Genomic DNA, 57,671 nt, shown 5'->3' on the forward strand with positions numbered 1-57,671 from the left:
CGGCTCATTCAGACCGAGCATGCAAGAACTACCCTCACATGCCATAGCTAAAGCAAACAAAGTAGTAGTCGAATCAAAAGAAGCAGCACTAGACGAAACAGGAGACCTTCAAGTTCCGATAAAAGAAGGTCTATTCAAAGCAAACGCCATTCACGCTGAACTTGGTCAAATTATAAGCGGAGAAAAAGCTGGGCGCGAAAATGATGAAGAGATTACTATTTTCAAATCAGTTGGTTTGGCGGTAGTAGATATTATCGTTGCGAAGTATTTGTATGAGAGAGCGTTGGAGCAAGGGGTAGGGAATAAGATTGAGTTTTGAGACTGCCTTTTGGTGGTCTTTTTTTCAATTCATCAAATGTCATGATAACCTCCTAAATGTGTTTTTTGTCTTTAATCCCATTCTACATTTTCGATCATATAAAATAATCATTTTAGAGGGATTTTCTGTAAGTTGATAGTTTTTTACCTCATTTTATAAGGCTACTTATTCGTGGTCTTTTTATTTTCTCCTCCGCATAAATATAGTTTATTGCAAGAATGCATTAATAGATTACAAACTTTCTACCTTTGCGAAAAAGTTTGACAATACATACGGGTAGTGGTAATTTAAAACCTATAAGAAAACTCGGTATTAATTCCGAGTTTTCTTATAGGTGTAAATAGTCGAGAGGGGTCGAAATATGAAGAAGTTGTTTGTATTACCATTTGTCCTACTATTATTTATTGCATTAGCTGCTTGTTCAGGGGAAAAAGATTCGAAGCAAGCAGGAACTAGTAAATCAGGGACTCCGAAAAGACGGAGGGGCGTTAACGATTGGTGTTAGCGATAATCCAGATACGATGAATCCGCTTTATGCGAATGATCGTGTGTCATTAACTGTGCAGCAAGCTTTATATGCGCCGCTATATCATATGGAAAACGGTAAGAAAAAGTTTGTTCTTGCTGAGAGCTTTACGCCTTCAGAAGATCAATTAACTTGGACACTGAAGTTAAAAGATAATTTGAAATGGCATGATGGTAAGAAAATTACATCAGACGATATAGCATTTACATTCCAATCTATTTTGGATGAAAAGCAAAATAGCTCAAGTCGTGAAAACTTTATTTTTAAAGGAAAGCCGCTTGAGGTGAAAAAGGTAGATGAGTTAACAACTCAATTCGTTTTACCACAAGTAAGCGCATCTTTCGAAGGTGTGATGAATGATTTCTTCCCAATTCCGAAACATGTATTTGAAGGGGAAGCAGATTTAGCGAAGAGTAAGAAAAACTTACAGCCTGTAGGATCAGGGCCGTTTAAGTTTAAAGAGTATAAATCAGATGAGTACGTTGCATTAGATCGATTTGATGATTATGTAGGTGGGAAAGCTAAATTAGACTCTATCGTATACCGAGTTGTAAAAGACCGTAATACAGCAAATGTTTCACTGCAAAATGGTCAAATCAACATGAAGATGATTGAGCCACAAGACTTTAAGAAATTAGATAGCACTGGGAACTTCTCAATGGTGACATTCCCTGAAGGTAGATTATTCTACTTATCTTATAACATGAATACGGAGCTTATGAAGAAAAAAGAAGTGCGCCAAGCAATTGCACATGCGTTAGATAAGAAAGAAATGATTAACTCAGCATTCGTTTCAGGTGAATTTGCAGAACCAGCAAATTCAATCTTAACGCCAGACGCTATGTATTATGCGAAAGATATTAAAGAGTATAAGTATGATAAAAAAGAAGCGAAAGATTTATTAGCAAAAGCTGGCGTGAAAGATAAAGAAAAAGTACGCGTCATGTATGTAACGAATAATAAAATTATGGAAAGCTTAGCGCTTTATACACAACAAAAATTAAAAGAAGTTGGCTTAGAAGTTGAACTAAATGCATTAGATGCTAGTGCAGCAAGTGAAAAAGGCTTAGATAAAGAGAATAAAGAATATGACATTACATTTGGTGGTTACATAATGGGACCTGAGCCAGATTCATATAAGAGCTTATTCTTAAGTAATGCTGAATACAATTATGCACGATATAAAAACGCTGATTTCGATAAGTTATGGGAAGAAGCTGCAGTTGAAACAGATAAAACAAAACGCGCAGAGCTATACCATAAAATTCAAGAGACAGCTAGAGAAGACGTACCTTATCTACCAATCGCGTATCCGAAAGCAGTTATTGCAGTAGATAAAAAGTTTGATGGATTAAAAGAAGCGAAAGCAATTCCTGTCACAATGTTTGAAGATCTATCTAAGATTTATGAAGTGAAATAAGAAACAATAAAGAAGCTGGTGGAAATCAGCTTCTTTAGCTTGAGGGGGGAAGTTTGTGTATAAAGTAATTGCGAAGAGGCTTTTAAATGCAATTCCGCTTTTATTTGTTATTTCTATTATTTCTTTTCTATTAATAAAACTAGCACCGGGGGATCCGGTTCGAAACTTTGTAACGCCAAATATGAGTCCAATTGATGTGGAGCGTATTCGCAAAAGTTTAGGACTAGATCAACCAATTTACGTGCAGTATTTTTTATGGTTAAAAAACATTTTAACAGGAAACTTTGGTTACTCACTTCAAAATCATCGTCCTGTTTTGGAACTTATCACAGAAAGATTACCTGCAACAATTGGATTAATGGGATCATCTTTACTCGTCTCATTCGTAATCGCAATACCGCTTGGACTATTTACAGGTGTGAAAAAGAATTCATTCTTTGACCGCATTGTAAACTTTATTTCATACGTTGGTATTTCTATGCCGGTTTTCTGGTTTGCACTACTATTAGTCTACTTATTCTCTTTAAAATTGAACCTACTTCCGAGTATGGGTATGCGCACCGTAGGTAAAGACTCTGTCTGGGATATTGTGCAACACGGCATTTTACCTTGCATGGTGCTAGCGTTCCAAAACGTATCTGTTTATATGAGATATATTCGTTCAAGTACGATTCAGCAATTAGAAGAAGAATATGTACAAATTCAATATGCGTACGGCGCTTCAAAGAAAACGGTTTTATTTAATCACGTACTTCGAAATGTATTAATACCGATCATTACAATTTTCGGATTATCGATTCCAAGTTTAGTAGGCGGAGCGTTCATTACGGAAACAGTATTTTCATGGCCGGGTCTTGGTTCACTGGGGGTAAATGCTATTTTTAGATTTGATTATCCGATTATCATGGCAATTACATTACTATCATCATTCATGTTAATTCTCGGTAACTTAATTGCTGATATTTTATATGGCGTAGTAGATCCGCGCATTCGAATGAGGGGGTGATTTGGAATGAATAATAGGAGATTTCAAACGATAAAACATAGCTTTACGAAAAATAAGTTTGTTGCAATGGGAGTTATTATACTTGCGGTTTTAACGGTCGCATCAATTTTCGCATTCGTATCGCCGTACGATCCTAGCAAAATGTCGATTCCAGATCGCTTACAAGAACCGAGTATGAGTCATCCTTTCGGAACGGATGATTACGGAAGGGATTACTTAACGAGAGCGTTATATGGCGGACGAGTTTCGCTTGCGGTCGGTTTCCTTGCGATGGTTGTTTCTATTACAATCGGTACTGCAGTTGGAACAATTAGCGGGTATTTTGGCGGAAAGTTAGACAACTTTTTAATGCGAGTTGTTGAAGTGCTTATGTCAATTCCATCATTCTTTTTAATGCTACTATTAAATGCGTATTTAAAACCAGGAATTACGACGCTAGTTCTTATTATCGGATTACTAACATGGATGGACACCGCCCGTATTGTAAGGGCAGAAACGTTATCTGTAAAAGAGCGTGAGTACGTTTTATACGCAAAAGTATCAGGACAAAAGTCACTTATGATTATTGTAAGACATATCATTCCTAACATTTTATCAACCATTATTATCGCCGCGACATTAACGATTGCGACATCAATTTTAATGGAATCATCACTTAGTTTCCTAGGTTTAGGTATTAGAGAACCAGATTCTTCTTGGGGCAGCATGCTAAACAATGCGCAAGGATATATTGGTGAAGCTTGGTATTTAACGCTCTTCCCAGGATTTCTTATCCTTTTAACGGTACTTAGTTTTAACGTAATTGGTGAAGCATTGAAGAAAGCTTTCGCACCAAAAGGAGCCGGACATGAAAACTAAAGTGTTAAGTGAAAGGAGTGAGAAGCGTGTCTGAAAAACTACTAGAAGTGAAAAATTTAAAGACTTCTTTTTTCATAGAAAGTGGCGAAGTTGAAGCGGTCCGCGGCGTTACATTTCGCTTAAATAAAGGAGAAGTAGTCGGTATCGTTGGGGAATCTGGAAGCGGAAAGAGTGTAATGGCGAAGTCTGTTATGTCTCTCGTTATGTCCCCAGGAAAAGTGAAAGAAGGAGAGATTCTTTTTCATAATGAAAACATACTTTCTAAATCTGAAAAAGAATTACGTTCTATTAGAGGAAATCAAATTTCACTTATCTCTCAAGACCCAATGTCAGCGCTGAATCCGGTCGTGAAAATTGGGAAACAAATGATGGAAGTAATTATACGTCATCAAAAAGTGAAAAAGAAAGAAGCAGAGCAAATCGCGATTAACTTGTTAAAACAAGTCGGCCTTTCGTCACCAGAAGAAAGGGTAAAACAATATCCGCATGAACTAAGCGGTGGTATGAAGCAGCGGGTTATGATTGCAATGGCGATGTCTTGTAACCCTGACCTTCTTATTGCTGACGAACCGACGACTGCACTTGATGTAACGATACAAGCACAAATACTAGATTTAATGAAAAACTTAAAGAACGAAACGAATATGGCGTTACTTCTTATTACGCATGACTTAGGAATTGTCGCGCAAAACTGTACGCGCGTCATCGTTATGTATGGCGGGCTTATTATGGAAGAAGGACCTGTACTTGATATTTTCCAAGCGCCGAATCATCCATATACGAAAGGGCTATTAAACTCTCTGCCAAAAATATCGAACGGCGTAAAAGAAAGACTCGCTCCTATTCAAGGTGTAACGCCAAACTTATTAAATCCACCACAAGGTTGCCCATTCGCAGAGCGTTGCCCGCATGCGATGGACATTTGTGAAAAAGAACGTCCGCCATATTTTGAAATTGGAGACGGAAGGCGTTCCATGTGCTGGTTAAATGATAGGGCGGTAGGTGATTCCCATGCATGAAGAAAACTTAATTGAAGTTCGGAACTTAAAAAAGTATTTTCCTATTAAAAAAGGACTATTCGGTAGAAAAACAGAGCAATTAAAAGCAGTCGATGACTTAAGCTTTACAATTAAAAAAGGTGAAACATTCGGGTTAGTAGGAGAATCTGGCTGCGGAAAATCAACGACAGGAAGAAGCATCATTCGTTTACACGACGTCACTTCAGGTAACGTTTTATTCGACGGAAAAGATATCGCAAGTTTAAAGGAAAGTGAACTAAAAGAATATCGAAAAAGAATGCAAATCATTTTTCAAGATCCATACGCATCATTAAACCCGGCAATGAACGTATTCCAAATTATTAGTGAGCCAATGAACATTCATGGATCTTATGAAAAAGAAGAACAAAAAGAAATCATATTAGACCTGCTTAAAAAGGTAGGCTTAAAAGAAGAACATTTATATCGCTACCCGCACGAATTTAGCGGAGGTCAAAGACAGCGCATCAGCATCGCGCGCGCACTATCTGTAAAACCAGACTTTATCCTATGTGACGAACCAATCTCAGCACTCGATGTCTCAGTCCAAGCACAAGTCGTAAACATGCTGCAAGACATCCAAGAAGAAACAGGCGTCACATACTTATTCATCGCACATGACCTATCGATGGTAAGGCACATATCAGACCGCATCGGAGTCATGTACTTAGGAAACATAGTAGAAATTGCCGACAGCGAAGACCTATACACAAAACCGGCACATCCATACACACAAGCACTACTCTCATCCATGCCAGAACCAGATCCAACAAACATAGGAAAAGAACGGATCATCCTAGAGGGAGAAGTACCAAGCCCGCTCAACTCACCGTCCGGCTGCAAATTTAGAACGCGCTGCAAATTCGCCACTGAAAAATGCGCACAGGAAGTACCGAAGATGGTTGAGATTGCGAAAGGGCATGAAGTGGCTTGTCATTTGTTTTAGAGGGAGAGCACTATGGGGACCTGGTGCTTTTTTTTTTGCGTTGGGGTGTGGGATTGGTTGTTAGTTTAGGAGATAACGCGCTCGAAATTTGTCGGTAAATCGATATGTTGTGTCGGTAAATCGATATGTTGTGTCGAAACGTTGATATATTCGGAGTTACGATCGATATAATTGAATAATCGTTGATATATTTTTGTAAAGAGTGGGATTAGTTGTAGATTAATGTAGAAATTTAATGTTTTCGAAAAAAAGAATTGACTTCTATATTAGTTGTAACTAAAATAGTTACATAAAGATGTAATCAATTTAGTTACAACTAATATCTGCTAAAAATATGATTTATATATTTAATTAAGGATGGTGGTCCATACGTTGCCACCCGGTGTAGAAAGTTACTAACATATTCAAATCGATGCATATTCTAAGCTTTAGTATTTTCTGTTACGGGGCAATAAGGTGAAACGTTATCTTTTGTTAAAAACCTTGGTGGATCTTTCTTTGGAAATATTAGTTTTGGGGAAATATAGTAAGGTATCTAAAAAAGAATAAGGTATAAAAAGATGTACTTATATAAACCAAAAATTTAGTTGAGCTGGATAATAAAAAAAAGGTAGGAGATTTAAATGGAGACGAAACAAGATAATCTTATTTACGTATGGGATGCATATTGTGGATGGTGCTATGGTTTTTCAGAAAGTATTAAAGGATTTTACAAAAACCACACTGAAGTACCATTAACGGTTTTATGTGGAGGGTTATTTTTAGATAATTTACCAATGAAAAACTTTTCATATATAGAAGAAGGAAATAAAAGAATTAATCAACTTACAGGTGCTGAATTTGGTCCTTCCTATCAAAAATTGGTGGAGGAAGGGACTTTTAAAATGAATTCGAAAGATGCTGCAATTGGTTTTTCAGCTTTACGCTCATTAGCGCCAGACCGTTTATTAGAATTCACTTCGGCTATGCAAAAAGCGTTTTATTATGAGGGCCAAAGTCTGAGTGATCCTGAAACATATCGTAAAATTGCAATCGAGCATGGTTTGGACCCTGAACAAGTATTAGAACGTTTAAACGCTCAAGAAACAATAATAGATGTCCAAAATGATTTTAATAAAGTTCGACAGCTTGGTGTTAATAGCTATCCTTCCTTACTTTTACAAAAGGATAATCAAATTATTCCTATTGGTGGTGGCGTAATGACGCCGGATAAAATTGAAGCGCGTTTTAAAAATTTATATTAAGAAAATTTAGGATATAGTAGCAAACATGTTATCTTAAGCCACCTGACATTCATCTCCGGAATATTCGCCAGTACTATTACACTTTCAGATGAATGGGAGTGGGAGATTTTATCCCGCTTTAACGGGCAGTAAGACCCCCACCTCAAAATTCAGTGGAAGCAAAGAAGTTAGGTGGGGGATCAACTGTCCGTAAAAGTCCGATTGGTGTGGGCTAATAATCAGTGGGGGATGAACAAAACCCCCACTGATTAAAGTTTCACTTTATCGGAACAAGATAAAAATATGATAATTAGTTTATAACTTTAACAAAAGGAGAATAACATACTATGTTTAAAACAATCGATACAAATCAAAAAGATGTGAAATTAACGGTGTTTAGTTCGGACGAAAAAAGCTTTATGGTCACAGCAACATTAGTTGAGAAAGCAGGACATGCATTTTTAATAAACTCAAAATTTACTCAATCTGATTCGAAAGAAATTGTTGAGTATCTGAAAAAAAACAACTTATCTCTAGATAAAATCTTTATTATTCATGGGGATCCAGACTACTACTTTGGATTAGAGAGCATTAAAGCCGTTTACCCAGAAGCTATAGCGTATGCTACGGAGTCTACTGTTGAACATATCGTTCATTCTGTCTTAGGGAAATTAAAAGTTTGGAAAGACGCCCTTGGAGAAAATGCGCCAAGTAATGTGGTATTACCTCAAGTGTTTAAAGAAAAAGCGATTGATTTTCAGGGGTTAACATTTGAACTAGTAGGCTTAGAACATTACAGAACTAGCTTATTTAATAAAGAGCTGAAAGTATTAATTGGTGGTATTGATGTATTTAACGAAATACATGTATTCTTAGCGGATACTAGCTCAAAAGCGGCGATGGAGGCGTGGATTGAGAACTTGAAAGTGTTACAAGCATTACATGCTGACATAATTGTACCAAGCCATGGATCAATCGAAAAATCTCTAAATAATCAAGCACTTACTGCGACAATGGATTATCTAAGAACTGCGGTTCAAGCTTCTGAGGAAAGTGGAACTTCAAAAGATTTTGTGGCAAAACTTGAAGCAGCATATCCAGACTATGCAAATAAAGGTGTATTAGAATTAAGTGCAAAAGTTGTAACAAAAGAAATGCCTTGGGGTTAATGATATGAATAAATATCAAAAGCTATTACATGAAACGTATGTGTTAACTGGCGAAGGGAAATTGGATGCGTTCAAAACGTATTTAAGTAAAAATGTATCTTGGACAGAAGCTGCTGTGTTTCCATATGCAGGTACTTATATAGGTCCAGATGAAGTAGTGAAAAACGTACATGAACGTCTTGGCACAGAATGGGATGACTATAGCGCTAAAGATGAAATCTATGCTTTTAATAACAATACTGTTATCGTGTATGGAAAATATAGTGGGACATATAAAGCTACAGGGAAATCGTTCATAGCAGATTTTTGTCACCTTTATAAGTTTGATGAGAACGATAAGGTTAAGAAGTTTATTCAAATTGTGGACAGTGCAACTGTTAATGAGGTATTAAGTTAGAATGAATCGTTTCTAATATGCCTTGTATAGGGGGAGGTTAGGATAAATGAAATTCCTAACATTACCCCTGACATTACATTTTTGGGAAGGTTTCTCCTTCTTCAAACTTTTTATAGAAGAAAACTTATTTAAGTAGAAGAGGTAGGTATATATGAAATTAGAGAAAAGTTTAATCATAACAATTATTTCTGTATTTATTTTAGGAGTAGTTTCGACTTTGGTATATCAAGCTTCCACCGGTAATAACAAAGGAAACTCAATAAAGAGCGAGAATGTTGCTTCTGTATCAAAAGAAGTGAAAGAAAATGAAAAGAATAAAAAGATGGTAGTTGATTTCTATAATGAAGTTTTTAACAAACATAATATCGATATTATCCCTAAATATGTTAGCGAAGATTATAAGCAACATAATCCTTTTGTTGCTGATGGACGAAAAGCCTTCATGGATTTCTTTAAGGATGATTTTGTTAAAAATCCTAATTCCTCTGCAGAGATTAAACGTGTAGTAGCTGAAGGGGATACAGTTGCTCTTCATGTACATTCTCGTACTAATTCTCAAGATAAGGGAGTTGCTATAGTGGATATATTTCGTATCAAGGATGGAAAGATTGTTGAACACTGGGATGTAATTCAAGAGATTCCAAGTGAAGCAGCTAATGATAATACGATGTTTTAGATAGAAGATATATTTAATAGTTGTTTAATTGATAGTGCTGTATATAATTTGGAAATTTAGATAATAAGTTATCAAATTTAGAAAATATTTTAAAATAGCATATTAAATGATGGCACAAATTAATACGAAATAGCTCTTTAATAAAAAATCCTACTCATTAAAAAATGAGTAGGATTTTTTATTAAAGAATAGTGCTAATTTTTTGATTCGGCACCATCTAAATTTGGAAACCATGAAAGTATAGGTACTCTATATCCACGTAAAGTAAAATCGTAATTTTTTCCTTCTTTTATGTTTGCTTGCAGATCCACTGAATGAAACTTCATCATAAGAAGGCTATCCTCATTAGAAATAACTTTTTCGGTTCCATTTTTTTGCTCAACCTAGTACAATCTCACCGATATAAAAAAGGACCACCATTACTGGCAGTCCTTTTTTGGTAGTTTTAGAAATTAAATTATAACATATTAATATACAAATTTTAAATATACTTTTCCAAAAGATACTATAAGTTTTTTATAATTCTTGATTTCTAAATTTTCATTGCATAATGAATTTTCTAATAAGTATTAACAACTAACAATAAAATTATCAATCCAATAGATTATTAGAAAAAACTGGTTATCCATATGATTTTTTGGTAAAATATAGATATAATTTAAGAGGGTAAAGTTAATATAGATCAACTAAGTAATGCTAAGAAAATGTTTTATTGCATAAAAAAAGGCTCCATTGCTGGAGCACTCAAAATAAACAAACGAATTAAAACAAGAAACAGACAATTTAACTATATAGATAAAACATAAATAAATCTATATATATGTAAAAATGCATATAAAAACTCTATTTATTGATGCTATAATAGGTTTACTCGATGATTGTTATATTTTTTTATGGTTTTTAAGCAATAAATACCTTCTTAACACCAAGTGTACAAGTAAAAGAAGACATCTTAAGCGATGTCTTCTTTTCTTATATAATAACAACACAATAAAATTAAGATGGTTCAAGTGGGAGGAAGGCACCTTTGGGTGTTTTTTCTTTGTCGAATTTGCCTAATAGGGGCAGCACCACATTGCTATCAAGTTAAAAAATTTTTTTCACCCAAAACAAAAAAACGAGCTGAATTCACATAAATAACTATGGAAGAAAACAAAAACTTGGGATTAAAGAACTTGTGATGTGTGACTATATTGGCTGTTTTTATCCAGAAGGATATATTAATCCTGAGTATACATTTGTATTTAATCATGAGGATATCGAAGAAATTATATTTGTAGGTTTTATAGATGAGGAAGAAGAGGCATTTGTAGGATTGCTTAATTGAATAGGATCTAGAAACAGGTGATCTTCAAATTCCGATAAAACTAGCAATCTCCACGCCGAAATTGGACAAATCCTAAGCAGGGAAAAAACGGACGCGAAAATGATGAAGAGATTACTATTTTCAAATCAGTTAGTTTGGCTGTAGTAGATATTATCGTTGCGAATTATTTGTATGAGAAAGTAGTGGAGCGCGGGATGGGATTGAGTTTTGAGGGACTGCCTTTTGGTGGTCTTTTTTGCATAAAATCTTGTAAAGTAAGAAAAAGTTGAATATTAATATTCTAATATTCAATAGAAAGATAAAATGTTTTAAAGTTCAAAATAATACATTATAATATATTTAGTAAAATTAACCAATTTATATTTTGCTCATTATGTATTAAAGGGGAAATGAAAATGGCTGGACAAATTCGTATGTCACCAGAGGAGCTTAAATCAAAAGCAGCTCAATATGGACAAGGTGCAAATCAAATTGAGGACATTTTAAGTCAACTACAAAATTTACAAAATGAATTAAGAGGAGAATGGGAAGGTCGTGCTTTCGAAGGTTTTGACCAACAGTTCAATCAATTAAAGCCAAAAGTACAAAACTTCGCACAGCTATTACAAGAAATTAATATGCAGCTTAATAAAACTGCAGAGGCTGTTGCTTCTCATGATGAAGAATTATCACGTAATTTCGGTTTGAAATAAAAATTGTCATACTCTATATAACAAGCATTTCAAATGAGCCATACAGCTTATATTGTATGGCTCATTTGATTGCATGCCCAACTTAGCTGGACACACGTTTAAAAAGAGTGATATTGATAGGGAATTTTCATATATTTATTGGGATTTCTTTGGCATGTTCTGAAAATTAGAGAAAGGATTTGAGTGATGGGACAATTTCAAAGTAATTTTCAAACGGCACAACAAATTGCTACGCAGATGAGAACAGCTTCGAATATAATCCAAAGTGCAACAAATCGTTCTATAACAAAGGCGACGCGTACAACACTATCTGTTAATTCCAAAGCACAAGAAGCGAATCAACAAATGTTAGATTTTACGAAACAATTTTCCACTGCCTTTCAACAAGCGGTCGATAATATTCATTCAGTAGCCCAAGAGTTTGAGAGAATGGATAACGAACTTCACAATACTTTTCGCTAATGTGACAACCTACGTAAAGGTAAAATAGTAAGAGGAATATAATGAGTCAAGATATTGAAAAACAAATCAATCAAGTAAATCAAAAGTTAAGAAGTGTATTTGAAGAACAAGACCGAAATCAATCCGCGATTCACATTCAGGAGCAAGCGGAAGCAGATTTTTATGAATGGAGAGGTCGAAACCATCGTTTGTTTGATCGAATTTTAGGAACTTGGTATGGTGATAGAGAAATGTCTCAATTTTTTATGAATACATATCAAGAGGCACAACATATTGAACGAAAAGTCACATTTGAATTAGAAAACCAAAAAGAAACGTTGCTTAAAGAAAGACGAAACCTTAGTGATTTAGAAAACGACCTTTCCTATCAACAACAACAATTAGCGAGGGAGGTCAATGCATGAGCTTAAATATGTATTTAGGAGAAGTACAAGGCCAAACTCAAAGTATGAATGCTGTATGTAACGCTACTATTCAAGGTATGGAACAAGTCATTCAGTCAATTGATGCCTTTGCAATTGATACTGTTTTACAAGGACAAACTTATAGCAGTGCAAAATCATTTTTTGTACAAACCTTTCGTCCTTTAGCGCAAGGAATCATTTATCTGTGTGAAGAGTTAATTCGCCAGAACGATGCTTTTCCAAGTCAATTTCAATCACAAGTCGCTTCCACAGATGTAATTGAACAAGAAATATTAGAACAAATTCGAGAAATTGACCGAATGAAAGCAAGTATGGAAGCCATCAGTCAAGCTATGCCAATCCCAGGTATGGACGCTATGGCGAATCTTTTTACTGTGATGAGGAAAAAACTGCAAGAAAAGCTGGATCATTTGTATCAATTCAATCAGACCTCTAGTAATAATTATAGTACAGCACTTCAATTAGCAGCTAGTATTGCTGCAGGTCTTGCGGAAGTTCAAAGTGGAAAAGGCTTTAGTCCTGCAAGTGGTACATTTAGTACGCAAGGGTTGAATATGGAATGGACAACTTCAATTCAAGCGATTACAGAAGAGAGGGCACGACAAGCTGCCAATTCAATTGAAGAAGGTGAAATGTGTGGTAAGCTACCTGAAAAATCTACTGGTGAAAAAATTTGGGACGGTATTGTAGAGGGTACGGGACAAGCAGTTAGCGATACAATAGACGGAATAAAAGCTTTAGGAGATTGGGAAACGTGGGAAAACATGGGGAACGCTGCTTTGCACCCTATTGATACCCTTAGTACCATGTATAATACATTGTCAGATTCATTTATTAATGATGTAATAAATGGAGATGCTGAAAGTCGTGCTAAATGGGGAAGTTATGCTTTAACACAAGTTGGATTAGGACTTATTGGTGATAAAGGATTAAGTAAAGCAAGTAAATTAGGTCAAGCAGGTAAAGTGACCAAACTAGCAAAAAATAAGATTCCGCAAGCTGTTTCACATATTACAAGTAATTTACAAATGGGAGATCGCTTTGCTTTTGCTGGTGGAAATAGTTTGCGGTTTAGATTTGATACGCCTGATTTTAAAAAAGCTGAAGAAAAGCTGTCGACCTATCAGTTTGCTAGAGGTGAAAGTAATTATGGTGGGAGTAATTTTGTTAATGAAAATCATAGATCTTCACTTTCTAATAGGGAAATTATATCTAATTTACAACATACAGAAAAATTTAGACCAAATACACTCAAACATATCCTAGAGGGTGAAATAAATTGGCGTGGTGACGCAATGGGTTATCATACTGAAGTATTGGAGAATACACCTGGAAAAATAATTAGCGGAACAGAAGAGATATTAAATGATCAAGGCATTTATAAAGCTAGGGTAGAAGTGAATGGAACCCCTAAAACTGGAAATAGAGGATTTTCTACATTTTTCCCTAAAGATTGGAGCCCGCAAAAGATTGTAGATAATATAAATGAAGCATATAATAATAGAACGTATGAATTTGGTAACACATATTCTGGAATAGGTTCAGAGGGTATAAGGATTAGCATGTATATAGATGGGAATGGGAAAATTATCTCTGCTTTCCCAGCGGAATAAATTTTATCTTTAGTATAAAGGAGTACAATAGTAATGAAATATCCATATAGCTTTGAAGTACTTACCAATGGAAAACTAGTTATGAGGCTTCCTCAAGAAATTAAACTTATGGAGACTTTTTTAGGCGTTGAAGTTTCTGCGTTTGGAGATTGGATTTTAGAAGAAATACATAGTGTTTTAAATGGGAAAGAAAATTACGTAGTAGTAAATGGAAACATTTGTGGTTTAGAAATTCGGAAAGATACAACTACTGTCCTAGACAATTTGGCTGAAGATGGTAAGGGAGATTTTTGTGAGATAGAAACGATTGAATTAGTAGATTTAATTCATATTTGGCAAGATAAACAAAAAGAATTTAAAAAAGGAAAAAATAAAGAATTGAAATAATAGATAGAGCTGACTTCTTATAGAGGTCAGCTCTATCTATTATTTCATATTTCTCCATTATCTCAGGTTTTAAAGTCTTTTTTCCTAAATAATTATCAGCAATAGTCATTGCAAAAGAATCTAAAGGTATTTAGATATGATGATGGGTGGAGAGATAGTTCGCATGAATTTTGGTGTGATCCATTTAGTGGATTAAGAATTCGTTTACAGGAAGAGATTGCTATTGTATCTGATTTTATAGAAAATTTATATGAAGTGGATGAATATATAAAGATTTTAGACGATGCTGTAGAAGGGAAATATCTCGATTTTGAATTAGAATATAATGCTGCAGTAGTAAATTCTAATAGTCCGTGGAAATGGAGGTAGATTAGTGGTGGAGAAAAATTAACAGCTCCCCAAAAAGCTATTATTAAGCAGGTTGCTATTGAGAAAGGTTTAATACCTGATGTTCCTATGAAATTAGGTACACAATATCCTGATTTTAAGAAAGCTGGTTTAATTATTAAATCGGATGAGTTACCAGAGGAAATGTGGTTGGCAAGTGACAAACAACAATTTAAATGATTAGATGCCAGGTAAAATGGAATTAGTACCATTTGGAATACATAATAGCATATTTCATAAAGGTGGGCGGAGTGAAGGACATTGGTCTTATAGATCTAAAGGTAGGTAAAGAAATGGAGGAATTAAAATGAAGATTAAAAATGGTAGTGAACTTCAATCACCAAATGATTAATTAATTGAATCATTTGAGGAATATTGTGAGATAAAATTACCAAATGATTTTATAGATTTTTTGAAAAAATATAATGGCTCTATTCCAATTACTAATGTTTTTTCACATGAAAAAAACGAACTTTTAATTGAACGTTTCTTATGTTTGTTGGAGGACCCAGAAGATGATGATGAAAATGGTTGGTATGATATAGAGGTTGTATTATCTGATATCGATACTCGTTTAACGGATGATGAAGATTTAACAGGGATAAATGTTATTCCATTTGCTGTTTTATTCGCAGGTGATTTTCTTTGTTTAGATTTTAGAGAAAAGGAAATACCATCTGTTGTGGTATGGTATCATGAAGAATCAGAAGAGTTGAATCAGGTAACTAGTGAAGTTGCAGATAATTTTAGTGAGTTTTTAAGTATGTTAAAAGAATAATGTAAGAAAAATAATTAAATTTTATTTATGGGTTTGAATTTGTATTAAAGTTTTTTTGCTTTTAATATTTTAATTAAAAAAGAAGACTAATATTTGCTTTTTAATAGGTTGATATATATTTTAAAGAAATTAAAGGAGAAATGTATCAAGGATATTATCCTTTTCTTCTTTATTGATACCAATGTATTTAAGTGTAAATTGTGGGCGATATAGATTGTTATAAATCCTAGGAAACAGCAATTACAATACACTCTATTTCGTGGGGTATTTGGCATGGTATGTTCAGTAGGATTATTAGTTATAACCCAAAAGTTTGCATATGGAATGTTAGGATTACAAACCCCTATCTATTTTATTTTTTCGGTTGGTTTGTATATTTTTGCTATGAATTATTATTATAAAAATCATATTAAAAAACTTCAGGAATCAATCAAAAAATAAAATCATCGAAAAAAAACTCTGGTTTTGGAGTAGTGGCTTTTGTAGGATTGGGTCAACTCATTGCTAATATCAGTCTTGGTTTTGCAACACAAAAGATGGTAGCAATTGTATTAATGTGTGTATACTCCATGTTTTCGTTTATTTTGTTTCATTTCATTATGGAACTCCATAGGTACTATTATTTAAGGAAGCATATAGAAGATGGGGGAAAAGATAGTGATAAATAGGGAGTTTTATAATTATGAACAACATTACATGGATTAATGTAAGTGAGAAAAAAGTTACAGATGAACAAATTGAACAATTAGAAGAGTACTTTGGTATTAAATTTCCTAATGATTTTATTGAGTGTGTAAAGAAATATGATGGTGGCTATCCTACTCCAGATACATTCAATATTCCTAATCAGGATGAAGATTCACTTAATAACCTTTTAACCTTAGACTCTGAGAGAAAAATTTCTATGCTGCAAACATATAATAGTATAAAAGATAGATTGGTAGATAAAGTATATCCTTTTGCTAGAGACCCGTTTGGTAACCTTCTATGCTTTGATTACCGAAATAATCCTCAGTCACCAACAGTCGTATTTTGGGACCATGAGGAAGAAGAAATGGAAGAATCCATCTATCCTGTTTGTTCATCTTTTGCAGAATTACTTGATAGCTTATATGAGTTTGAAGACGAGGACGAATAATTAATTATGAGTAACAAAAGTAAGACTTATGTAAATTACGCATAAGTCTTTTTAATATTATCCCCAAGTTAAGAAGATTGAGGGGGAAAATTCTCATGAATCTAGGGGAGCTAGTTTAAAAGAAATTAAAAGACAATTAAATATACCTAGATTTCAACACCCGATTAGTCAAAAAATGGTACCATTAACAGATAGTAATGGTAAAAGGATATTAAATGATAATAAACAGCCTATTATGACTCGAGAATTAACATATGAAGTAAAAGGTCAAAAAATTATAATTCAAGATCATTCAGAGGGTCATAAGTTTGGAGAAGGTGGAATTGGAGATCAGCCACCGCATCATAATATAAGACCTGAATACAATACACGAACAGGACAGGTAGATGGTATGGAGGATCATTATTATTTTGATAAGAGAAATAAAAAATAGGGAGTATAAAAATGATTGATCAATTTAAATTTTTAAATCCACAAGCGTTAATTAGTATTTTTGGGAAAATACCAAAGTTTGAAGAATCAGAGTTATTAGATGTGCGTCTTAAAAGAGATGGTCCTACTTTAGTTATTCAATTGATGACAAAGGAAAATGTTGAAAACAAGCCAAAACGATGGAACAAGTGGGATGTAATTTATGTAGAGATATCTTTCTTTACTATTCATAATTTAACAATAAAAGGTTTAGGGACAGAAAATATAATTGATTATTTTGAAATAAATACGATAGAAGAAGAAGGTTTATTAAAAATTAAGTGTAAGAATCAAATGTTAGTTGAGTGCTCGTTTGAATGGGCAAAGGTAGAAGGAGTAACCCCAGGCTTAATAGGATTACCGTAATTTTGATGGGAAGTAGATAGTTAATTTTTATAATATTCATATTTTAATGTTTTGGGGTTAAGTCAGGAATTTATAAAGGACATTTGAAACGTTGATAGTGTTGCAAACATATGAAGCGGAAATTACTAAAATTAAGATACGTGATTATATACCTGTATTAGATGATTATGATAGAAGTGTCAAAGGTGAGATTATAATAGGTGGGTATGGTTATAGATTCCGCAGGAGTTTCATTTAAGTTTGAGAAGGAAGCGAGATAATAGAATGCAAAAATTTTCAAAAATAGTTATATGTGTTGGTGCGTTAATAATGATTATACTGGGCATGATTGTACATGATACATGGAAGGATAGGATTTATTTTTCTTTAGCTGTACTTTTTGTTACCGTACTTTCTTTACTATGGAATATAGTTGCTCATAATATTATGGATAAATTTAGAAAAAAGGAGAATAAATAGCTATGAAACTTTTAACGATTGGAACAATAGCAGGGTGGTTTAATTAACATGAAAAAAAGTCTAGATTTTAATAAGAAAGCTTTTGAATATTATATGGCTCTTTATTCTGTAAATGATATAAGATCGACTATAATTACTCTTGTGATTGGGATAGCAGATATATTTGTGCTTTTGCCTGCTTTTGCGAATCCTGTCCAACCGATATATATTTACATAATAGTTCCACCAGTTGCTTTTTTAAATGTATGGGCAATATGGATTGTTATAAATCCTAGGAAGCGGCAATTACAATACACTCTATTTCGTGGGGTATTTGGCATCGTATGTTCAGTAGGATTATTAGTTATAACCCAAAAGTTTGCATATGGAATGTTAGGATTACAAACTCCCATCTATTTTATTTTTTCGGTTGGTTTATATATTTTTGCTTTGAATTATTATTATAAAAATCATATTAAAAAACTTCAGGGACCAATCAAAAAATCAAAGTCATCGAAAAAAAAATTCTGGCTTTGGAGTATTGGCTTTTGTAGGATTGGGTCAACTCATTGCTAATATCAGTCTTGGTTTTGCAACACAAAAGATGGTAGCAATTGTATTAATGTGTGTATACTCCATGCTTTCGTTTATTTTGTGTCATTTCATTATGGAATTCCATAGGTACTATTATTTAAGGAAGCATATAGAAGATGGGGGTAGAACACATGAAACCTTTTAAAGAGGTTTATTGAATTTAAGTATTGTGATTTATGGAAGGAAACAAAAACCTATGGTTAAAGAACCTGTGATGTATGAATATATTGGCTGTTTTTATCCAGAAGGAGGAATGCTGATATGCAAGCATTTAAAGTTGGAAAATTAGTCACATTCGTTGCAATTATAATACTTCTTGTAGTTGCTATTTTATCTCCTTACAACTTATTTAAAAAGATTTATTTTATTATTGGTGTTCTTATTATTGGCGCAATTTCACTTGGTGCAAATAAATTCTTTGAACTGATACACAGTAAATTTAATAAGAAATGATATTACTGGATTACGTGGAACTAAATTAGTCCATCACCATATTGTTGGTGGTCAAGCTGTTGGTGTTCCGCTGCCACTACATCCTGGTTTTGGAGGGATTCATAACGCAGAAAAATCGATTGGAGCATGGGGGAAAAGATGCAGGGGTTGAACCACCCCCATATTCTAATGCAGCACATCACCTAACACCTTGGAATGATAAAAGAGCTATTGAAGCACAAGAATTATTAAAAGAATTTGGAATACACCATGATTCTGCTGCTAATGGAGTATTTTTACCGTATAAAGTAAATGAATATGTGACTACTGAAGTGTTACATATAGGTAACCATTGTACGGATTATATGAAAGAGGTAACTAAGGTACTAAAAGAAGTTAAAGAATATGGTGGTACTCAAGCAGACGCTGTTGCAGCTTTACATGACATAAGAATACGTTTATTAGATGGCAGCTTAAAATTAAATAGCCCGAAATAATTTATGAATAGATTAAATATAAGGGAGAAGGAAAATGAAAATTTGGGAATTGAAGAGCTCATCTAATAACTATGAGTCTTTCCAACTATTAAATTATAAAAAGGATAAGAAATATTTTGAAGGAAAATTCAACTCCACTACAATTTTACTAGATTCATGGGGAGAAATATTTATAAAATGTATAGTTAGTTAAAAGTCTTTGACCAAGAGAAATAGTATGTTTTATTTTTATGATTTTCTCCCAAAAATATATGTTCATAAAACAAGTATAAGAGTATTTTAAAAAGTGTATATCATATAGATGTAAAGTGCAAAATAGTAACTTAAATTAAATACGGCAAGCATAACGCGTTGGTAAGTTTTACTGGCTCCAGCTGAAAATAAAACGCCTATAAGTGGTGCAAATAAACCAATTTTCCAAAAGATATTCGCTGATCCACCTATTTCTAATGTATGTTCATTTACTATAGTTAAAAGAGCATAAGGTACACATATTAAAGATAATATAGCCCATTTGTTCAAAGTGCCACCTCTTTTCGATGTTTTAATAGAAATAATATGAAAAGATTTTTATGATTTTGGAGGTGTATCCTACATATTTGGAATTAGGCTATAGTAAGTTATTATTTGTACTATTAATATATCCACCTATTGTTCCAGTTTCGAAATCATATTCCAATGTTTTCGTTTCATATTCAAATTTCATTACTATTACAACTTTAGTATTATCTTTCCATGAAATTTCATAGAGGTCTGAACTATTAATTATATTAAAATTAGCTACCCTTACTTTTGTTTTCTCTACAAGTTTGTTTTTTTCTTTAAAGTACATTTTTATGTATTTATCATCGGAGAGATGTCCATAAGAAATTCCCGTAATTTCTATTTGATTTGCTTGGTTGGATGACGTATTTTTTACAAGAGGTTTTTCGTTTTCTTGAAAAAACAGCCAATAAATAGGGTATAGAATAAGTATAAAAATGATACTCATACCTAGTAAAAATTTTAATATGCAACCACCAAAATCATGGTCTGCTATTTTATCATTACTTAGCCATTGGCTCATATTAGTTTCACCACTCAACTTTAGTATAATTAGATAGAAAACTTCTAAATGATTTAAATTATCACCTTGTTTAACTTTTTACTAAGAATAGAACGTTAACTACATTTATAAATTATTATCTTCATTTTGGAAATGATTTTTATGTTTCAATTGGTTTAATTTACCACGAAGTGAAACGAACCGCTAGTGTTTTCGAATGATAGCTTTACTTACTATATGTAGAAATATGTGTAAATGGTAGACAGGCTTCAAGTTTTAGTGTAAAAAAATGGCTCAAGTATTATACCGCATTTCAAGGCTTGAAATGAGAGAATACTTGAACTTGGTGTATCTTATAAAGTAGGTATATATTTTTCTTAAGTTGATAGACATGAGATGTTACCCCTATAATCTTCTTTTTTCGTTTCATAATGATTTATTACAAATAATACATGTCATAATCAAAAAAGAAGAGAAGTAGATTTGGATATCTTTTTTGTTATAAAGTTTAAAAACCTCTACATATAAGTAGAGGTTTTTAAATTGCATATTAGTGAATTATGCTTTTTCAAATAAACGAAGATACTAGAATACATAATTTTAACTAGACTTATTATTAACTAATTTATCCCCACCACCAAGCTCCGCCTCAATCTGCGAAGTTTTCGATGACTCATCCATACGCCAATACGTAATAAAGCTGATCGCGATACATCCAGCTACGTAGAAGTAGAAGAGTGATTCCATTCCGATACTTTTTAGCCATAATGCGATGAACTCAGCTGTTCCGCCGAATATCGCGACTGTTAGTGCATATGGTAAACCTACGCCGAGTGCGCGAATTTCAGTTGGGAAGAGTTCTGCTTTTACAATTGCATTAATTGATGTGTAACCAGTAACGATAATGAGACCGACCATCATGAGTAAAAATGCTACGATTGGTTCTGTCGTTTTTTCCATGAAGAAGAAGATCGGTGCTGTTAGTAATGTTCCGAGAATACCGAATGCCATTAATAGTGGGCGGCGTCCAATTTTATCGGATAATAGCCCTGCAATTGGCTGAAGTACGACGAATATAAGTAGTGCGACAAAGTTAATCCAGCTTACAACTTCTTTCGGAAGGCCGACTGTGTTTACCATGAACTTTTGTAAATATGTTGTGTACGTATAAAATGCAACAGTGCCTCCTAATGTTAGGCCGATTACTGTTAATACTGCTTTCGGATGTTTCATAAGAGCGCGAATGGTTCCTGCGCTTTCACGTTTTTGTGATTTTATGTTTGAGAACTGCTCCGACTCATCCATCGTGCGGCGAAGCCATAATACAGCTACTGCGCCCATCGCTCCAATAATGAATGGAATACGCCATCCCCAAGCTTTCATATCTGGTTCGCTTAGTAATTGCTGAAGAACAATTTGAACGCCTAACGCAACCATCTGTCCAGCAACGAGCGTTACATATTGGAAACTTGAATAAAAACCACGGCGTCCACTACTAGCCATTTCAGATAAATACGTTGCGGAAGTTCCGTACTCTCCACCAAGTGATAATCCTTGTAGTAAACGGGCAAGAACTAAAATAATTGGCGCCATAATACCGATACTTTCGTAACTCGGTGTACAGGCAATAATTAAAGAACCACCGGCCATAACCGTAATGGAGAGGGTTAATGCCGCCCGGCGTCCGTGCCGATCTGCATAGCGTCCCATTAATAAACTTCCGATAGGGCGCATTAAAAATCCAACTGCGAAAATAGCTGCTGTGTTCAGTAACTGACTCGTTGGATCGCCTTTAGGAAAGAACTCTGCTGAAAAATAAACAGCGAAAGCAGAGTAAACGTACCAGTCGTACCATTCAATTAAATTACCGACAGAACCTTTGAAAATATTGCCGGCGACTCGATTAGATTTTACTTGAGCCATACTAATTCCTCCTCTTGCTTATAAATAAAATGATAATTATGAAAGCGTGTTCATTGTAGTTGAATTGTACTGTCCTTTAAATAAAATCTCAATATTATGACAATTTTATTCTTTTTGTACTTTATGTACATGGAGAGTTTTAATAGTTGCTTCCTTATTCGTTTTGTCATAATAATAGAAAAAGGAGATTGATAGTTTAGAATATTTTATCAAAGGATATGAAGTATGAAGAAATCACGCAAAGTGTCATTGCAAACGAAAATAGTAAGCTTAATTATTACGTTAATTTTATTTGTCGTTCTCCTGTTAGCGGGAATATTTGTTTACATTCAGTCCGTTGATACGAAGCACCAAGTGGAACAGTTAGCACTGCAAACAGCTAAATCTCTTTCTTTTATGCCAGCTATAAAAGAGGCTTTTCAAAATAACGAACATAAAAGTACTATCCAATCCATTGCGGAACAAGTTCGTGAGCAAGCTGGTGCGGATTATGTAATTGTGGAAGATCGCTATGGGGTTATGTATTCACATTCTAATTCGGAGTTGATTGGTACAAAGAGTAACAACCCGTATAACTATGAGGCACTTACTTTTGGTGGTTATTATACACTCGAAGGAAATGGTACAAGTGGTCCAGCCTTAATGGCAAAGGCACCTATTATTGTTCATAACGGAGACTACGATCAAGTCGTAGGCGTTGTGACAGTAGAGTTTTTAATAAAAGGTATTGAATCTAACATATTGAGTAGAACGAAAGAAATTATCCTCTTTTCATTAGGTGTATTACTAGCTGGAATTGTTGGCGGCATTCTTTTAGCACGTAGTATTCGTAAAGATACACTCGGTTTAGAGCCGAATGAAATCGCAGCGCTATACCGGGAACGAAGCGCGATACTACTATCTATAAAAGAAGGGATTATCGCCATTGATCAAAACGGTTTTATTACGATGATGAACACCTCAGCAGAAGAAATGCTTCATGTAAATGATGATTATATGCAGCAGCACATTTCAAAAGTTTTACCGAATTTTAATATGGAAAGAGTGCTAGAAACCGATCAAGAAATCGCGTTTCAAGATAAAGTGTTTATTTTAAACATGACACCGATACTCGAAAATAATAGTACGGTAGGCGTTGTATGTAGTTTTAGAGATAAAACAGAACTGCAAAACTTAGTGAATACGATATCTGAGGTAAGAAAGTATTCAGAGGACTTACGTGCTCAAACGCATGAATTTACAAATAAACTTTTCGTCTTATCAGGATTACTTCAGTTAGGACAATACAAGGAAGCGATTGAATTTATCCAACAAGAATCTAACATTCATCAAAGCCAAAACCATATTTTATTCCATCAAATTCATGATGCAAAAGTACAAGCAATTTTATTAGGAAAAATCGGAACAGCATCTGAGAAGAAAATCGATTTTCATATTGAAGGAGATAGTGCGCTTCATCCGTTACCAGACCATATAAAAGTTTCACACCTTATTACGATCCTTGGAAACATAATCGACAATGCGTTTGATGCGGTGAGTGAAAGAGAGGAAAAGAGTGTTTCTTTCTTTGTTACGGATATTGGACGCGATATTGTGTTTGAAGTGATAGATAGCGGGATAGGGATACCGGCAGAAAAAATAACAACCATTTTTCGAAAAGGATTTTCAACGAAAGGAACTGATCGTGGTTACGGACTAGCAAATATGAAAGAAATGGTAGATCTGCTAGGGGGAACAATTGAAATTCAAAACGAGAAAAATGGAGGAGCTATTTTTACAATTTACCTTCCAAAAAACATTGAGAGAAAGTACATGACAAACAGGGGGATGGACATATGTTGAAGGTTGCAATTGCAGAAGATGATTTCCGCGTCGCGCAAATTCAAGAGGAGTTTTTATCGAAAATAAAGGACGTAACAGTGATTGGAAAAGCATTGAACGCGAAAGAGACGATAGAACTACTACAAAAGGAAGAAATCGACTTGCTTCTATTAGATAACTATTTACCAGATGGAATCGGAACAGACTTATTGCCACAAATTCATGCTGACTTTCCAAACGTCGACGTCATTATGGTAACAGCGGCGAATGAAAACTATATGTTAGAAAAAGCAATTCGAAATGGCGTAAGCAACTACCTTATAAAACCAGTCACGTTAGAAAAATTTGTTCGCACAATTGAAGACTATAAAAGAAAGAAGCAACTATTACATAGTAACAATGAGGTAAATCAAGCACTCATCGATAACTTCTTCGGGACTTCGCAAACACAAGACATAAAAAACTTACCGACAGGTGTTGATCCGTTAACACTGCAAAAAGTGAAAGGAATTATAAAAGGATTCGAAGAGGGCATTACAATAGAAGAAATGGGAGAACAAATGGGGGCCTCCAGAACAACCGCAAGAAGATACTTAGAATATTTAGTAGCGACAAACGAATGTACAGTAGAGTACAAATACGGCATTATCGGACGACCAGAACGAAAATACCGAATAGGACGAGGACTATGAAAAAACGATTATTACTATGTATATGGATCATGACAGGAGTACTAGTTGGTTGTTCCGTAGAAAAAACGAACACAAATAAAGTAAACATAGACAAAGTAGAAATCGTTGCGCCAAACGTTCAAGGAGCAGGATGGGACTTAACGGCACGAGCGATGCAAAAAACACTAACGGAAGAAAAAATCTTCACAAAACCAATCACTGTCACAAACAAAGTAGGTGGCAGCGGTGATGTCGGATGGAAATATACGAAACAAAAAGGTGGTCACGTACTGGCGATTAACTCAAGCTTACTCATAACGAACAACCTACTAGGCCACAGTAAACTAACATATAAAGACTTCACGCCGCTCGCGACACTTGCATCAGACTGGGAAGTCGTTGTCGTATCAAAAGACTCGAACATAGAAAACGCAAACCAACTAATGGAACAACTAAAACAAAACAAGAAAAACTTCAAAATCGGCGTTGCCCCAGGCCTAGGAAACGACGATCACCTATCCTTCGTACAAGTAAGCAAAGCATTCGGCATAAACCCTGCCGAGCTACAATTCTTCGTCTACGAAAACAAAGAAAAAATCATAAGTGCTCTAACGAACAAACAAATAAACGCCGCAACCATGACCCTATCCGAAGCCGAAAAACAATACAAAGCTGGCAAAATAAAAATACTAGCCGTATCCGCACCAAAACGGATAGACCGACTACCACAAATCCCAACATGGAAAGAACAAGGAATCGACGTCATATTCCAGCACTGGAAAGGAATTATGGGCCCAAAAGATATGACGGAGGAAGAGGTTGCTTATTGGGATGATGTGATTAAGCGGATGGTGGAGAGTGATAGTTGGAAGGGGATTTTGAGGGAGCGGGGTTGGGAGAGTTTTTATAAGGGGAGTGGGGAGAGTAGTGGGTGGTATGGGGGAATGATTAAAACTGAAAAAGTGGACGAAGAAGGGAGTTATCGGATGAGATTTTTGGGCCTTTTTATAGGAAACTTAATATATAGTTAGAAGACAAATTTTTTATGGTATAGATATTGAGATGCATTTTCGGATTTTGATAGATATTTTTATGAGAATTTATATATGTTTATTATATAATTAAAGAGGGGAGTAATTTGTTGATATAGTACTCAGAAAGATTTAATATTATTTTTAGTTGAGCATTAATGGGAAGTTTCCGAAACCATCCGTTTTATGGTGTTATTTAGTATGGAGGGGCTAGATGTTTTGTGGAGGGTGTTAGTGTTATAGGAAATGTAATATATAAATATGATTAAAGGACAAAGTTAGATAAAATAATATTGTTTTTATTCATATTTATTGAGGAATGTTTCGTGTGATTAAAAAGGAGTGGATTATTTGTATTTTTCAGCAACTTTATTTAATAAATATTATAAACTTCTTGGAACAAATGATGAAGGTAAATTAAATCTTGAAAGAACATCTTCTTTAGCATATTTTTTAGCATTAGATCAAATGCAAAAAGATGAGGAAGAACCCAATGCAGTTATTAATATGTATAAAGATTCTCTTTCAAGAAAAAATTTCATGGAAAAAGTAGGAGAAATTTTTGTCATTGCTAAAAATGGAAGTTTTGAATATCAAGCAAATATCTTAGGGTGTATCAACAAGGTGGAAGGTGGAGGCAATTCTATGTCTTCTAAGACTGGTAAAAACTTTCTTTCTACACAGGTAATATCAGCTTCTTCTAGCCCTAATCCAGTCGGGTATCCTAAACGACCAGCAGCGAGCTTTATTCTCGAATTAGGATTTGAAATTGAAGGGCATAAACATGGTATTAAAAAATCTGATAGTTGGAAAAATAACTTGATGAAATTTATCGAATTTAGGAAATGTGGAACTGATACGTTTCCCTTAATTGTCTTTCTTTTAAGGGATAAGCAGTTGAATAATAACTTGGATTTTAATAATGCTATAAGAGAAGGGTTAGGAAGTGCATATACACAAGCTGTAGTAGATTACCTCATAGTAAATGCTCAGGTTCCAAGTTTAGTATGGGATGATTTACAAAACTTTGCTACTGCCCCGTTTACGATAGATGAATTAGATACAGAATTATTCATGCAAGATCAACCAGAAACAAATAACTTGCAACCAACTGTTCAAGTCAAAGAGTTTAAAGAAATAGAAATTCCAAATGATATCTCAAGAAATAGAATAGTTTATGGAGCGCCTGGAACGGGAAAAAGTTATAAACTTAATAAGGACGCTAAAGAATTTTTCCCGGATGATGATTTATACATAAGGGTTACTTTATATCCTAATTACAGTTATAGTCAATTTGTTGGTACATATAAGCCTACTCCAATATATAAAGATGTTGAAGGAGAATTTTATAAATCTGATATGGTAACATCAATAGGACATGGTAAAGAACCCTTAATTGATTACACATTTGTACCTGGACCATTCCTTATTCAATTGGTTAATGCTTTAAAATACCCCAAATCAAATTTTGTCATAATTATTGAAGAAATAAATAGAGCAAATGCTGCTGCTGTATTTGGTGATGTGTTTCAACTTTTAGACCGCAAGGATGACGGAGAGAGCGAATACACTATTACTTTTAATGCAGATGTGACAAATTATTTGCGAAAAGAAGGTATTTTTGATTTGCAGATAAAAATACCAAAAAATTTATATATTTGGGCTACTATGAACAGTGCTGATCAGGGAGTAACCCCTTTAGATACCGCCTTTAAGAGAAGATGGTCATTTGAGTACATGCCTATTGATGCAGGGGAAGGAGCAGTTTCGAGCCTTGAAATGGAATTGAAATTTTTAGAGAATCCGATACTATGGAATAAATTCCGGAAAATTTTAAACCAAAAATTAAAAGAACTTATGGTTCCTGAAGATAAACTAATCGGGCCGTTTTTCATGAAATCATACGAATTAAGTAATCCAGAGAGTTTTAAAAACAAACTTCTTCTTTACTTAAGAGATGATGTTCTTAGGCATAATGCGACAAAATTCTTTAAGCATCAAACTTTCTCGGATATCGTCACTGCTTACGATCAAGGTGGTAATATCTTCAGAACTATTTCAAAGGAAGAGTTAGTAAGAAGTGAATAATATAAGTTTAAAACCCAAGTATTTATTTGAAGGGAAACGATATTCCACTATTTACATCGAAGAGCATATTGATAAAGAATTTGTAGAAAAATTAAAAGCTAATAGAATTTGTCGTGAAGAAAAGAACCAATTAATTTTTTGCTTTGTAGGATTAATTGTTTATAAAAATAAATATTTATTTGTTTTTCCTAAATATATAGATTATGCTACTGAAGATGAAATCTTATCTAAGAAAATGAAGCTAATCTGCCAACTCCTAAATAAATATGGTATTTTTAACTCAACTTATGATAACACTGATTTCTTAATTAATAACATTGAGGATAAATTTATAAGTACTTTTGCAATTTCACGCTTTTTGTTGGAAGACTATTTGCGTAATGGATACTACTCAAAAAAAATTACTGATGTGGGCATTAATGAAGATGGAGAAATTATTTGGGAAAAAACCGTAAGCGAGATTAACCCTTATTATGTAAAAGGTGTTCCTTATTATTTGGATACATTTAATACCAGACAATTGGATGATGAAACTAACATAATTATTCACATTCATAAATGGGCTATATCATATTGTACTGAGGCCTTCGCTTATTTACAAGGCATTGATAATTTGGATTTTGAACGAATGAATGTTGATTTGGCTGAAATTGGAGAAGTGGAGTATCTTGTTAATGTTTTAGAAAGGGAGTTACAAATTACGTTTTTAGATGAGAAAATGATTCTTTTAAAAGCGCTTATAGCACTAATAAAGAAGAGAACACATTCGAAATTAACGGAGTTAGATATTTATGGTACAAGAGAATTTGAATATATATGGGAAAAAGTATGTGGCTATGTTTTCGATAACGAAATTTCTCAGTATGAAAATTTTCTCGAGAAACCTAAATGGACTGACTTTAATGCTATGCAGCTTATAACGAAAAAGACATTTAGGCCCGATATAATTAAAACCTATATTGATATTCAAAGGTATTTTTTGATTCTAGATGCAAAATACTATAATATAAGATTTAAGGAGGGGGACCTTAAAGGAAACCCTGGTGTAAATGATATAGCAAAACAGTTATTATATGAACAAGCATTATCAGCTTATACTAAGGGAAGCATTACAAGGAACATGTTTCTTTTCCCTTATGATAAAGATGAATTATTTGATGTTTTTGGAAATGCTAATTTGGATTTTATGAAGATGGATCCTGTAATATTGGTTTTTCTTTCAGCGGATAAAATATATAAGAGTTACTTAAATGAAGATGTATTTACTTTAGATGAATATAGGCAATTAGAAGCTAAGATACTAAAGTCAAAATGCCTGATTATGTAATAATAAACAATTAGATAAATAAGCCAGAAAATCTCTGTGATTCTTATTACTTATAAAATGAGTTAAAATAGGATACAATATAGAGAATTGGGCTTATTTTTTTTTGGAGTTGATACTATGGTAAGAAAACAAGAGAAATTGAAAGTTGTTTCTCTATTTAGTGGATGTGGTGGACTAGATTTAGGTTTAGAACAAGCCGGATTCGAGATTTTATGGGCGAATGATGTTGATAAACACGCTGTGGAAATATATAAACATAATATTGGAAAGATTGTAGAAGGAGATATAACAAAGATTAGTGAAGAAGAAATCCCTTCATGTGATGTTTTAACCGCCGGATTCCCCTGTCAACCATTTTCTAGTGCTGGAAACAGAAAAGGAGTAATGGATGAGAGGGGTACATTATTTGAAGAATGTATTCGTGTAATTAAAGCTAAAAAGCCATTGGTTGTGTTATTTGAGAATGTTCGTGGCATACTTACAACTAAAAATTTAGATGGATCATTATTGTTGGATTCTATTGTTTCGATTTTGGACGAGTTGGATCCTGGTTATAATGTTGAATATAAGTTGTTGAAAGCGAGTGATTACGGTGTTCCCCAACAAAGATACAGAGTGATTTTTGTTGCTTTTAGGAAAGATTTAGATGTGAATTATAAATTTCCATTGCCGACATATGATTCATCCGATCCAAGTTTAACAGTTGGACATGCTATTAATATTCCTTTAAATACACCAAATCAGGATGAGGTATGGACTCTTTCTCCACAATCAAATAAATTAATCCCTTACATTAAAGAGGGAGGCTCATGGAAAAATATACCTTATGAAATTTTGCCAGAGCGTTTAAAGAAGATTAGAGATGATATAAAGAGATATAGAGCACCTAACTTTTACAGAAGGTTTGCTAGAAACGAAATAAATGGAACAATCACAGCAGCAGCAACACCTGAAAATTGCGGAATTATTCATCCTTTAGAAGACAGAAGATATTCAGTTAGGGAAATTGCAAGGATTCAATCTTTTCCAGATGATTTTATCTTTGTAGGAGAATCTATACAAGCTAAATATAGGGTTATTGGAAATGCAGTTCCTCCTCTTTTAGCCAAAGAAATTGGGATCTCGATTTTAAAGCATTTAGAGAATATTGAGGATGAAAAACTAGAAGAAGCAAGAAAGGGTTACAAACAACTAACTCTTGAATTTTAAATTGGTAATGCGTGATTATCATCTTTTTATAATTAAAATAGGCTGCTATTAATCAAATAAGATGAGTAGTTGATTAAATAAAAAACGTAGGAAGTTTCTCTTTTCCTACGTTTTTTAATAATTGATATATATACTGCTGTGGTATCCAGTCTATAATTTGAAAGGAAATTTGGTGGTTACTATCCTTCTTATGATATATCCGTTCAGATCATAAATATTTTATCAATTACTTCTCAAATATATGTCTGTAATGTGATGATTTTGCAGAGGAAGTACAGTTATATTTTGTTGTTTTTGTTCTCTTTGAAATTAAGTAGTATTGTAAGAGCTTCGATAAAATAAAGGGTTAAAGTTAACTTTCTGTAAATAAAACATATACTTCTTCAGTGAATGGTTTATTATATGACAATGTGTATTATCTCTTTATATTATTCTATCTTCATTAACTATCTATTCGATGTTTCACTATGCTACAGGCTATATGAAAGGCAAGAAAGTTGAAGAAGGTCATCCTACAACAAACTAATCCGAAACAAAATCCCACAAACAATAAAAACCAACGGAAAAACATCCACAACAAGAATCCTAAACGAAAACGAATACATAAAAGAACTATGCAAAAAAACAAGAAGAACTAATAGGGAAGAAATAAAGAAGAGAGAAATACTATGCCCCCGCCCGCAAGCGGTCTCGAGGAACATAGTTAAATGGGTCGCTTAAATCCAAATATGAAGGGAGAGATGAATACATGTGCTTCAGCAACACATGGTCAGCGTAAGCTGTCATTCTGCTGAAAGATAAGGATAATGTAAATTGTCACATTCAGAATTACCAAAATCAATTATTGAGGAACAAAAAGAGTCATTCATTATGTTCCCTAAAGTTCTATTGCATGGGAATGAATATGAAGGAAGAGACCTAGATATATTACATCTTGTCATTATTAAATCGTTAGCGAATAATTTTACTAAAGCAGCTATGACGAGTGTTAATGACTTGATGGTTGTCAAAGGGGTGAATCCTAAGGATAAAGATGCTAGTCAAGCAACAAGAGAGAGTATTGTTCGATTGCAAGCGATGAATTACATCACTATTTATGAGAATAGAAAAAAGACAAAGAAAGTAGTGAATATTAAGCCTGCTCAAACCTACTTCATTGAAACAACTAGAGAGGATGAGGGCTGCTTTGCAAAGGTCTTTGAGTCGGATATTGAAAAAATAATTACGATGCAATTGAACTATAAAGCAAAGCTATTCATCATCAATTTAGCTATTGTGTCGTATCTATTCTACTATCATAATAAGTTTATGGAGCATAAGAGTGTATGGACAACCATCGAGAAGCTTGCAGATATTAAAAAGCTAGATAGGAAGACAGTGATGAAGTATATCAAGCAGTTGCATGAGAAAGAAGTGTTATTTGTAATCACAACTAAGATAGAAGCGAAGAAGAATAAGAACTTCTATGGCAGATACAAGCATAAAGAGTTGATTACAGAAGAAGCAATAACGAATACAGGAGTCTTGCAAAGAGAAACGGTCAAGCTAGTTGAGGGAGTAGTTGAATAACAAATCTCAGTAACAGAACATTTTTAAAGCAAACATATCTTTATTGGTGAAGGGGAATGTTAGTTGTTTAATATAACGATATAAAGATAATGATGTATAACGAGAGATTATAAGTATTAATTTGCAACAGGAGGAATTGGCATGTTTGTTTTTTTGTCTTCATGATTGGACTTGTTTTTGTGTTAACTATTATAAAAACGATTCTTGACGTGATTGTTGGTGTGAAGGAACGGGATTATGTAAAGAACACATTTAATCAATTGCTAAAAGAAAAGAATATTACAAACTATCAGTACATTCGAACTGCAGGGAATCAAATTTTAATTGATGATAGAGATATCTTATACGTTATTCATGATAAAGGATGGGTTTCAAGGGGATATGGGCGCATTACAGATATAGAATTATCAATTGATGATTCTGTAGCTTTTCAATCCTCTCTCTCAAGTGCAACAGGTAGAGCAATCGCAGGTGGAGTTCTGGCTGGAGGCGTAGGTGCAATTATTGGTGGTGTTACTGGAAGGAAAAATGGTAAGAAGATTGTTCATAGAATAACTTTAACTATCTCATTTAACACACCCGATAGACCATATGCAAGGGTTACGTTCTTGGACAATCAACAAGGTGTTGACATCTACAGTGATGAATACAAGAGAGCAGAAGAAGACGCATTGTACTGGAGTAAATTGATTTCATCATTGATGAATTAAAATAGAAGTAAGTTGAAGGCTTTAACCAGAATAATCAATCGGAAAAGAGAGCAGTTATGTAACTGTTCTCTTTGGTGTTGTTAAAAGCTAAACTCGTATGCAAGTGGTGATTAGCAGCTCTATCTACAGTAAGAACCTTCAAAAAATTCCGATACAAGACGGATAAGGGGAGAGTATTGCCAGCCTCACACTAATCATTTTACTCTGGATTTCCGTGTCCATTGGTACTATTCTTCTTATATTAATGAAATTTTGATTTTATAAAAAAGACCATATTATGCTTCTTGGAAGAACAGGTTCTTAAAGGTTCACTGCTAGGAAAACAAATCAACCCGATGGTGAAGCTTTTTAAGACGAAGGAAGCAGAAGATGGACTTCAGGGACATACAGATGGAAATGGATTCCTTATTCTAGACTAGGGAATATGAGTTGTATAGGTTATTTGATTAATGAAGTCTATGGGACCAGAGTTATGAGAACGTAATAACTAACATAGAAAGAATGAGGTTTTTCTTTAAAGTTGAAAAAGTAGCTTAAATAACTGTTAGGGAAATTAATTCTGTAAATTCAGATATCTGTGTTATATAATAATATAGGTTGGGAAAAAATGTGCGAGAGGGGAATTTAATTGGCGAAAGGTGAACTGAACACAACTTCAATAAGAATAGAGAAGTTAAGAAGTAAAATTTTAGATGGAGAAATAAAGATTCCACCTTTCCAAAGAGGATTTGTTTGGAAACAGGAACAGGTTATTGATTTATTAGATAGTATATATAATGATTACCCAGTAGGTAGTATTCTATTATGGGAAACAACAGAGGATTTACCTTCTGCAAGGAATATTGGAGGGTTTGTTTTACCTGAGGTTACAGCAGAATACCCAAGGAGTTATATTTTGGATGGGCAACAAAGGGTAACTACTATATTTGGGGTGTTTTGTGAGGGATTACCTCAGGAGGCAGCTGATTTTATAGCTGATTTAAACTTATTTGAAATTTATTTTGACTTCGATGAAAAGAAATTTGTCCACGAGTCTAAATTAATAAATACCCATGTGAATTTAAAGTTAAGACTGTTATTTAATAATTTTGATTTCAACATGGAGATAGGGAAGTATACTCGAGAACAACAGAGATTAGCGGTTGAATTACAGTCACTATTTCAAAACTACGAACTTCCTCTTGTAACTATTAAAAAGAGGGAAAAAGAAGAAGTTGGTATAATATTTGAGCGAATAAATAATACTGGTACACAATTATCAACCCTAGACTTGATGGTAGCTTGGACATGGAAGGAAGACTACCATTTGAAGGAAGTTTTCGATGAAATTTATGAGTTGTTAGAGAAAAAGTCTTTTGGAGACATAAAGCAAAAAATTATCTTACAATGTTTTAGTGCGATTATAAAAGGAACTACTGCTACCGCAGAGATATTAACGTTAAATCCTTCTGAAGTTAGGGATAAGACTGAATTACTAAAGAATAGTTTAGAAAAAGCTATTGATTTTATTTGTACTCAATATAATGTGAAGTCCGAAGACTTTCTTCCTAAATCACATCAAATTGTTCCTTTAACCTACTTGTTTTCTAAAACAAATCATCTCAATGAGGAACAAAGTTCGACTATAGGTAAATGGTTCTGGAGAACTTCTTTTTCAAGTAGATACTCATCTGCAACTGATGAAGCAATGGATAACGATATAACATTCTTTGACAGTGTCTTAGCTAATGATTTTAGTAGTCTGGAAAGGTATCAATCTAGTCTTCCTACAAGGTTTTTAGAAACTCAGACTTTAACTAAGTCAAATGCTAATGTACGGTCTATTTTACTGTTATTCTCTCAGTATAAGCCACTTGACTTAACAAATGGTAATAATATAGATTTAGGAAATGCCCTATCTATCTATAATAGAAAAGAATATCATCATGTATTCCCTAAGGCATTTTTGAAAAGTAAGGGCTTAGGTACTAATCAGATTAACGTTATCTGTAATTTCTGCTTCTTGCCAGCAAATTCTAATAAGGTGATTTCTAACAAAGAACCATTGGAATACTTTTTTAATATAGTTCCAAGTGGGAAGTTTAAAGAGATATTAGAGAGTAATTTGTTACCAACAAATGAGGATATCTATAGAAAAAATGATTTTAGTACATTTATTCAAGAGCGTTCAAAATTGATTCAAGAGGCTATAAAACAGCTTACTGGAGAATAAACAAACCATCCATTCGGATGGTTTTATTTATTATTAATTATGGTGGTTCTTAACTTCTTCAACAAATTTAATAATGTCGTTTATGTTATTCTGTTTAACTGTTGAAGAGGGAGACTGCGTCTAATTAGTATGATACAAATTTCTAATCCATAATGCTAAGATTATCCGTTATAATAAAATTACCATATACAGCACAGTTAAGGACTCCAAGGAGGCTCTTAACAATGAAAGGAAGCGTCAAAAAAGATAAGAAAACAGGAAAGTATTTTTATATTGTAGATATTGGTATTGATACTAACAGGTAAAAGAAAGCAAAAGAAGAAGGGATTCATTACTAAAAAAAAAGCAGAAAATTCATTAACAAAGCTGCTTTCAGAAGTTCATACTGGAACATATGTAGAACCTAGCAAACTTCTCTATGGTGAATATCTGGAAAGTTGGTTTAATACGAAGAAGCACAGCGTTGGTATTCAAAAAGTAAAAGTGCTGAAAGGGTATTTAAACAGTCGCATCATCCCTTCTTTAGGTAATATCAAATTAGCTAAGTTAACATCGTTGCATATGCAAAACTACGTCAATTCGCTGCGAGACGAAGGTTTAAAGCGAGGAACAATTGAGAAGATAATAAAACTCATTCGGAACTCTCTTGAAAATGCAATAGATTTGGAGTTAATCACCAAAAATGTTGCAGCTAAGATCAAATTATCTAAAGCTGATAAGGAAGAATTAACGGTGTGGAACGAGCAGGAAGTACAGTTATTCTTAAAAGCTGCGCAGGATAGCAGATATTATATTGTCTTTCATATGGCTCTTGTAACTGGAATGAGACAGGGGGAATTACTAGGTCTGCGTTGGAAAGATGTTGATTTAGAAAAAGGGCATTTAACTATTAGCCAAACATTAAGCCATGATGGGAAGACGTTTTTGGTTGGAGGAAAGACAAAGTCAAGTTTAAGAAAGATACTATTACCTGCATCAACAGTAGCAAAGCTAAAGAAACACGGAGTAGTCGTATTAAAAGAGAAGCTGAGTCAAGGTGAAGAATACCATGACAATGACTTGGTTATGTGCACTCCTTCTGGAACGTCAATCAATCCTGCTAATGTGCGAAGAAGTTTAAACGCTCTGATTCAGAATGCAGCTGTTCCAAAGATTCGCTTTCATGATTTACATCATACGCATGCGACTCTGTTAATGGCTAAAGGTGTGGATGTGAAGGTAATTTCTGAGCGGCTAGGGCATAGTAACATCAAAATTACATTAGACACTTATTCGCATGTATTGCCAACGATTCAAGAGGATGCAGTTAACAAAATAGAAGAGATTTTGTAGAGAATGTGACCAATTCTATGACCACTAGCTCTATAGAGTATGAAAGTAAACAAATAAAAAACTGCATCAAACGTTAATTTGATACAGTTTCTATCAGTATGACCCCGGAGAGGCTCGAACTCGCGATCTCCATCCTGTCAAGATAAGAAACTTATATTTTACGCTTCGGGAATATCAAACGGAATTTGTATCAAGGGTTTATAAGGTGCTATATATTATTTTATTTAAATTTTATGATTTAAAAGAGCGGAATTTATTGATAAGAATCTTGACCAGCTGTTAACTAGTTTTCTGTAAGTTTAAAGAAAGGTTTGTACCAAGTTGTTGTGATTTTACCCAATGGATAATATTAACTGTGAAGCTAAATAAGCCGACAAGTTATTGGAGTAAGATTAGTTAGTTTAAATGTAAGAGTTAGGTGTTTAATCAAAAGGAGATTAGATATAATTACGCCATTACAAGTTTATGAGTTTATTTACTAACAATCTAAATAAACTTGGTAGTAAATAAGTGTCTAACTCCCGTGTTTCATTGCATTGGTAAATATTTTTTAGCAAACTCTCTCCATAATGGGGCCGAAAAAATGTTTGCAAATTAGGAATTTATAGTAAAACCTTAATTAGAATGTTAAGCCTTTGTTAAAAATCAGAATTTTTAATTAATACTATTGTATGCAATGGTACTATAAATGTGAAAAGCTGATGGAGGTGTTTGAATGAGAAAATGGGAAACGTTTATCATAGACTATATGAATAAATCTAAAAAGACCTTTGTGAAAACGATAGATATTGAACATCATCTTAAAACATTACTCAAACAAGAATATGATGACGATGGTGGATATTTTAAATATTCTTCTACGTTGAAGAATATGGTAGAAGAAGAGAAAATTCAACCAGTAAAAGCAAGAGGACATAACCATCAGACCCCACCGGTATTTAATGAATATAGATTAGTAAAAAAGGAAAGAAGAACGAACCCCACTCATATTAAAAAGTTAATGACCGATTATCTATTGTTCAATATGACTGCTTTTTATGATGAAGCAGAATTTGAAAAATGGAAGTTCTATATAGATCGAGTCCATGCTTTTCTCACACAAAACAGTGATACCAAAAATAATATTTTAAAAGCAAATGAACGTTCTTTTGAACTATTCAGAAATGAAAAGTTTCTTTTAGATAAAGAAGGAACAAAATTTTTAGCCAATTTAGGACTCACTCTATCGGATTTAAACTGTCGAAGAACTTATGAACCTTTTGTAGAGTACCAACCAAATCCCTCAAAAAAGCCAAAAAACATTTTAATTATTGAAAATAGAGATACCTTTGATTCGATAAAAGAGTTAATGATAGATGGCATTGATACATGGAGCCGAATTACCTTTGATATGGTGATATACGGGGAAGGGGATAAGATACAAAGAAGCTTCTATTTCTTAGAAGAATACGAGCTAGAAGATTACGAAGTCTATTACTTTGGGGATTTAGATGCAAGAGGGATTCATATTTGTTCCGAATTAATCAAAATAGATAATAGAGTAAAACCATTTATTCCTTTTTATATAGAACTTTTAAATCGTTATGGTCATGAGCCTTCAACGAGAACCATCGAAAGAAAATTGAAACAAACTATTATTGACGATTCGTTAAAATTATTTTCATCTTTTTTTGAAGGTGATTATATTGATGAACTCAAAAGATATACCGATATTATTCAGAATGTTCAAATATATATCCCGCAAGAAGGTTTGAATTTAGTGATTCTCCGTAAATTAGGGGAAAGGAGGTAGGGTTCTTTTTGAACACGAACATTGAATCTATGCTAGAAGGTTTTAATGAGCGAATGAAGCATGTAGCGATGTTTTCACCCATCCTGCGATTAGAACAACCAACGAAGTTTAAAGAATTGCCTATTCCTACGGTTGCTCTCTATATACTTCTTTATATGCTCGAAAACAAACTAGCATTTAATAAAAACACGACAAAAGAAGAATTACAATATGTCATTTTAGAAGTGGTCCGACGATATTGGAACAAGAATTTTACCAAAGCAGACGCAGACGAGCTCGAAGATTGGTTGGTTTCTAAAAACCTTCGAAACAGAGGAAGAGCCCACACATTTACGTATTACGATTTCAATAAAAAAGACGAAAAAACTTATTATTTTCATCTAATTGAATATGGAGAAGGAATGAACGTTTTTAGTGATACAGAAGATCGTGTAGACGATTTTACATTATCTTCAACGGGATTGGAGCTGCTATTCAAAACGAAAGAAGTATTTGGAGAACTTCAAATCACTATTTCTCAATTATTCTTCAAACGACAATTTGAAAAGGGACTTTTCACCGATGCTTTAAGGAGAGTTCACGAAATGCATACGTTGATAGAAGATGAAAAAAAGAAAATAAAAAAATTACAAAATACTATTATCAAGGATGCTCTTGGTGTTTCTCAACGTTCTGAACTTGAAGTCATGATAAAAAGAATTGATGAAACTTTAAAATCAGAACACGAACAATTTGATGATTTAAGAAAATTGGTAGAAGAAAAAATTGATGAATTCTATGAAGGTAGTCTAACAGAAAAAGAACAAGAAGGAATCCATATAATCCAAGAAATTGAAGGGAAATTACTTCAAGCAATTAGTGTGCATGAATCCTTATTTACTGAAAAACAAAAAACACAAAATATTATGAGCGAATCACTTGAATCTTCCATCATTCACGCATTTTCAGTTCATTTAGATTTTGAAAACGAAATATTAAGGGAACTAATAGAAACCCCTGCTACAGAAGAAGTATTAAATGCTATTTCTAAACCATTTCTACCTTTGAGGCATTATAAAACGTTTAATCCGCTACTTGCATTAGTTCCTCAAAAGAGATACAAGAAAAAACAACTAAAAGAAGAAGAAATTGTTGAAGTAGATGAAGAAAAAATGAAGTTGCAAGATGAAGAAGAAGCTAGGAAAAAGGAAGAAATCGAAAACAAAGAATATCGATATATAACTGCTTTATTGAAACACTTGGTTGAGAAGGATAAGTATCTATTAAGTGATATTTTCCAAATGATTGAAACTCAAGATGAACGTCTTTATGAGGATATTCTGTACAATCCAGATCCACTGTTGGGGTTAATTGCAGAACTACATCAGTCCGAATACAATCGTTTTGAAAAAGTGACTTCAGATGTGTGGAAAAACCTCCCGGATGATAAAAAGATTAATAGAATGTTAATAAGACTATCAAATGAATTTGTAACATTACAAGAGATAGAATCCTTTAGTTTATTAGAAACAGGTAGATCTCACTATATCGGAACTATGAAATACAAGGATATGTTAATTACAAGGGGTGATTTTTATGGAGTGGACAGAAGAAATCGTAAGTAAAGGGTTTGCCTTGTATGTGGCCCTTAGTAAAAAAGGGTTTATTACAAGCAAAGAAGATGAATATTTTCAGTGGTATGAGGAAAGGGGTGTTCAAGATTTTATTCGGAAAGTAATTGAACCTACAGGGAAAGTCATGATCTTCTTGGATGAACAAGATGGCGTTATTCAAATGGTGCCGGAGGTCGAGAATGAAACGATGTCTTATACGAATGATGATTTAAAGAAAGAATTAGGCTTTAAGGACAATAAGGAAATTCATCTATTCTACTTTATTTTGTTCATCTTAATAGCAGAGTTAGAACAACCATATGATACAGAGTCTGCTGATCGGATGTATCTCCCAATGGATGAACTATTGGATAAAATGAATGGATACATCGAGCAATATGAACGACTGGGCGAAGAGAAGTTAGAAGAATTAAGTGATGAATATGATGTGGACGTGGCTGGGATTGTAGAAGCTTGGGGCAGAATGGCCGACTTTAAAGAAGGTGCTACAAGCCATATTCGAACAAAAGATAATCGACGGATGTATATCGAAAAAACATTGAAATTCTTAGAAAAAGAAAAGCTTATCAGAATAAGAGAACATACTAATATTTCTGTTACCAACAAAATGAAAAATATTATTAGTCATTATTATCACAATGTCGAGAACAAGAGCAAAATTCATGATCTATTGCTGGTAACAAGAGAAGGAACTGTGGGAGAAGAGGAGGAATGATAAGATGCCACGATTGATGAAAGTGAGAATGACCAATATCCAATTAGATGAAGGGAAGAAAATCATCTCAAACAGCTTGTGGGAACCAAATGCCAAAGATGCTCTATTCATCTTAGAAAACGGCGGAGGAAAAACGAGTTTTATTCAACTAGTTACTCAAACCGTTCTTCCTAACTCCAATTTAAGCAAACGTTTATTAAAAGAAGTGGTGTATAAAGGTACAACTGGTCATATTATGACGGAATGGAAACTAGATGGAGAAAACCTTCCGTACAAATACTTATGTTTAGGGTTTACTTATATGAATGGGGAAACAAAAACAGAAGAATTAAATTATTTCACATATTTGTTCACCTATAACAGAGGGGACACATTAAATATTGATACCCTTCCTACCACAGTAAACGGGAAAGTAACAAGACTAAATGAATACCGTAAGTTTTTAAGACAAAATGATATTCGTATATTTGACGTCAACCGTGATTATAAAAAGGAATTAAAACGATTTCACCTTATTGAAGATGAATGGAAGATGATACAAAAGATTAATGGAGATGAGGGTGGAGTAGATAATTACTTCAAAACTGCATCCAGCACGTATGACTTATTAGTGAAACTTCTTATCCCAGAAGTCGAAAACACTATATTTGACAGTGAAGAAAAGAAAAAGGAAATCCAAACGTACTTTAAAGAATACAGTAAAAATCTATTAAGTATTCCGGATATGAAAAGAGACTTGGATGATTTCCAAAGGATAAAAAATTGTGCTGAAGACATGGTAAAAGCGGTAGAAAACTTTCAAGTAAAAAAGAAATCCTTTGCGGAAGCACAAAAGCATGTAGTTACGTTAAAGAAAAGCATTGAACTTCAAATTGCGGATAAGGAAGAAAAAATTGATATCTTAATGGATGATATCGAGAAAAATGAAGCATTGATGTATGAAGCGGATTGGAAGATTGACAGCTATAAGTCTCATATTTTAAAAGGACAGATCGAAGCAAAAGAAATAGAGCTAGTTGCTGCTGAAAATGAACTTAAAATAAAAACAGAACAATTAAAACAAGCAAAAGCATTACTACAACAATTGGAAGCAAAAAAAGAATATGGAGATTATCTAGATATTCATAAAAAGGTACTACAGTTAAATGAAGACATATCTTCTTTAACAGCAAGTAAACCAGAATTAGAAAAGAGAAGAAATGAATCTAAAACTCTCTTAACAGAGGCGTTAAATTTTCTCATAGAAGAACAACAATTTGCTTTGGATGATATTAACAACAACATCAAATTTATGATAGAAGAAGTGAATCTTAAAGACGCAGAACGGAAACGATTAGAGAAGGAAAAACAAGATTTATATGGAGAGTACAAGGATGCAGAAAATCATTTGAATAATTACCAAGAAGGTAAACAAAAACTGATAGATGAATTAGGAGAAGAAGCCGGATATGATCCATCTGTCACGTTCAAATCACTACATGAACAACAACTACAATCTTCAGTGACTATTGCCCAAAAAGAAGAGAAAAGTCGATTAAATAAACAGGATATGGATGAAAAACGTGAGTTTGTAACGGGTCAAAGAATTGCTATAGACAACAAAAATAACGAAGTTACTTCGTTAAAGGCTGAACATACCACATTTGAAAAGGAGAAATATAACTTACTTTCACTTCTTTCAGACGATGGGAAAAATACGATAAACATATTCGAAGATATGCAGGAGTTTCTTCGGTATTATCAATATTCAAAAGTGGAAGCGGAACAAAAAATAGATAAACTTAAACAGTATATTCATGATTTAGCAAAAAAACTTAGCCTTTGGGAATCACACGATTTCTTTGTTCCTGATGAAACTTTATTAAAGGTTCAACAACATCTAGAACAAAAAGGTGTTATTACTATGTTAGGTAGTGAATGGCTATCGGAACTTTCTAGTGAAGAAATGAAAAGCCAGTACCTTAATTCCTATCCATTGCTTCCTTATACGTTATTGGTTGAAGAAGCAAACTTAACAGAAGTCAAAAAATCCTTGAATAGCTTGAATAAAGAACTGTTAAACGTACCGTTACTGTTTTATGTAAAGAGTAAACTTCAAATTCAAACAAAATCAGTAGATGCAAAAATAGATGAACTTTTCCCTCTATATGATGAGTTATATCTCTATCATCAGTTAGATGTTCAGTGGTTCGCATCTAGAGCTAAAATCCAAGAAATTATTGATGGGTTAAAAATGGAGCTTTCTCAATATAAAGAACAATTAACTTTTGCACAAATAACTCTCAATAATTACAATGAAATATTAACTGCATTAGAAACATTCCATACTCGTTATTCTAGTACATTCTCGGAATCCAACATGCAAGCTGTCCAGAAATTATCAGAAGATATAAAAGAGATTCACCAACAAATAAATGATACCAATGAACATATTAAGATGTTAGAAAATGAGAACGAATTAATTAGTAAATTTATCTCAGATGAAAAAGTAAAAATAGAAAAAAGAGATTCTCATATAAAGCGTCTTCAAAGCTTTATGGACCTTTACTCAAACCCCGAAGAGCTAGTTGAAAAAGTAAAATATTTAAAAGACCAACATGACCAATACGGGACAAAAGTTAATCTGTGTGAAGAGGAAGTAATAGAGCAACGTGAAACATTAGATAGACAGAAAGATAAGAAACGAAGCGTTGAATCTGTTATGGATGGATTAGATAAAGAAAGAAAACACCACCAATTGGACAAGAACCTTGAACCTTCTGATAGTTACACCAGTGAAGAAAAGAATGAGTACGTAGCCCGTTTTACTGCAGTTCAAAAAGATTACGCGGACAAAAATCAAGCGAAAAATTCTTTTGAAGAAAATCTTTCAGATAAAAAAAATGAACTTCTAAAATCTGAAAAACGAATCAATGATATCGGATTTACTCTAGAAGAAGTTAAAGTGTTCTATTCTCAAGAAATCAATCTAGAAGAGTTAATTACAAAACAAAAAGAGACAGTTAACACACTTTCTATTTCTGAAAGGGATATTGAGATCGAAAAAGGAAAAGTAGGAGAAAATCTAAAAGAGAAAACCAAACAATTAGAATTAGCTAAGAAGGAGATTGATGAGAAGTACGGAAGAGAAGTATTCCTTTATGAATGGGAGCATGAAGAAGAACTTAACCGTTTCAAGCAGTCAAAAGAACAATTGGGCGAAGCTAATAAAGCACTTGTAACTAAGAAGGAATTGTTAAGAAATTCTATAATAGATGCTGAAAAAGCAATGGTACATTTGCAAATTGAAAATCTTCCTCTATATAATGAAAGATTCGGTTTAATACTTGAAGAAGAAATTATTTCAAAGTCAAAAACATATCAAAAATATGCACAAACCCATGCTAATGAGCACGTAACAAAGTTGCAAAAGTTTAAAGAGGGCAAAAAAGGTGTATACCTATCATTTGAAACGTATTTAAAGAAGATTCAAGAATCTAATAACCCTAAGACTGAACAATTTGCGAATGGTTTGTCAAAATTGAAAACAAGTGATCAAATATTTGAGTTAGAGTTTATTTTAGAATCGTTTAATCGCATCTTTGATACCATTAATGCCTTTGAAGAAGATTTAAAGCGAAAGATAACAGAATGTGAAAAGGATAAGGTAAAACTGGTAGACTTATGTTTTCAGCGAGTAGAGGCTATTTATAAGAACGTGACTGAAATCCCGAAATCCTCCAAAGTGAAAGTATTTGGTTATGAATTGCAATTGATTAAAATGAGATGGGACCGTTTTGATGATGAAACCACTCATAGTAATTTACATTACCATGTTCAAACCATTCTGGAAACCTTACAACGAATGAAGAGAGAGAACAAACTAGAAAATGAATTGAATGAATACCTAGTACAAAAACTTGATACAGTGGTATTATTAGATAAAATTGCACCTATCAAGAAATGTTTTGTTAGTATATATAAACCACGAAAAAAATCACTTATGACGACCAGTCCAGAAAACTGGAAACCTTGGGATGAAGTTTCTAAATGGTCTGGTGGAGAGGAATTCAGTTCCTATATGTCCATGTTTATGATACTTGTAACGTATTTGCGTAAAAAAGTTAACGCTAGAGACGATTCTTGGAAAGTGATTATTGCGGATAATCCTTTTGGTAAAGCTTCATCAGAACACGTAGTAAAACCAATAATGGAACTAGCTAGAAATAGTAAAATACAACTGTTTTGTCTAACAGCTCATAACAATGAAGACATTCGTTCTCATTTTGAATGTGTCATGAGTAATCGTTATTACAATACAGTAGGTATTGAACTACTTCAAGTGGAGCATAGAGAAAAAGGGGTTTCACTTGGAATGTTTGCTTATGAGCATGATTAATAATTTTTGAGGGTCATATTGGCCCTCTATATATATAGAATTTAGAGGTGTCAAATATGTCAAAGGTAACTATTAACATACGGGTAGAACAAGAAATGAAAGAGAAACTGAACGATATAGGAAAGCAATTAGGATTATCAGAAGCAGATGTATGTAGAATGGCCTTTGCAGAATATATACAAAATCGAATTCATTTGATAAACAAGGATAAAAATAATTGATAAAGGAGTTTGATAGATACAATTATTCATTAAAGATTTTTGGAGGTTCCATTCGATTGTTTTTATAGTTTGATAATGGTTAAGTAGAGATAAGTTTTTTATAAAGAATAATTAACATTTATTAGTGTTTATATGGAAGAGCGTCCTAAAAATATATAATTTTGGTGCTCTTTTTTTATTTAATTTGTAGGGAATGTGACTGATTCTGTGATCACTGGCTTTGCAGAGAGTAATTATAAATGAATAAAAACCGCATAAAATGTTAAATTAAAACGGTTTCTATCAGTATGACCAAGGGGGCTTGAACCGCCGAATGCCACCCATGTTAAGGTGGAAATCTGATTTTATCTATGTCGGTATTAATCAATTTTTTTCTGTACATTCCCCTTGCACCTCCCCCAACGTCACCCCCTAACCTAAAGAAGACAAATCAAAAAGTGGGGGGCAAAATCACTTATGAAAACCACCAAAAAAGAAAAAAGCAACACCATCATCATGCTACTAATCTCAGCTGCAATAGGAATCTTTTCACCACTACTCATGTACATCACACTGGCACGTAAAAATGAAGTGTACAAATACCATTGCCGAAAGGCGTTCAACTTTCATTTGTTAATTTTTCTGCTATTTAATATTAGTTCGCGTATTAGTGATGTTTTGTTTTGGATTGTATTTATCTTTGAGGTAGTTCAAGTGATCATTGTTGCGTGGAAAGTAATACGTGATGAACCGTATCGTTATTTCATTCGAATTCCGTTATTTAAAGAAGATAAGTACGCGTTGGAAGGAGAATAGGTGATGAAACAAGAAGTGGAGGTAAAGGGAAAGCAATTTTTTGTTATGGTTGCAGTGTTGTTTATTGCGATTTATATTGTTTTACCAAAAAGAAAGTATGAGTACTTTTATGATGGTATTAGCGAGTATGAAAATCGTTATAGAGGGAATGTTCCTTTTTTATTACTTGTTGTAGGTTTGTTTCAATATTGTAGGCAGAATGAGATGAGTTTTTCTCATATGCTTCAGTATGTGAAAGAGAAGTTATCGGAGTAGGTGATGACATGGCTTGGCTGATTAGTGAGTTCGCAAGTGTTGGGGATGTTACGGTGCGGGCGCTTCGTTATTATGACAAGATTAATTTATTAAAACCGAGCGATTATACTGAGGGTGGGCATCGGTTATATACGAAAGATGATCTGTATGTGCTGCAGCAAATCCAATCGTTTAAGCATCTTGGTTTTTCGCTTGGAGAAATTCAAAATATTATATTGCAGCGTGATATAGAGACAGAAGTCTTTTTAAGACAGATGCATTTTCAAAGAGAAGTGCTTCTGGCAGAGCAAGAAAGAATTGCGAAGGTGCTTTCGCATATGGATGAGATGACGAAGAAGTTTCAAAAGGAAGAACGAGTGAATGTCGCTTTGTTTTCTTCGTTTTTGCAAACCTTCATATGGGAGAAAGAAAATAAAGAATGGTTAGAGGAACACTTTTCAACGGAGAGTATTCAAGCGTTTTATAATAATAAGGAATTAAAAGAAAAGTTTGATCGGCGTTTTATGGATGTGATAGGGAAGTTGAAAAAGTATAAGGAAGAAGAGAAGGATCCGAGTCATCATGACGTTCAAGTTACTTTGAAGGAATTTTTCCATTTAATAGAAAAGATAACTGACTATCTTGATATATCTCAAAGTGAGGTAGTGAGTGTAATTAAACAATCAAAAATTTCAATGGCCGAATTCCCTACTCTTTTCACAAATGAGGAAGAACAGTATATAAAAGAAGCTATGAATAAAATGTAGCCCATCAGTAGATAGTTTCCTCATTAGTAATGAAATAGGGAAGCTGTCCCTTTATTTTATTAAGGTTAAATACGATTCTTCATATCATACTGTACTCTTTTGCTTATTACTTTTATTAGTGCCTTTATAGGCAGTTCATTTGATAAATTAAAATTTTATTATCTGACAAATCAATTAAATGATTTGTTGTTAAAAAAAATATTAAAACATGGTAATATATAGTTTGAGTGAAATTAATTGTAATTAAATAAAAGAATGAGAGGGACAAGAGATTTGAATACTTTATTTTTAGTATTGTTTTATGTGTGCTTAATAGCATTAATTATTGGGATTATTAAACCTCAATTAGTAGTTAGATGGGGATCAGAAGAAAAACGAAATAGAAAAAGTGTATTAAAGTTCTATGGAATAGGCGTAGTAGCAATGTTTATTTTATTTGGTGTAACTTCTGAGGATACGAAAAAGACAGAAGAAGCAAAAACCGAGGCTAAGCCAGCTAAAGCTGAACAGAAGAAAGAGTTAACAGCAGAGGAAAAAGCAGCAGCAGAACAAGCAGCGGCAGAGAAAGCAGCAGCAGAGAAAGCGGCAGCAGAGAAAGCAGCAGCGGAGAAGGCAGCAGCAGAACAAGCAGCGGCAGAGAAAGCAGCAGCGGAGAAAGCGGCAAAAGAGGAAGAAGAGCGAATTGGATATGAAACAGGAATTACATATGATCAACTAGCCAGAACACCGGATGAGTTTAAAGGAAAGAAAGCTAAATTTACAGGGAAAGTCCTTCAAGTAATGGAAGGAAAAGGCGAGACGCAATTAAGAGTAGCGGTTAATGGAAATTACGATAAAGTATTATACGTTGTTTATAAAAGTGACATTCTAAATTCAAGAGTGTTAGAAAAAGATAATGTTACTGTTAAGGGGAAATCTGCAGGTATATATACTTATAAATCTACTATGGGTGGCGAAATTAGTATTCCAGCAATGTTAGTAGAAAAAATTGATATTAATTAATAAGAAGCAACAAAGCAGTTTAACACCTAGTTAAACTGCTTTTCCATTATAATAGAAGAAAAACCTAACGGAGGAAATTCCCATGCCAACCTACAAAAACTAATCCGAAACAAAATCCCACAAATAATAAAAACCAACGGAAAAACACCTACAACAAGAATCCTACCCGAAGAAGAATACATAAAAGAACTCTGCAAAAAACCAGAAGAAGAACTAACCGAATATCTAGAAGCAACAACAAAAGCACATAAACTCGAAGAACTATCCGACCTACTAGAACTAATAAACGCCCTAGCCGAACACGAAGGCACAACACTAGAAGAAATCAACAACATCCGTAAAAAGAAAGCAGAAGAACGAGGTGGTTTCTCAGATCGCGTCTTCCTAATCGAAGTAACCGATAACTAACCCCTCCTAAGCCCCTTACAAGCCCCTACCAAGTAATAAATCACTAAGAAAAAACATAACAAAACAAAAACACCAACAAACACCGTAGTAGGAGTCGAAAAAATTTTTGAAATAACACGCCAAAAACCCAGCCCTCCTTCCTATATATAGTACAAAGAGAAAATTTTCATTTTTGAATTAGGACGGGAGGAATTAGGATGGCGGTCTATCGTAATGTGCAGGTGAATTTTTGGCAGGATGATTTTGTTTTGGATTTGACGCCGGAGGAGCGGTATTTTTATGTGTATTTGCTGACTTGTTCGAAGACGACGCAGTGCGGGATTTTTCCTTTTCCGAAGCGATTAGCTGAGATGGAGACGGGTTATAATCGGGAGACTGTTGATAAGCTTGTGCAGCGCTTTGTTGATTATGGAAAGATTCTTTATGATGCGGATACGCGGGAGTTATTCGTTTTAAATTGGCTTCGTTATAATCCGGTGACGAATACGAATGTGGAGAAGTGTGTGCTTCGTGAGCTGAAGAGTGTGAAGAATAAGGAGTTTGTACATATGTTTCTTCAGAAGTGCGTAGAGGAGGAGCTGAATGTTCCAATGCTTTTAGCGCATTTCGGTATGCCGAGTGATTTGGCTGTAGATGATGTTGAGCCAGTTTGTGAGGAGACAGAGGCGGAAGAAGAGGTTATAGAGGAAGAAACGGGAAGTCGTGTGTTTTCTTTTTATGAGCAACATTTCGGTAGTTTGTCTCCTTTTGCGGTGGAGGAACTGAGTGCGTGGATGGAAGATTTGTCAGAGGAGCTTGTGTTGAAGGCGCTTCAAATTGCGTTTGAGAATAATAAGCGGACGGTTGCTTATGTGAAGGGCATTTTGAGAGGCTGGCACGGGAAAGGGTTTACGAAAGTGTGTGAGGTTGAGGCAGATACGGCTAAGTTTCGGAAGAAGGAGTCGTCTGTTAGTACGGGGGAGACGGAGGAGTTTTTGGCGAGGTGTGAGGAGTGGGAGAAGAATGCGCCATCTGAGGAAGAGTTGCAGCGCTTTTTAGCGGAGCGCGGGTGGCGGCCATGAGTATTCAAAATGTGGAGGCGGAAAAGACGGTGCTAGGTTCTCTATTAATTGATGGAGAGCTTATTAAGGAGTGCCGTTTGACGGAGCAGTATTTTTCTATGCCAGTACATAAGTCTATATTTCAGTTAATGCGAAAGATGGAATCAGAGAGGCAACCGATTGATCTTGTGACGTTCATTTCTCGGGTAGATCCGAAGTTTTTAGAGGGTATCGGGGGAATGGAGTATTTTATAGGGTTAATGGATGGTGTGCCTACTACTAGCAATTTCTCTTATTATGAGGGGCTTGTTCGAGGTGCTTGGAAAATGTATCAGGCGGGTGTTCTCGGGCACAAGATGGGAGAGCGCCTTATTGCGGAGAAGAATGAGGAAATTATTGGTGAGACGATTACGGCACTTTGTGAGTTAGAGGAAAAAGACTCTGTATGTGAGTTTGATTTGAAGGATGCGTTAGTTGATTTGTATGAGGAGCTTCATCAAGATGTGAAAGAGATTACTGGTATTGAGTCTGGTTATACATCGCTAAATAAGATGACGTGCGGATTGCAGGAAGGTGATTTTGTCGTTCTTGGTGCGCGTCCTTCTATGGGGAAGACTGCGTTTGCGCTTAATGTTGGACTGCATGCGGCGAAGTCTGGAGCGGCGGTTGGATTGTTTTCGTTAGAGATGAGTAGTAAGCAATTGTTAAAAAGGATGGCTTCTTGTGTAGGTGAAGTGTCAGGAGGCAGGCTGAAAAATCCGAAGCATCGTTTTGCGATGGAAGATTGGGAGAAGGTAAGTAAGGCGTTTGCGGAGATTGGTGAGTTGCCACTTGAGATTTATGACAATGCAGGTGTTACGGTGCAAGATATTTGGATGCAAACTCGTAAGTTAAAGAGGAAGCATGGAGATAACAAGATTTTAATTATTGTAGATTATTTGCAGCTTATTACGGGCGATCCGAAGCATAAGGGCAATCGATTTCAGGAAATTAGTGAGATTTCGCGTAAGCTTAAGTTATTAGCACGTGAATTAAATGTTTGTGTAGTAGCATTATCGCAATTGTCTCGTTCTGTAGAGTCACGGCAAGATAAGCGTCCTCTTTTATCTGATTTAAGAGAGACCGGACAAATTGAGCAAGATGCGGATGTCATTATGCTTATGTATCGAGAGGATTATTACGATAAGGAAACGATGCAGAAAGAGATGACGGAGATTCATGTGGCGAAGCACCGGAATGGGCCTGTGGGGAGTTTTAAGCTGAGGTTTTTGAAGGAGTTTGGGCGGTTTGTGGAGATTGGATGATAAAATAGAAGAAGGCATATAAAAAGGTAAAGGAGTGGTTACGGATGACAAAAGTAGGTCGTTTATATGAACAAGAGAAGCAAGAAGAAATTGATAAAGCACTTTCGGCAGCTGGAATGCTTTTTAAAGGAATGAGTGTAGAAGAAATAGCTAAAAAATTAGATGTAACAATTGAAAAGGTGAAAGAGTGGGAGAAGCGTTTATCTCATTAATCGCTGGGGTAATGGCAGCGTCTGTATAAATTTATACAAAAATAGCCGAATATTTACTATATAATAGTCGGCTATTTTTGTACGGAGAAGTTGTTAGGTTTAATACGCAAAATTTTTTATTTGCTCTTGAATATGTTTCTTATTTCCCCATAAAGAAAGACTTTCTCTCTGCAGTAATCCACTGCTGCAAATCATCTTGGTTACGTCGGACAAGTCGATTTACTAAAACATCATGCCATACATAATCCTCTAATAAGTATATATGGACGGGGTCATCTGTATAAAAAGCAATATTACGCTCTGCAAGTGATGGTCCATAAATCATTTCTTTAGAATCTATCGATACAATAAACCAATGTTCTGTAGACAAGGTTTCTGTATAAGGTGTTATGCGATGGGCTTCTAGATTTTTAATGGGATTTTCAACATGCAAGGTAATACCTTGTATTGTAACTTTATCAGTTACTTCAGATAGATCTTCTTTTAACGCTTCATACATCTCATCCCACATTGAAATGACAATACGTCGTTCTGCTTTTTTTATTAATGCCTGACAATAGCTAATGATTGTTTGATTGTCTTTTAAAGTAATCACTCGATTATCTGTTTTTTCTTCGGAAGTTTCTAGTTTTTTTAATGAATCACTAATTCCTTCATAAGTAGACTGCCATTCTGATTGCGCCTTCTGTAAAAAGATTTCAACAGGTAGAGGTGAATAGCGAGTGGTGTCATTTATTTCTTCCTTCATGACAATTCCTTTTTCTACAAGGTTACCTAAAATCTCATAAATTCGCGCTCTTGGGACACCCGAATCCTTACTCACTTGATAGGCTGTGACAGGCCCCTGTTTAACAAGAGATACATAAGATTTAGCTTCATATTCATTGAAACCAATTTTTTTAAGCTGTTGCACTATGTATTCCACTTTTTTCGTCCTCCGATGTTTGCTTTTATCCCGCTTTAACGGGCAGTAAGACCCCCACCTCAAAATTCAGCGGAAGCAAAGAAGTTAGGTGGGGGGCGGGCTGCCCGTAAAAGCCCGATTGGTGAAGGCTAATAATCAGTGGGGGATGAACAAAACCCCCACTGATTGAAGTTTCACTTTATATTTCAACGTTACAATAACTCTTTACATTTAGCAAATTGGTAGTTACTATTACAATAGTGACTAAAGGGGAGGCTACTAGTATGGATTTGTATTTAGACCCATCTATATTAATTATTTTGATTGTTTTTGGATTTGTAGCTGCATTTATTGATTCAGTTGTAGGTGGTGGCGGACTCATTGCTTTACCAGCTTTGTTATTTACAGGATTGAATCCAGCAAGTGCAGTAGCCACGAATAAATTAGCATCAACAATGGGGAGTGCAACTAGTAATATTGTGTTTTATCGTTCTGGTAATCTTAATTTGAAATCGGCGTTTAAATTAGTTCCGCTTACTTTCATAGGTTCCATAATAGGGGCATGGACCGTTCATTTAATGAATCCAGAAGTACTGAAGCCATTGATGTTGATTATGCTTGGTGCGGTCGCTATTTATACGATATTCAAGAAGGATTGGGGAAGTATTTCCACTCATAAAAAATTGTCGGGTCGACACGTCATTATTTTTACTTTCTTTGTTTTTGCTATTGGTTTTTATGATGGATTTCTAGGTCCTGGAACAGGTTCGTTTTTAATGTTTTCTCTTTTATTTATTGGGTATGATTTTTTAAAAGCAGCAGGTAATGCGAAGCTTCTTAATTTAGGAAGTAATGTTGGTGCATTGTTGATGTTTATGTATGTAGGGCAAGTAAACTATGCGTATGGTTTTATAATGGGGATTGCTCAAATTGCTGGAGGGATTGTTGGCTCCAAATTTGCTATAAAAAAAGGAAGCGGGTATGTTCGTGCTCTTTTCATTACAGTAACTTGTTTATTGTTAGCGAAAAATCTGTATGACTATATTCAGTAAGTAATTAAAGAACGTAGAAAAGGTCAAGTATGCAAACTACATCGAGTATAAGAAGATACTAAGGAGAGATTCCTTTTAACATTTTTTAGATGCTACCTTGTTTGAAGATAGCATCTAAAAAGAAAATCTAAGTGAAGAGAATGAAAAAAAATATAAACTCATATTTTTCCATATGAAATTTCATTTGTTTTATTTACATAATATCTTTACAATCATTTGATAAAATAAAGTCAACTGCATATTGTGAGGGTGGGTGGTTATCCCTTCTTTCCATTTGGAAGGAAAGGGGGTGATAATATGGAGTTTTTGTTTGACCTTGTAAAAGAATTTGTAAAAGCGACTGTACGTGAAGTTTCAGCGTATTTTTTGCGGAAGCAACTTCTGGGTAAGGACAACAAAAAACCCACTCCGCGCCGTAGGAAGCAAAAGGGTGGGTTTCGTAAAAAATAATAACGTATAATAACCACCACCCTATACGGTAGCAGTTAAGGAAGAGATGTTAGCGCATCTCTTCTTTTTATTATATGCCATTTTATTTGATGTCATACTTATATAGTATTCTACGGAAAATATATCATATTCCTATTTTGTGGTCAATTTGATTGCATGATTGAAAAGGTGTAGTCTTATTCCTTTTCAAACTGAAAAATATCCCGATTAATAAGTTGATGGAGATACCTATCCATTTCAGCAGCAGAAACTTTTCTTTCACTTTTAAACCACCATGCGCTTAATGAGGTGATTGCCCCTGAATAAAATTCAATGATTAAATCATTGGGCATCGTATGATTTTTGTGCAGTTGATTTAACGCTTCTATTTCTTGTTTTCTCGTTTCGTGACTTAAATATTGTGTTCGGTTAATAAATTGTTCATCAGACATTTGCGTCTCTAATATTTTACCGATTTCTTCATGGTGTAGAAATTGTTCCATTACTTGAAATGGTTTACTTAATCGATCTGAAACCGGTATTTCAGCAATCATCTTGCCGTATCGTTTAAATCCAAATGTTAATAAAGCATCTTTATCTTCAAAGTGTTTATAAAAGGTTGTTCGGTGTACCATTGCACGGTCACATATTTGGTTAATCGTGATCGTACTATATTTCTGTTTTGATTGCGTCATTAATTCAAATAAGGAATCCCACAGTAATTTATGTGTACGTCTAATACGTAAATCAAGTTGTTTTTCATTATCGTTCATCTACAATTCTCCTTTTTTGTAGATTAAATATACAGTGGCTGAAAATTGATTCTCCCTTTTTAATCTACATATGTATATTATATTACATGTGTTCCGGTGTATTTAAAGTTTTTTAAGTAAGAAACAGGAGGAGAATCTGTAAATGAATATGACAACTAAGAGCCCAGCAAGTGGCAAAGTTGATACTTCTAATTTGAAACATACCCCCATTTTAATTGCATTACTTTTAGGTGCAATGGTTGCATTATTAAATGAAACATTACTTGGTAATGCGTTAACGGTATTAATGAAAGAATTTGACGTAACCGCTTCAACGATTCAATGGCTTTCTACAGCTTACATGTTAGTAGTTGGGGTTTTAGTTCCAATTACAGCATTACTTCAGCAATGGCTCACAACGAGACAAATGTTTTTGATCGCTATGGTAACGTTTTTAGTCGGTACATTAATTGCGGGATTCGCACCGACATTTTCCGTTTTATTAATTGGCCGTATCGTCCAAGCTGTAGCGACGGGGTTAATTACACCGTTATTAATGAATACGATTTTAATCATTTGTCCACCTGAAAAACGTGGTGCGACAATGGGATTAATCGCACTCGTGATGATGGCAGCTCCGGCAATTGGCCCTACATTATCTGGAGTAATTGTGGATTCATTAAATTGGCGCTGGTTATTCTATATTGTTATTCCTATCGTGATCATTTCCATTATGATTGGGATGAAGTACATTCAAAATGTTTCAGAGTTAACAAGGCCAAAAGTAGATTACCCATCTATCCTTTTATCGACATTAGGATTTGGCGGGCTTGTGTATAGCTTTAGTGCATCGGGTGATTTAGGATGGTCCGATGCAAAAGTGTATGGCACTTTAATTGTTGGGCTTATCTCATTATGTATTTTTGCCGTTCGACAATTGAAAATTGAGAATCCAATTTTAGAATTACGAGCATTTAAAGTTCCGATGTTTACATTATCAGTTGGATTAATTGTCATTGTGATGATGTCGTTATTTTCAACGATGACTTTATTACCGATGTTCCTGCAAACCGTTTTACTCGTTACAGCTTTTAAATCAGGAATTATCATGCTTCCGGGAAGTGTTATTAGCGCCATAATGGGACCAATCGCAGGTAAACTATTTGATAAATTTAGTCCGAAAGTTATTATCGTTCCCGGCATTGTCTTAGTAGGAATTGCAATGTTCTTATTTAAAGGCATTACTCCTGATACATCAATGGTACAAATTATTATCATGCATAGCGTATTAATGGTTGGACTCATGTTTGTCATGACAGCACAAACATACGGTTTAAATCAATTAACACCAGATTTATATCCGCACGGAACAGCACTATTTAGTACGTTGCAACAAGTAGCTGGTGCAATTGGTACAGCTATCTTTATTTCGAAAATGTCTTCAGGAACAACTAAGTATATGGAAAGCTCCGCAAATCCACTGGATCCGTTAGAGAAGTTAAACGGTTTAACTTCAGGATTCCAGGGTGCATTTGCACTTGGGTTAGTCTTTATCATTGTTGCATTTATCGTATCGTTATTCTTAAAAGAAGAGAAAGAAGGAGTAAAGGAAGCGAGAGTTTTACAGAACGAACATTAAGGTTTATATAAAAAAGACATCTTTCCCTAGAAAAGATGTCTTTTTTATATTTTTTTCGTAACACTTGTTTTGGGTGTCTTCATACATAAGAATTGGTATGTACAATAATTATCCTTTTTGAGAATAAGGATGCAAAGCCGTACTAATAACTAATAGTTCACCAGATGATTTAGTGACATCGTATATAGATCCTGTTATGAGAATAGGTATAGCAATGATTATAAATTTATTATATTTTAATTAAAAGATTTATACGTTTTTTATAGTAAAAATTAGAGCCTCTTCAATAAAAAGGAATTAAATATGGTATTCTTTAGTTAATGTATGTAAACGAAGACAGGGGAAATGAAGATGGACAAGAAGCTAAAGTATTGGCTAGCATCTATTATAGGGGGAGTAGTACTTGCAACTGGAATGTTACAGTTTGCTGAAGTCCCGCTTGGGAGTGAGGACCATGTTTTTGCAGAGGTTAATAAAGAAGACACACTATCGAATGAAGCAGAAGTGAAAGGCTCAAATGCACAACTTCACATTACAGTAACTTCTACTGAAGAAGAAGTTATTTCAGCTATGCATAGTATGACTCATCAAAAAGTAAAAGCGTGTGAAGGAAAGGGAGCGATTCCTATGTCCAAAAAGAATGCAGAGAAAGTAAGAAACATTCTAAACGGAAACAATTTCAAGAATAAAGAAGAGCTATTAGCAATTACTGAAAGATGGGCAAATAGAGATTTTAGTGAAATTTTAGAAGAACATAACTATTTTATTAAACTTCAAGGTGGCAAGATAGGTGAAGCTACAGTAATGGATAAGATAGACGAGAAAGTATTCTGTTTCAATACTTTCGGTGATGATGTAACGGCCGCATTAGTTAAATCAGGAGATCTTCAGCCACGTTAAAGTGTCTTTCTCAATTATAAGAAAAGCCTCAAGTATTCATATACTTGAGGCTTTTCCAATGGAAAGATAGGAATGATCCGAATTCCTTACATTAAGAACAAAGTGGAATTACTCCTAAACCAATTAATAAAGCTGCAGCAACTGCTGGAATTGGTACAGGAATTTGAATACCTTCTACAAATAAGAAATACTGACCACTTACTATTTTAAAACAAACTACTTGCATGGCTATTCCTCCCTTCTTTTAGAATTAATACATTATATTAATTAATCTATTTATTGATATAGTTAAATTATTCATTTTTAAAAATATAGTTAATATGTGAATAGTTTTCGAAAGGACCTGCTCAATCAATGCGGAAAAACATAAGATGAAACGAATCCATTAAAATACATGAGTGAACCTTAGTTTTCCCCTCTTATCTAAAGGAGGAACTATTATGGGTTATGGTGGTAGTTGTGGCGGTTGTGGCTTCTCGGGAGGCTTTGCTTTATTAGTCGTGTTATTCATTTTATTAATCATCGTTGGAGCTTCTTGCTTCTGCTAAAAACTATTGGAAAAGACACTCATATAGAGTGTCTTTTCTTTCGTGCAAAATGCTTCCTGATATTATCCAACTGTATATAGTATACGGTATACTTTTTCCTCATTAGACATATAAAAATGTTGGAGGGATGTTATGAAACTAGTAGGGAAGCACATTTATATTCGGCTTTATAAAACTGCTGATGCTAACGAGTTAGCTAACTTACATATTAGAAATCGCGAATTTTTTCAACGAGTTTGCCCGTTGCTCCCAGAAGTTTTTTATACAGAAGAACATCAAAAAATACGTCTTGAACAAGCTCTAAAAAAGACAGCTGAAGGGCAAGTATACCCTTTTGGAATCTTTTTAAGAGAAAATGATAAACTGATTGGAGACATTTCATTAACTCAAATTGTTAGGGGAGACCTCCAAAGCTGTTATACGGGTTTTACTTTGGATAAGGAG

58 protein-coding genes and 11 pseudogenes (2 of these 69 cut by a window edge) are annotated in these 57,671 nt (G+C 34.1%); 61 read left to right on the top strand and 8 right to left on the bottom strand.

What is annotated here, in order from left to right:
- The 10 genes and pseudogenes from BC_RS04545 to BC_RS04595 all read left to right on the top strand — a co-directional run.
- Positions 1–319: the 3' portion of an ornithine cyclodeaminase family protein gene (locus BC_RS04545; RefSeq protein ID WP_000960316.1), read on the top strand. 659 nt of this gene lie to the left of the window's left edge; the window shows 319 of its 978 coding nt (coding positions 660–978); its start codon lies beyond the left edge, outside the window; the stop codon is at positions 317–319.
- Between the two features lie 361 nt (positions 320–680).
- Positions 681–2,265, top strand: a pseudogene (locus tag BC_RS04555) (ABC transporter substrate-binding protein).
- Positions 2,266–2,320: 55 nt separating this feature from the next.
- On the top strand, positions 2,321–3,271 hold the full coding sequence (locus BC_RS04560) for an ABC transporter permease (protein ID WP_000278778.1): 951 nt from the start codon (positions 2,321–2,323) through the stop codon (positions 3,269–3,271).
- A 6-nt stretch (positions 3,272–3,277) separates the two neighbouring features.
- Positions 3,278–4,129, top strand: a complete 852-nt coding sequence (locus BC_RS04565) for an ABC transporter permease (protein WP_001065285.1) — start codon at positions 3,278–3,280, stop codon at positions 4,127–4,129.
- A gap of 26 nt (positions 4,130–4,155) precedes the next feature.
- Entirely contained in the window at positions 4,156–5,148 is a 993-nt protein-coding gene (locus BC_RS04570) for an ABC transporter ATP-binding protein (RefSeq protein ID WP_001291145.1), read from the top strand.
- A complete protein-coding gene (locus BC_RS04575; RefSeq protein ID WP_000544129.1) occupies positions 5,141–6,112 on the top strand; it encodes an ABC transporter ATP-binding protein in 972 nt (323 codons plus the stop codon). The genes BC_RS04570 and BC_RS04575 overlap by 8 nt, the downstream gene beginning before the upstream one ends.
- Before the next feature lie 623 nt (positions 6,113–6,735).
- On the top strand, positions 6,736–7,356 hold the full coding sequence (locus BC_RS04580) for a DsbA family protein (protein ID WP_000448622.1): 621 nt from the start codon (positions 6,736–6,738) through the stop codon (positions 7,354–7,356).
- Between the two features lie 326 nt (positions 7,357–7,682).
- Entirely contained in the window at positions 7,683–8,504 is an 822-nt protein-coding gene (locus tag BC_RS04585; protein WP_000477274.1) for a hypothetical protein, read from the top strand.
- Positions 8,505–8,508: 4 nt separating this feature from the next.
- Positions 8,509–8,901 carry a nuclear transport factor 2 family protein gene (locus BC_RS04590; protein WP_001046379.1) on the top strand — a complete coding sequence of 131 codons (393 nt, stop codon included), beginning with the start codon at positions 8,509–8,511 and terminating at the stop codon, positions 8,899–8,901.
- Between the two features lie 151 nt (positions 8,902–9,052).
- Positions 9,053–9,577, top strand: coding sequence for a nuclear transport factor 2 family protein (locus tag BC_RS04595; RefSeq protein WP_000764211.1), 525 nt, complete (start codon positions 9,053–9,055; stop codon positions 9,575–9,577).
- 194 nt (positions 9,578–9,771) lie between these two features.
- On the opposite strand, the gene BC_RS28150 is transcribed toward BC_RS04595, so the two are convergent.
- Entirely contained in the window at positions 9,772–9,903 is a 132-nt protein-coding gene (locus BC_RS28150; protein ID WP_254912410.1) for a hypothetical protein, read from the bottom strand.
- Between the two features lie 815 nt (positions 9,904–10,718).
- On the opposite strand from BC_RS28150, the pseudogene BC_RS04600 reads away from it, so the two are divergent.
- The 10 genes and pseudogenes from BC_RS04600 to BC_RS04640 form a co-directional block, all read left to right on the top strand.
- Positions 10,719–10,904: pseudogene (locus BC_RS04600) on the top strand (DUF4176 domain-containing protein); the annotation flags it as partial.
- Positions 10,905–11,020: 116 nt separating this feature from the next.
- Positions 11,021–11,173: an ornithine cyclodeaminase gene (locus BC_RS04605; RefSeq protein WP_230641402.1), complete on the top strand. Its 153-nt coding sequence runs from the start codon at positions 11,021–11,023 to the stop codon at positions 11,171–11,173.
- Between the two features lie 126 nt (positions 11,174–11,299).
- On the top strand, positions 11,300–11,596 hold the full coding sequence (locus BC_RS04610; RefSeq protein WP_000918587.1) for a WXG100 family type VII secretion target: 297 nt from the start codon (positions 11,300–11,302) through the stop codon (positions 11,594–11,596).
- Between the two features lie 186 nt (positions 11,597–11,782).
- Complete coding sequence (locus BC_RS04615) at positions 11,783–12,058, top strand: TIGR04197 family type VII secretion effector (protein ID WP_000529655.1); 276 nt, start codon at positions 11,783–11,785, stop codon at positions 12,056–12,058.
- 41 nt (positions 12,059–12,099) lie between these two features.
- Entirely contained in the window at positions 12,100–12,462 is a 363-nt protein-coding gene (locus BC_RS04620; RefSeq protein WP_000076122.1) for a DUF3958 family protein, read from the top strand.
- Complete coding sequence (locus BC_RS04625) at positions 12,459–14,096, top strand: ribonuclease (protein ID WP_000056051.1); 1,638 nt, start codon at positions 12,459–12,461, stop codon at positions 14,094–14,096. The genes BC_RS04620 and BC_RS04625 overlap by 4 nt, the downstream gene beginning before the upstream one ends.
- A 33-nt stretch (positions 14,097–14,129) precedes the next feature.
- Positions 14,130–14,483, top strand: a complete 354-nt coding sequence (locus BC_RS04630; RefSeq protein ID WP_000877046.1) for a type II toxin-antitoxin system toxin — start codon at positions 14,130–14,132, stop codon at positions 14,481–14,483.
- Positions 14,484–14,591: 108 nt separating this feature from the next.
- Positions 14,592–14,822: pseudogene (locus BC_RS27835) on the top strand (hypothetical protein); the annotation flags it as partial.
- Between the two features lie 244 nt (positions 14,823–15,066).
- Positions 15,067–15,159 carry an HNH endonuclease gene (locus BC_RS27920; protein ID WP_088351714.1) on the top strand — a complete coding sequence of 31 codons (93 nt, stop codon included), beginning with the start codon at positions 15,067–15,069 and terminating at the stop codon, positions 15,157–15,159.
- A gap of 66 nt (positions 15,160–15,225) precedes the next feature.
- Entirely contained in the window at positions 15,226–15,648 is a 423-nt protein-coding gene (locus BC_RS04640; protein WP_078223928.1) for an SMI1/KNR4 family protein, read from the top strand.
- Positions 15,649–15,777: 129 nt separating this feature from the next.
- Here the strand turns inward: BC_RS04640 and BC_RS27925 are convergent.
- Positions 15,778–15,852, bottom strand: a pseudogene (locus BC_RS27925) (integrase); the annotation flags it as partial.
- Between BC_RS27925 and BC_RS27930 the strand changes: the two are divergent.
- From BC_RS27930 to BC_RS28375, 10 genes and pseudogenes are all read left to right on the top strand, one after another.
- A pseudogene (locus BC_RS27930) lies at positions 15,844–16,316 on the top strand (hypothetical protein); the annotation flags it as partial. The pseudogenes BC_RS27925 and BC_RS27930 sit on opposite strands and share 9 nt — an antisense overlap.
- Positions 16,317–16,330: 14 nt before the next feature.
- The gene (locus tag BC_RS04645; protein ID WP_001060032.1) at positions 16,331–16,786 is read left to right on the top strand and encodes an SMI1/KNR4 family protein; all 456 of its coding nucleotides are present in this window, start codon (positions 16,331–16,333) and stop codon (positions 16,784–16,786) included.
- 235 nt (positions 16,787–17,021) lie between these two features.
- Positions 17,022–17,219: an HNH/endonuclease VII fold putative polymorphic toxin gene (locus BC_RS04650; RefSeq protein WP_000196398.1), complete on the top strand. Its 198-nt coding sequence runs from the start codon at positions 17,022–17,024 to the stop codon at positions 17,217–17,219.
- A gap of 11 nt (positions 17,220–17,230) precedes the next feature.
- A complete protein-coding gene (locus BC_RS04655) occupies positions 17,231–17,623 on the top strand; it encodes an immunity 50 family protein (RefSeq protein WP_000566919.1) in 393 nt (130 codons plus the stop codon).
- A 507-nt stretch (positions 17,624–18,130) separates the two neighbouring features.
- A pseudogene (locus BC_RS04660) lies at positions 18,131–18,800 on the top strand (hypothetical protein).
- Between the two features lie 21 nt (positions 18,801–18,821).
- Positions 18,822–18,905 (top strand): annotated as a pseudogene (locus tag BC_RS04665) (DUF4176 domain-containing protein); the annotation flags it as partial.
- An 11-nt stretch (positions 18,906–18,916) separates the two neighbouring features.
- Positions 18,917–19,108, top strand: a complete 192-nt coding sequence (locus tag BC_RS04670) for a hypothetical protein (RefSeq protein WP_001147552.1) — start codon at positions 18,917–18,919, stop codon at positions 19,106–19,108.
- Positions 19,109–19,148: 40 nt separating this feature from the next.
- On the top strand, positions 19,149–19,259 hold the full coding sequence (locus tag BC_RS27935; protein ID WP_229171573.1) for a hypothetical protein: 111 nt from the start codon (positions 19,149–19,151) through the stop codon (positions 19,257–19,259).
- Entirely contained in the window at positions 19,228–19,584 is a 357-nt protein-coding gene (locus BC_RS04675) for an AHH domain-containing protein (RefSeq protein WP_002195209.1), read from the top strand. The genes BC_RS27935 and BC_RS04675 overlap by 32 nt, the downstream gene beginning before the upstream one ends.
- A gap of 34 nt (positions 19,585–19,618) precedes the next feature.
- Positions 19,619–19,768 (top strand): annotated as a pseudogene (locus BC_RS28375) (imm11 family protein); the annotation flags it as partial.
- A gap of 95 nt (positions 19,769–19,863) precedes the next feature.
- Here BC_RS28375 and BC_RS04680 read toward each other — a convergent pair.
- The 3 genes from BC_RS04680 to BC_RS04690 form a co-directional block, all read right to left on the bottom strand.
- The gene (locus BC_RS04680) at positions 19,864–20,106 is read right to left on the bottom strand and encodes a hypothetical protein (protein ID WP_001045662.1); all 243 of its coding nucleotides are present in this window, start codon (positions 20,104–20,106) and stop codon (positions 19,864–19,866) included.
- 88 nt (positions 20,107–20,194) lie between these two features.
- Positions 20,195–20,650: a hypothetical protein gene (locus BC_RS04685; RefSeq protein WP_000084806.1), complete on the bottom strand. Its 456-nt coding sequence runs from the start codon at positions 20,648–20,650 to the stop codon at positions 20,195–20,197.
- Between the two features lie 579 nt (positions 20,651–21,229).
- A complete protein-coding gene (locus BC_RS04690; RefSeq protein ID WP_000079859.1) occupies positions 21,230–22,552 on the bottom strand; it encodes an MFS transporter in 1,323 nt (440 codons plus the stop codon).
- A 225-nt stretch (positions 22,553–22,777) separates the two neighbouring features.
- Between BC_RS04690 and BC_RS04695 the strand changes: the two genes are divergently transcribed.
- From BC_RS04695 to BC_RS27520, 25 genes and pseudogenes are all read left to right on the top strand, one after another.
- On the top strand, positions 22,778–24,394 hold the full coding sequence (locus tag BC_RS04695) for an ATP-binding protein (RefSeq protein ID WP_000749654.1): 1,617 nt from the start codon (positions 22,778–22,780) through the stop codon (positions 24,392–24,394).
- Entirely contained in the window at positions 24,388–25,065 is a 678-nt protein-coding gene (locus BC_RS04700; RefSeq protein ID WP_000921565.1) for a response regulator, read from the top strand. Before BC_RS04695 ends, BC_RS04700 begins: the two co-directional genes overlap by 7 nt.
- The gene (locus BC_RS04705; RefSeq protein ID WP_000746671.1) at positions 25,062–26,075 is read left to right on the top strand and encodes a tripartite tricarboxylate transporter substrate binding protein; all 1,014 of its coding nucleotides are present in this window, start codon (positions 25,062–25,064) and stop codon (positions 26,073–26,075) included. The genes BC_RS04700 and BC_RS04705 overlap by 4 nt, the downstream gene beginning before the upstream one ends.
- 342 nt (positions 26,076–26,417) lie before the next feature.
- Complete coding sequence (locus BC_RS27940; protein WP_002195205.1) at positions 26,418–28,163, top strand: AAA family ATPase; 1,746 nt, start codon at positions 26,418–26,420, stop codon at positions 28,161–28,163.
- Positions 28,156–29,490 (top strand): LlaJI family restriction endonuclease, encoded by a 1,335-nt coding sequence (locus tag BC_RS04715; RefSeq protein ID WP_001059984.1) that lies wholly within the window; start codon positions 28,156–28,158, stop codon positions 29,488–29,490. Before BC_RS27940 ends, BC_RS04715 begins: the two co-directional genes overlap by 8 nt.
- Before the next feature lie 117 nt (positions 29,491–29,607).
- The gene (locus tag BC_RS04720; RefSeq protein WP_000251833.1) at positions 29,608–30,699 is read left to right on the top strand and encodes a DNA cytosine methyltransferase; all 1,092 of its coding nucleotides are present in this window, start codon (positions 29,608–29,610) and stop codon (positions 30,697–30,699) included.
- 525 nt (positions 30,700–31,224) lie between these two features.
- A pseudogene (locus BC_RS27945) lies at positions 31,225–31,359 on the top strand (nucleoside triphosphate pyrophosphohydrolase); the annotation flags it as partial.
- 153 nt (positions 31,360–31,512) lie between these two features.
- Positions 31,513–32,268 (top strand): hypothetical protein, encoded by a 756-nt coding sequence (locus tag BC_RS04725; protein WP_011109869.1) that lies wholly within the window; start codon positions 31,513–31,515, stop codon positions 32,266–32,268.
- Between the two features lie 161 nt (positions 32,269–32,429).
- Positions 32,430–32,978, top strand: coding sequence for a hypothetical protein (locus tag BC_RS04730; protein WP_000579824.1), 549 nt, complete (start codon positions 32,430–32,432; stop codon positions 32,976–32,978).
- A gap of 284 nt (positions 32,979–33,262) precedes the next feature.
- The gene (locus tag BC_RS28155) at positions 33,263–33,397 is read left to right on the top strand and encodes a hypothetical protein (protein ID WP_002195203.1); all 135 of its coding nucleotides are present in this window, start codon (positions 33,263–33,265) and stop codon (positions 33,395–33,397) included.
- 209 nt (positions 33,398–33,606) lie between these two features.
- Positions 33,607–35,190, top strand: a complete 1,584-nt coding sequence (locus BC_RS04735; protein WP_001051765.1) for a GmrSD restriction endonuclease domain-containing protein — start codon at positions 33,607–33,609, stop codon at positions 35,188–35,190.
- A gap of 224 nt (positions 35,191–35,414) precedes the next feature.
- Positions 35,415–36,522: pseudogene (locus BC_RS04740) on the top strand (tyrosine-type recombinase/integrase).
- Between the two features lie 715 nt (positions 36,523–37,237).
- Positions 37,238–38,314: a Wadjet anti-phage system protein JetD domain-containing protein gene (locus tag BC_RS04745; RefSeq protein ID WP_001233576.1), complete on the top strand. Its 1,077-nt coding sequence runs from the start codon at positions 37,238–37,240 to the stop codon at positions 38,312–38,314.
- Positions 38,315–38,343: 29 nt separating this feature from the next.
- On the top strand, positions 38,344–39,918 hold the full coding sequence (locus BC_RS04750; RefSeq protein ID WP_250702589.1) for a hypothetical protein: 1,575 nt from the start codon (positions 38,344–38,346) through the stop codon (positions 39,916–39,918).
- Positions 39,890–40,642: a DUF6063 family protein gene (locus BC_RS04755; RefSeq protein WP_000455271.1), complete on the top strand. Its 753-nt coding sequence runs from the start codon at positions 39,890–39,892 to the stop codon at positions 40,640–40,642. Before BC_RS04750 ends, BC_RS04755 begins: the two co-directional genes overlap by 29 nt.
- Positions 40,643–40,943: 301 nt before the next feature.
- Positions 40,944–45,020: a hypothetical protein gene (locus BC_RS04760; protein ID WP_232288811.1), complete on the top strand. Its 4,077-nt coding sequence runs from the start codon at positions 40,944–40,946 to the stop codon at positions 45,018–45,020.
- Between the two features lie 56 nt (positions 45,021–45,076).
- Complete coding sequence (locus tag BC_RS04765) at positions 45,077–45,241, top strand: CopG family transcriptional regulator (RefSeq protein WP_000049356.1); 165 nt, start codon at positions 45,077–45,079, stop codon at positions 45,239–45,241.
- A gap of 456 nt (positions 45,242–45,697) precedes the next feature.
- On the top strand, positions 45,698–46,036 hold the full coding sequence (locus tag BC_RS04770) for a DUF4870 domain-containing protein (RefSeq protein ID WP_000858884.1): 339 nt from the start codon (positions 45,698–45,700) through the stop codon (positions 46,034–46,036).
- A 3-nt stretch (positions 46,037–46,039) separates the two neighbouring features.
- Entirely contained in the window at positions 46,040–46,291 is a 252-nt protein-coding gene (locus BC_RS04775; RefSeq protein WP_000808339.1) for a hypothetical protein, read from the top strand.
- 8 nt (positions 46,292–46,299) lie between these two features.
- Entirely contained in the window at positions 46,300–47,037 is a 738-nt protein-coding gene (locus BC_RS04780) for a MerR family transcriptional regulator (RefSeq protein WP_000312394.1), read from the top strand.
- A 273-nt stretch (positions 47,038–47,310) separates the two neighbouring features.
- Positions 47,311–48,039, top strand: coding sequence for a hypothetical protein (locus BC_RS04785; protein WP_001093925.1), 729 nt, complete (start codon positions 47,311–47,313; stop codon positions 48,037–48,039).
- A gap of 82 nt (positions 48,040–48,121) precedes the next feature.
- Positions 48,122–48,447: pseudogene (locus tag BC_RS04790) on the top strand (nucleoside triphosphate pyrophosphohydrolase).
- 197 nt (positions 48,448–48,644) lie between these two features.
- Positions 48,645–49,508 (top strand): DnaD domain-containing protein, encoded by an 864-nt coding sequence (locus BC_RS04795; RefSeq protein ID WP_000312067.1) that lies wholly within the window; start codon positions 48,645–48,647, stop codon positions 49,506–49,508.
- A complete protein-coding gene (gene dnaB, locus BC_RS04800) occupies positions 49,505–50,791 on the top strand; it encodes a replicative DNA helicase (RefSeq protein ID WP_000027311.1) in 1,287 nt (428 codons plus the stop codon). Before BC_RS04795 ends, dnaB begins: the two co-directional genes overlap by 4 nt.
- A 44-nt stretch (positions 50,792–50,835) precedes the next feature.
- Positions 50,836–51,003, top strand: coding sequence for a hypothetical protein (locus tag BC_RS27520; protein ID WP_000169783.1), 168 nt, complete (start codon positions 50,836–50,838; stop codon positions 51,001–51,003).
- Between the two features lie 139 nt (positions 51,004–51,142).
- On the opposite strand, the gene BC_RS04805 is transcribed toward BC_RS27520, so the two are convergent.
- Positions 51,143–51,928 carry a TrmB family transcriptional regulator gene (locus BC_RS04805; RefSeq protein WP_000455776.1) on the bottom strand — a complete coding sequence of 262 codons (786 nt, stop codon included), beginning with the start codon at positions 51,926–51,928 and terminating at the stop codon, positions 51,143–51,145.
- Between the two features lie 263 nt (positions 51,929–52,191).
- On the opposite strand from BC_RS04805, the gene BC_RS04810 reads away from it, so the two are divergent.
- Both BC_RS04810 and BC_RS27525 read left to right on the top strand, forming a co-directional pair.
- On the top strand, positions 52,192–52,959 hold the full coding sequence (locus tag BC_RS04810) for a TSUP family transporter (protein ID WP_000366895.1): 768 nt from the start codon (positions 52,192–52,194) through the stop codon (positions 52,957–52,959).
- Between the two features lie 297 nt (positions 52,960–53,256).
- Positions 53,257–53,409, top strand: a complete 153-nt coding sequence (locus BC_RS27525) for a hypothetical protein (RefSeq protein WP_000394757.1) — start codon at positions 53,257–53,259, stop codon at positions 53,407–53,409.
- 176 nt (positions 53,410–53,585) lie between these two features.
- On the opposite strand, the gene BC_RS04815 is transcribed toward BC_RS27525, so the two are convergent.
- Positions 53,586–54,161, bottom strand: a complete 576-nt coding sequence (locus BC_RS04815; RefSeq protein ID WP_000999314.1) for a TetR/AcrR family transcriptional regulator — start codon at positions 54,159–54,161, stop codon at positions 53,586–53,588.
- A 142-nt stretch (positions 54,162–54,303) separates the two neighbouring features.
- On the opposite strand from BC_RS04815, the gene BC_RS04820 reads away from it, so the two are divergent.
- Positions 54,304–55,779, top strand: coding sequence for an MDR family MFS transporter (locus BC_RS04820; RefSeq protein ID WP_001057522.1), 1,476 nt, complete (start codon positions 54,304–54,306; stop codon positions 55,777–55,779).
- 351 nt (positions 55,780–56,130) lie between these two features.
- Positions 56,131–56,679, top strand: a complete 549-nt coding sequence (locus tag BC_RS04825; RefSeq protein ID WP_000358635.1) for a PRK06770 family protein — start codon at positions 56,131–56,133, stop codon at positions 56,677–56,679.
- A 91-nt stretch (positions 56,680–56,770) separates the two neighbouring features.
- Here the strand turns inward: BC_RS04825 and BC_RS28160 are convergent, their stop codons facing one another.
- Positions 56,771–56,905 carry a hypothetical protein gene (locus tag BC_RS28160; protein WP_001198456.1) on the bottom strand — a complete coding sequence of 45 codons (135 nt, stop codon included), beginning with the start codon at positions 56,903–56,905 and terminating at the stop codon, positions 56,771–56,773.
- 214 nt (positions 56,906–57,119) lie between these two features.
- On the opposite strand from BC_RS28160, the gene BC_RS04830 reads away from it, so the two are divergent.
- Positions 57,120–57,227 (top strand): YjcZ family sporulation protein, encoded by a 108-nt coding sequence (locus BC_RS04830; protein ID WP_000540375.1) that lies wholly within the window; start codon positions 57,120–57,122, stop codon positions 57,225–57,227.
- 132 nt (positions 57,228–57,359) lie between these two features.
- Positions 57,360–57,671: the 5' portion of a GNAT family N-acetyltransferase gene (locus BC_RS04835; RefSeq protein WP_000779766.1), read on the top strand. It continues 234 nt past the right edge of the window; only the first 312 of its 546 coding nucleotides appear in the window; it begins with the start codon at positions 57,360–57,362; its stop codon lies off the right edge, out of view.

It is taken from the genome of Bacillus cereus ATCC 14579 (genome assembly GCF_000007825.1).
GTDB lineage: Bacteria > Bacillota > Bacilli > Bacillales > Bacillaceae_G > Bacillus_A > Bacillus_A cereus.

Coding starts and splice junctions, on each gene's coding strand:
- BC_RS28150 (WP_254912410.1), bottom strand. CDS start 9,903: ATGAAGTTTCATTCAGTGGATCTGCAAGCAAACATAAAAGAAGGAAAA.
- BC_RS04770 (WP_000858884.1), top strand. CDS start 45,698: ATGAAAACCACCAAAAAAGAAAAAAGCAACACCATCATCATGCTACTA.
- BC_RS04615 (WP_000529655.1), top strand. CDS start 11,783: ATGGGACAATTTCAAAGTAATTTTCAAACGGCACAACAAATTGCTACG.
- BC_RS04690 (WP_000079859.1), bottom strand. CDS start 22,552: ATGGCTCAAGTAAAATCTAATCGAGTCGCCGGCAATATTTTCAAAGGT.
- BC_RS04650 (WP_000196398.1), top strand. CDS start 17,022: ATGACTCGAGAATTAACATATGAAGTAAAAGGTCAAAAAATTATAATT.
- BC_RS04795 (WP_000312067.1), top strand. CDS start 48,645: ATGGCGGTCTATCGTAATGTGCAGGTGAATTTTTGGCAGGATGATTTT.
- BC_RS04590 (WP_001046379.1), top strand. CDS start 8,509: ATGAATAAATATCAAAAGCTATTACATGAAACGTATGTGTTAACTGGC.
- BC_RS04755 (WP_000455271.1), top strand. CDS start 39,890: ATGGAGTGGACAGAAGAAATCGTAAGTAAAGGGTTTGCCTTGTATGTG.
- BC_RS04610 (WP_000918587.1), top strand. CDS start 11,300: ATGGCTGGACAAATTCGTATGTCACCAGAGGAGCTTAAATCAAAAGCA.
- BC_RS27920 (WP_088351714.1), top strand. CDS start 15,067: ATGGAATTAGTACCATTTGGAATACATAATAGCATATTTCATAAAGGT.
- BC_RS04825 (WP_000358635.1), top strand. CDS start 56,131: ATGGACAAGAAGCTAAAGTATTGGCTAGCATCTATTATAGGGGGAGTA.
- BC_RS04815 (WP_000999314.1), bottom strand. CDS start 54,161: ATGAACGATAATGAAAAACAACTTGATTTACGTATTAGACGTACACAT.
- BC_RS04630 (WP_000877046.1), top strand. CDS start 14,130: ATGAAATATCCATATAGCTTTGAAGTACTTACCAATGGAAAACTAGTT.
- BC_RS04655 (WP_000566919.1), top strand. CDS start 17,231: ATGATTGATCAATTTAAATTTTTAAATCCACAAGCGTTAATTAGTATT.
- BC_RS04810 (WP_000366895.1), top strand. CDS start 52,192: ATGGATTTGTATTTAGACCCATCTATATTAATTATTTTGATTGTTTTT.
- BC_RS04760 (WP_232288811.1), top strand. CDS start 40,944: ATGAATGGGGAAACAAAAACAGAAGAATTAAATTATTTCACATATTTG.
- BC_RS04585 (WP_000477274.1), top strand. CDS start 7,683: ATGTTTAAAACAATCGATACAAATCAAAAAGATGTGAAATTAACGGTG.
- BC_RS04765 (WP_000049356.1), top strand. CDS start 45,077: ATGTCAAAGGTAACTATTAACATACGGGTAGAACAAGAAATGAAAGAG.
- BC_RS04745 (WP_001233576.1), top strand. CDS start 37,238: ATGAGAAAATGGGAAACGTTTATCATAGACTATATGAATAAATCTAAA.
- BC_RS04720 (WP_000251833.1), top strand. CDS start 29,608: ATGGTAAGAAAACAAGAGAAATTGAAAGTTGTTTCTCTATTTAGTGGA.
- BC_RS04830 (WP_000540375.1), top strand. CDS start 57,120: ATGGGTTATGGTGGTAGTTGTGGCGGTTGTGGCTTCTCGGGAGGCTTT.
- BC_RS04700 (WP_000921565.1), top strand. CDS start 24,388: ATGTTGAAGGTTGCAATTGCAGAAGATGATTTCCGCGTCGCGCAAATT.
- BC_RS04575 (WP_000544129.1), top strand. CDS start 5,141: ATGCATGAAGAAAACTTAATTGAAGTTCGGAACTTAAAAAAGTATTTT.
- dnaB (WP_000027311.1), top strand. CDS start 49,505: ATGAGTATTCAAAATGTGGAGGCGGAAAAGACGGTGCTAGGTTCTCTA.
- BC_RS04780 (WP_000312394.1), top strand. CDS start 46,300: ATGGCTTGGCTGATTAGTGAGTTCGCAAGTGTTGGGGATGTTACGGTG.
- BC_RS04705 (WP_000746671.1), top strand. CDS start 25,062: ATGAAAAAACGATTATTACTATGTATATGGATCATGACAGGAGTACTA.
- BC_RS27525 (WP_000394757.1), top strand. CDS start 53,257: ATGGAGTTTTTGTTTGACCTTGTAAAAGAATTTGTAAAAGCGACTGTA.
- BC_RS04670 (WP_001147552.1), top strand. CDS start 18,917: ATGCAAGCATTTAAAGTTGGAAAATTAGTCACATTCGTTGCAATTATA.
- BC_RS04820 (WP_001057522.1), top strand. CDS start 54,304: ATGAATATGACAACTAAGAGCCCAGCAAGTGGCAAAGTTGATACTTCT.
- BC_RS28160 (WP_001198456.1), bottom strand. CDS start 56,905: ATGCAAGTAGTTTGTTTTAAAATAGTAAGTGGTCAGTATTTCTTATTT.
- BC_RS04565 (WP_001065285.1), top strand. CDS start 3,278: ATGAATAATAGGAGATTTCAAACGATAAAACATAGCTTTACGAAAAAT.
- BC_RS04595 (WP_000764211.1), top strand. CDS start 9,053: ATGAAATTAGAGAAAAGTTTAATCATAACAATTATTTCTGTATTTATT.
- BC_RS04730 (WP_000579824.1), top strand. CDS start 32,430: ATGATTGGACTTGTTTTTGTGTTAACTATTATAAAAACGATTCTTGAC.
- BC_RS04645 (WP_001060032.1), top strand. CDS start 16,331: ATGAACAACATTACATGGATTAATGTAAGTGAGAAAAAAGTTACAGAT.
- BC_RS27520 (WP_000169783.1), top strand. CDS start 50,836: ATGACAAAAGTAGGTCGTTTATATGAACAAGAGAAGCAAGAAGAAATT.
- BC_RS04580 (WP_000448622.1), top strand. CDS start 6,736: ATGGAGACGAAACAAGATAATCTTATTTACGTATGGGATGCATATTGT.
- BC_RS04750 (WP_250702589.1), top strand. CDS start 38,344: ATGCTAGAAGGTTTTAATGAGCGAATGAAGCATGTAGCGATGTTTTCA.
- BC_RS04695 (WP_000749654.1), top strand. CDS start 22,778: ATGAAGAAATCACGCAAAGTGTCATTGCAAACGAAAATAGTAAGCTTA.
- BC_RS04685 (WP_000084806.1), bottom strand. CDS start 20,650: ATGAGCCAATGGCTAAGTAATGATAAAATAGCAGACCATGATTTTGGT.
- BC_RS04625 (WP_000056051.1), top strand. CDS start 12,459: ATGAGCTTAAATATGTATTTAGGAGAAGTACAAGGCCAAACTCAAAGT.
- BC_RS04775 (WP_000808339.1), top strand. CDS start 46,040: ATGAAACAAGAAGTGGAGGTAAAGGGAAAGCAATTTTTTGTTATGGTT.
- BC_RS04620 (WP_000076122.1), top strand. CDS start 12,100: ATGAGTCAAGATATTGAAAAACAAATCAATCAAGTAAATCAAAAGTTA.